Annotated in this window: 47 protein-coding genes; 25 read left to right on the top strand and 22 right to left on the bottom strand. The window is 70.3% G+C overall.

Translation table 11 applies throughout. The features are described 5' to 3' along the window. Positions 1-184: 184 nt before the first annotated feature. From adhE to FHS42_RS26235, 6 genes are all read right to left on the bottom strand, one after another. Positions 185-2851: a bifunctional acetaldehyde-CoA/alcohol dehydrogenase gene (adhE, locus tag FHS42_RS26260; RefSeq protein WP_184576127.1), complete on the bottom strand. Its 2667-nt coding sequence runs from the start codon at positions 2849-2851 to the stop codon at positions 185-187. A 470-nt stretch (positions 2852-3321) separates the two neighbouring features. Then, complete coding sequence (locus tag FHS42_RS26255) at positions 3322-3747, bottom strand: secondary thiamine-phosphate synthase enzyme YjbQ (protein ID WP_184576125.1); 426 nt, start codon at positions 3745-3747, stop codon at positions 3322-3324. A 241-nt stretch (positions 3748-3988) separates the two neighbouring features. Beyond that, the gene (locus tag FHS42_RS26250) at positions 3989-5146 is read right to left on the bottom strand and encodes a YihY/virulence factor BrkB family protein (RefSeq protein WP_184576123.1); all 1158 of its coding nucleotides are present in this window, start codon (positions 5144-5146) and stop codon (positions 3989-3991) included. A 78-nt stretch (positions 5147-5224) separates the two neighbouring features. After that, complete coding sequence (locus FHS42_RS26245) at positions 5225-5923, bottom strand: DUF3618 domain-containing protein (RefSeq protein WP_184576121.1); 699 nt, start codon at positions 5921-5923, stop codon at positions 5225-5227. After that, positions 5899-6408, bottom strand: a complete 510-nt coding sequence (locus FHS42_RS26240; protein ID WP_184576119.1) for a phage holin family protein — start codon at positions 6406-6408, stop codon at positions 5899-5901. Before FHS42_RS26240 ends, FHS42_RS26245 begins: the two co-directional genes overlap by 25 nt. A gap of 1 nt (position 6409) precedes the next feature. Further along, positions 6410-7069 (bottom strand): hypothetical protein, encoded by a 660-nt coding sequence (locus FHS42_RS26235; RefSeq protein ID WP_184576117.1) that lies wholly within the window; start codon positions 7067-7069, stop codon positions 6410-6412. A gap of 804 nt (positions 7070-7873) precedes the next feature. Here FHS42_RS26235 and FHS42_RS26230 point away from each other — a divergent pair. The 8 genes from FHS42_RS26230 (at position 7874) to FHS42_RS26195 (ending at position 16788) form a co-directional block, all read left to right on the top strand. Further along, positions 7874-8683: an ABC transporter permease gene (locus FHS42_RS26230; protein ID WP_184576115.1), complete on the top strand. Its 810-nt coding sequence runs from the start codon at positions 7874-7876 to the stop codon at positions 8681-8683. After that, positions 8656-9672 carry an ABC transporter ATP-binding protein gene (locus FHS42_RS26225; RefSeq protein WP_246495431.1) on the top strand — a complete coding sequence of 339 codons (1017 nt, stop codon included), beginning with the start codon at positions 8656-8658 and terminating at the stop codon, positions 9670-9672. The genes FHS42_RS26230 and FHS42_RS26225 overlap by 28 nt, the downstream gene beginning before the upstream one ends. Before the next feature lies 1 nt (position 9673). Further along, the gene (locus FHS42_RS26220; RefSeq protein WP_184576113.1) at positions 9674-10717 is read left to right on the top strand and encodes an ABC transporter substrate-binding protein; all 1044 of its coding nucleotides are present in this window, start codon (positions 9674-9676) and stop codon (positions 10715-10717) included. Next, on the top strand, positions 10717-11925 hold the full coding sequence (locus FHS42_RS26215) for an LLM class flavin-dependent oxidoreductase (RefSeq protein ID WP_184576111.1): 1209 nt from the start codon (positions 10717-10719) through the stop codon (positions 11923-11925). The genes FHS42_RS26220 and FHS42_RS26215 overlap by 1 nt, the downstream gene beginning before the upstream one ends. Before the next feature lie 346 nt (positions 11926-12271). After that, positions 12272-13333, top strand: coding sequence for an NAD(P)-binding domain-containing protein (locus FHS42_RS26210; RefSeq protein ID WP_184576308.1), 1062 nt, complete (start codon positions 12272-12274; stop codon positions 13331-13333). Between the two features lie 427 nt (positions 13334-13760). After that, positions 13761-14522: a (Fe-S)-binding protein gene (locus FHS42_RS26205; RefSeq protein WP_184576109.1), complete on the top strand. Its 762-nt coding sequence runs from the start codon at positions 13761-13763 to the stop codon at positions 14520-14522. Between the two features lie 17 nt (positions 14523-14539). Then, complete coding sequence (locus FHS42_RS26200) at positions 14540-16015, top strand: lactate utilization protein B (protein WP_184576107.1); 1476 nt, start codon at positions 14540-14542, stop codon at positions 16013-16015. Beyond that, on the top strand, positions 16012-16788 hold the full coding sequence (locus tag FHS42_RS26195; protein WP_246495430.1) for a LutC/YkgG family protein: 777 nt from the start codon (positions 16012-16014) through the stop codon (positions 16786-16788). The genes FHS42_RS26200 and FHS42_RS26195 overlap by 4 nt, the downstream gene beginning before the upstream one ends. A gap of 58 nt (positions 16789-16846) precedes the next feature. Here FHS42_RS26195 and FHS42_RS26190 read toward each other — a convergent pair whose 3' ends face one another. Together FHS42_RS26190 and FHS42_RS26185 are read right to left on the bottom strand one after the other, a co-directional pair. Then, positions 16847-18193 (bottom strand): amidase, encoded by a 1347-nt coding sequence (locus tag FHS42_RS26190; RefSeq protein ID WP_184576105.1) that lies wholly within the window; start codon positions 18191-18193, stop codon positions 16847-16849. A 226-nt stretch (positions 18194-18419) separates the two neighbouring features. After that, on the bottom strand, positions 18420-18788 hold the full coding sequence (locus FHS42_RS26185; protein ID WP_184576304.1) for an ankyrin repeat domain-containing protein: 369 nt from the start codon (positions 18786-18788) through the stop codon (positions 18420-18422). Between the two features lie 467 nt (positions 18789-19255). Here FHS42_RS26185 and FHS42_RS26180 point away from each other — a divergent pair, with 467 nt between their 5' ends. Both FHS42_RS26180 and FHS42_RS26175 read left to right on the top strand, forming a co-directional pair. Then, positions 19256-19450, top strand: a complete 195-nt coding sequence (locus FHS42_RS26180; RefSeq protein ID WP_184576103.1) for a hypothetical protein — start codon at positions 19256-19258, stop codon at positions 19448-19450. A gap of 37 nt (positions 19451-19487) precedes the next feature. After that, on the top strand, positions 19488-21278 hold the full coding sequence (locus tag FHS42_RS26175) for a hypothetical protein (RefSeq protein WP_312867045.1): 1791 nt from the start codon (positions 19488-19490) through the stop codon (positions 21276-21278). Positions 21279-21281: 3 nt separating this feature from the next. Here the strand turns inward: FHS42_RS26175 and FHS42_RS26170 are convergent, their stop codons facing one another. Further along, positions 21282-22787: an SCO1417 family PLP biosynthesis transcription factor gene (locus tag FHS42_RS26170; protein WP_184576101.1), complete on the bottom strand. Its 1506-nt coding sequence runs from the start codon at positions 22785-22787 to the stop codon at positions 21282-21284. Between the two features lie 212 nt (positions 22788-22999). Here FHS42_RS26170 and yczE point away from each other — a divergent pair, with 212 nt between their 5' ends. Then, positions 23000-23758, top strand: a complete 759-nt coding sequence (yczE, locus tag FHS42_RS26165; protein ID WP_246495445.1) for a membrane protein YczE — start codon at positions 23000-23002, stop codon at positions 23756-23758. Positions 23759-24224: 466 nt separating this feature from the next. Beyond that, positions 24225-24599 carry an RNA polymerase-binding protein RbpA gene (locus FHS42_RS26160; protein WP_184576099.1) on the top strand — a complete coding sequence of 125 codons (375 nt, stop codon included), beginning with the start codon at positions 24225-24227 and terminating at the stop codon, positions 24597-24599. Positions 24600-24876: 277 nt separating this feature from the next. Here the strand turns inward: FHS42_RS26160 and fxsA are convergent, their stop codons facing one another. The 5 genes from fxsA to FHS42_RS26130 form a co-directional block, all read right to left on the bottom strand. Continuing rightward, positions 24877-25494 carry an FxsA family membrane protein gene (fxsA, locus tag FHS42_RS26155; RefSeq protein WP_184576097.1) on the bottom strand — a complete coding sequence of 206 codons (618 nt, stop codon included), beginning with the start codon at positions 25492-25494 and terminating at the stop codon, positions 24877-24879. A 3-nt stretch (positions 25495-25497) separates the two neighbouring features. Then, the gene (locus tag FHS42_RS26150; protein ID WP_184576095.1) at positions 25498-26289 is read right to left on the bottom strand and encodes a polyprenol monophosphomannose synthase; all 792 of its coding nucleotides are present in this window, start codon (positions 26287-26289) and stop codon (positions 25498-25500) included. Continuing rightward, positions 26286-28247: an apolipoprotein N-acyltransferase gene (gene lnt, locus FHS42_RS37465; protein ID WP_246495429.1), complete on the bottom strand. Its 1962-nt coding sequence runs from the start codon at positions 28245-28247 to the stop codon at positions 26286-26288. The genes FHS42_RS26150 and lnt overlap by 4 nt, the downstream gene beginning before the upstream one ends. 711 nt (positions 28248-28958) lie before the next feature. Beyond that, positions 28959-30587 (bottom strand): amidohydrolase, encoded by a 1629-nt coding sequence (locus FHS42_RS26135; protein ID WP_184576302.1) that lies wholly within the window; start codon positions 30585-30587, stop codon positions 28959-28961. Between the two features lie 401 nt (positions 30588-30988). Next, positions 30989-31429, bottom strand: coding sequence for an Lrp/AsnC family transcriptional regulator (locus tag FHS42_RS26130; RefSeq protein WP_184576093.1), 441 nt, complete (start codon positions 31427-31429; stop codon positions 30989-30991). A gap of 213 nt (positions 31430-31642) precedes the next feature. On the opposite strand from FHS42_RS26130, the gene FHS42_RS26125 reads away from it, so the two are divergent. Beyond that, the gene (locus FHS42_RS26125; protein ID WP_184576092.1) at positions 31643-32011 is read left to right on the top strand and encodes a hypothetical protein; all 369 of its coding nucleotides are present in this window, start codon (positions 31643-31645) and stop codon (positions 32009-32011) included. Between the two features lie 102 nt (positions 32012-32113). Here the strand turns inward: FHS42_RS26125 and FHS42_RS26120 are convergent, their stop codons facing one another. Both FHS42_RS26120 and FHS42_RS26115 read right to left on the bottom strand, forming a co-directional pair. Continuing rightward, a complete protein-coding gene (locus FHS42_RS26120) occupies positions 32114-33037 on the bottom strand; it encodes an endonuclease/exonuclease/phosphatase family protein (protein WP_184576089.1) in 924 nt (307 codons plus the stop codon). 368 nt (positions 33038-33405) lie between these two features. Then, a complete protein-coding gene (locus FHS42_RS26115) occupies positions 33406-34578 on the bottom strand; it encodes an acyl-CoA dehydrogenase family protein (protein WP_184576087.1) in 1173 nt (390 codons plus the stop codon). Positions 34579-34927: 349 nt separating this feature from the next. Here FHS42_RS26115 and FHS42_RS26110 point away from each other — a divergent pair, with 349 nt between their 5' ends. Beyond that, on the top strand, positions 34928-36268 hold the full coding sequence (locus tag FHS42_RS26110; RefSeq protein WP_246495428.1) for a glycoside hydrolase family 18 protein: 1341 nt from the start codon (positions 34928-34930) through the stop codon (positions 36266-36268). 308 nt (positions 36269-36576) lie between these two features. Here FHS42_RS26110 and FHS42_RS26105 read toward each other — a convergent pair whose 3' ends face one another. Then, on the bottom strand, positions 36577-37233 hold the full coding sequence (locus tag FHS42_RS26105) for a TetR/AcrR family transcriptional regulator (protein WP_184576086.1): 657 nt from the start codon (positions 37231-37233) through the stop codon (positions 36577-36579). A gap of 242 nt (positions 37234-37475) precedes the next feature. On the opposite strand from FHS42_RS26105, the gene FHS42_RS26100 reads away from it, so the two are divergent. From FHS42_RS26100 to FHS42_RS26070, 6 genes are all read left to right on the top strand, one after another. Continuing rightward, complete coding sequence (locus FHS42_RS26100; RefSeq protein ID WP_312867044.1) at positions 37476-38090, top strand: DUF6230 family protein; 615 nt, start codon at positions 37476-37478, stop codon at positions 38088-38090. A 50-nt stretch (positions 38091-38140) separates the two neighbouring features. After that, positions 38141-39619, top strand: coding sequence for a DUF6114 domain-containing protein (locus tag FHS42_RS37460; RefSeq protein WP_246495426.1), 1479 nt, complete (start codon positions 38141-38143; stop codon positions 39617-39619). A gap of 137 nt (positions 39620-39756) precedes the next feature. Next, complete coding sequence (locus tag FHS42_RS26090; protein WP_184576084.1) at positions 39757-40941, top strand: PP2C family protein-serine/threonine phosphatase; 1185 nt, start codon at positions 39757-39759, stop codon at positions 40939-40941. Between the two features lie 510 nt (positions 40942-41451). Beyond that, positions 41452-41700: a hypothetical protein gene (locus tag FHS42_RS26085; protein ID WP_184576081.1), complete on the top strand. Its 249-nt coding sequence runs from the start codon at positions 41452-41454 to the stop codon at positions 41698-41700. Between the two features lie 44 nt (positions 41701-41744). Then, entirely contained in the window at positions 41745-44363 is a 2619-nt protein-coding gene (locus FHS42_RS26075) for a heavy metal translocating P-type ATPase (protein ID WP_246495441.1), read from the top strand. Beyond that, a complete protein-coding gene (locus FHS42_RS26070) occupies positions 44360-44932 on the top strand; it encodes a copper chaperone PCu(A)C (RefSeq protein ID WP_184576079.1) in 573 nt (190 codons plus the stop codon). The genes FHS42_RS26075 and FHS42_RS26070 overlap by 4 nt, the downstream gene beginning before the upstream one ends. A 373-nt stretch (positions 44933-45305) precedes the next feature. Here the strand turns inward: FHS42_RS26070 and FHS42_RS26065 are convergent, their stop codons facing one another. After that, positions 45306-46109, bottom strand: a complete 804-nt coding sequence (locus FHS42_RS26065) for a sigma-70 family RNA polymerase sigma factor (RefSeq protein ID WP_376772703.1) — start codon at positions 46107-46109, stop codon at positions 45306-45308. Between FHS42_RS26065 and FHS42_RS36315 the strand changes: the two genes are divergently transcribed. Continuing rightward, entirely contained in the window at positions 45991-46374 is a 384-nt protein-coding gene (locus FHS42_RS36315) for a zf-HC2 domain-containing protein (RefSeq protein ID WP_221476897.1), read from the top strand. The genes FHS42_RS26065 and FHS42_RS36315 overlap by 119 nt on opposite strands. Before the next feature lie 274 nt (positions 46375-46648). Here FHS42_RS36315 and FHS42_RS26055 read toward each other — a convergent pair whose 3' ends face one another. Continuing rightward, positions 46649-47479: a PE-PGRS family protein gene (locus tag FHS42_RS26055; RefSeq protein ID WP_184576075.1), complete on the bottom strand. Its 831-nt coding sequence runs from the start codon at positions 47477-47479 to the stop codon at positions 46649-46651. Positions 47480-48269: 790 nt separating this feature from the next. Here FHS42_RS26055 and FHS42_RS26050 point away from each other — a divergent pair. Beyond that, entirely contained in the window at positions 48270-49613 is a 1344-nt protein-coding gene (locus tag FHS42_RS26050; protein ID WP_184576292.1) for a GAF domain-containing protein, read from the top strand. Between the two features lie 15 nt (positions 49614-49628). After that, the gene (exaC, locus tag FHS42_RS26045) at positions 49629-51152 is read left to right on the top strand and encodes an acetaldehyde dehydrogenase ExaC (protein ID WP_184576073.1); all 1524 of its coding nucleotides are present in this window, start codon (positions 49629-49631) and stop codon (positions 51150-51152) included. 61 nt (positions 51153-51213) lie between these two features. Here the strand turns inward: exaC and FHS42_RS26040 are convergent, their stop codons facing one another. Both FHS42_RS26040 and FHS42_RS26035 read right to left on the bottom strand, forming a co-directional pair. Beyond that, entirely contained in the window at positions 51214-52704 is a 1491-nt protein-coding gene (locus FHS42_RS26040; protein WP_246495425.1) for a tyrosine-type recombinase/integrase, read from the bottom strand. After that, the gene (locus tag FHS42_RS26035; protein ID WP_184576072.1) at positions 52695-52892 is read right to left on the bottom strand and encodes a helix-turn-helix transcriptional regulator; all 198 of its coding nucleotides are present in this window, start codon (positions 52890-52892) and stop codon (positions 52695-52697) included. Before FHS42_RS26035 ends, FHS42_RS26040 begins: the two co-directional genes overlap by 10 nt. 835 nt (positions 52893-53727) lie before the next feature. Here FHS42_RS26035 and FHS42_RS26030 point away from each other — a divergent pair. Together FHS42_RS26030 and FHS42_RS26025 are read left to right on the top strand one after the other, a co-directional pair. Continuing rightward, entirely contained in the window at positions 53728-55143 is a 1416-nt protein-coding gene (locus FHS42_RS26030) for a helix-turn-helix domain-containing protein (protein ID WP_184576070.1), read from the top strand. A 440-nt stretch (positions 55144-55583) separates the two neighbouring features. Beyond that, positions 55584-56489, top strand: a complete 906-nt coding sequence (locus tag FHS42_RS26025) for a methyltransferase domain-containing protein (RefSeq protein WP_184576068.1) — start codon at positions 55584-55586, stop codon at positions 56487-56489. A 119-nt stretch (positions 56490-56608) separates the two neighbouring features. Here FHS42_RS26025 and FHS42_RS26020 read toward each other — a convergent pair whose 3' ends face one another. Then, positions 56609-57418, bottom strand: coding sequence for a hypothetical protein (locus tag FHS42_RS26020; RefSeq protein ID WP_184576066.1), 810 nt, complete (start codon positions 57416-57418; stop codon positions 56609-56611). Positions 57419-57671: the final 253 nt, after the last annotated feature.

The following is a 57671-nucleotide window of genomic DNA, read 5'->3' as shown; positions in this document are numbered from 1 at the left end:
ACCGGCTTCTCCTTCGTCGGTGCTCGACCCCGTACGCGCTCACGGTACGGTGCGCGGCTGAGCGCCAGTCGCCGAGCGCAGCGCAGGGGCTGGATACCGCGGTGAGACACACGCGTGTTGGGGGCGGCGTTCTGGTGAACACCGCCCCCAACCTGGGCGGAAGGACGGCCGCCTCCGTGCCGGGCTATGTGGACGGCTGGCCTGGTGCGGCGTCATAGGCGGCGAGCATGAGGGCCTGCATGTCGTCGAGCATGGGCATGCGTGGGTTGGCGGGGGCGCACTGGTCCTCATAGGCGGCCAGGGCCTGCTGGGGCAGGGCGCTGACGAAGGCGGACTCATCAACGCCCGCGGCGCGGAAGGACGGTTCGATGCCTACCGCATCCCGCAGGCGCTCGATGGCGACGGCGTAGGACTCGACGCCCTCGGCGGGCGTCGCGGCCTGGAGTCCGAGGGCACGTGCGATGTCCTGAAAGCGCTCGGGCCCCCGGTAGCTCTCGTACTTCGGCCAACCGGACAGCTTGGCCGGAATCGTGCCGTTGTAGCGGATGACGTGCGGCAACAGGATCGCGTTGGTGCGCCCGTGGGCGATGTGGAAGGTGGCTCCCAGAGTGTGCGACATGGCGTGCACGATGCCGAGGAAGGCGTTGCCGAAGGCCATGCCCGCGATGGTTCCCGCGTTGTGCATCTTCTCGCGGGCCTCGGGCCGAGTGTCCCGTTGGTGCACGGCCGCGGTCAGGTTCTCGAAGATCAGCTTGATGGCGTGCAGGGCCAGGCCGTCGGTGTAGTCGTTGGCGTAGACCGACACGTACGCCTCGGTGGCGTGGGTCAGGGCGTCGAACCCGCTGTCGGCGGCGAGCGCCGGGGGCAGTTCCGCCGTCAGCAACGGGTCGATGATGGCCACGCTCGGCGTCAGCGCGTAGTCGGCCAACGGGTACTTCTTGCCCGTGGCCGGGTCGGAGATCACCGCGAACGGCGTGACCTCGGCCCCGGTGCCCGAGGTGGTCGGCACGCACACCAGCCGGGCGCGCTCACCCAGCGCCGGGAAACGGAAGGCGCGCTTGCGGATATCGGAGAACTTCTGCCGCATGTCGGAGAAGTCGATGTCCGGCTGCTCGTACAGCAGCCACATCACCTTGGCCGCGTCCATCGGCGAGCCCCCACCCAGGGCGATGATCGTGTCGGGGCGGAAGTCCCGCATCATCGCGGCCCCGCGCTGGACCGAGTCGATGCTCGGCTCCGGCTGCACGTCGTCGAGGACCTGCACGGTCACCGGCTGGTCACGGCGTTGCAGGACGCGGTTGACACGGTCCACGTACCCCAGGCGGGTCATGGTTGCGTCGGTCACGATGGTGACGCGGTGGACGTCCGGCATAGCGGTCAGGTATCGGATCGAGTGGGGCTCGAAGTAGATCTTCGGGGGGACCTTGAACCACTGCATGTTGTTCCTGCGGGTCGTCACGCGCTTGATGTTCAACAGTTGGGCGGTGGAGACGTTGTCAGACACCGACGTGCTGCCCCAAGAGCCACAGCCCAGCGTCAACGACGGCAGCAGGCGGTTGTAGATGCCGCCGATAGCGCCCTGCGAGGAGGGTGCGTTCACGATGACGCGCACCGTCTTCATCCGACGCCCGTACTCCTCGGCGAGGCTCGGGTCCCCGGTGTGGATGACAGCGCTGTGCCCCTGGCCGTGGAAGGCCACCATCTCGGCCGCCCGCTGGAACCCCTGGTCGGTGGTGCCCGCGCGCAGCACGGCCAGGACCGGGCACAACTTCTCCCGCGTGAGCGGCTCCTGCGGCCCCACACTGTCCGCTTCGACGAGCAGCAAGGAGGTGTCACGGGGGACGGCGAAGCCGGCCCGCTCGGCGATCCACGCCGCACTCTGCCCGACGGCCTCGGCATTGACCTTGGGCTCCTGCCCCGCCCCCGGGGCCGGGAAGAGGTACGCCTCCAACTTCCGCTTCTCCTCGGGCGCCGCGACGTGGGCATGTAGCGTGCGGAACTCCGCCAGGGCCGCGTCGTACACGCTGTGGTCGAGGATGACCGCCTGCTCCGACGCGCAGATCATGCCGTTGTCGAAGGACTTGGACAGCACTAGGTCGTTGACGGCCCTGCGCAGGTCCGCGCTGCGGTGCATATAGGCGGGTACGTTGCCGGCGCCAACACCAACCGCCGGCTTGCCCGCCGAATAGGCCGCCTTGACCATGCCGTTGCCGCCGGTAGCGAGAATCAACGCGACGCCCGCATGACGCATCAGCAGGCCCGTCGCCTCGATGGAGGGTTCCTCGATCCACTGAACGCAGTGCTTGGGGGCGCCGGCCGCCACCGCCGCGTCACGGATGATCCGCGCGGCCTCGGCGCTGCACCGCTGGGCGGAGGGGTGGAAGGCGAAGACCACCGGGTTGCGGGTCTTGAGGCCCAGCAGCGCCTTGAAGACGGTCGTGGACGTCGGGTTGGTGACCGGGGTGACCGCGCACACCACGCCGACGGGCTCGGCGATCTGCACCACACCGTCGATGTCGTCACGGGCGATGACTCCAACGGTCTTCGTCTGCGCCATGCTGTGCGTCACGTGCTCGCAGGCGAACATGTTCTTCACCGCCTTGTCCTCGAACACCCCGCGACCGGTCTCCTCCACGGCCAGCCGGGCCAGGTCCGTGTGCCGGTCGAGCGCGGCCACCGAAGCCTTGGCCACGATGTGGTCCACCTGCTCCTGGGTCAGGGACTCGAAGTCAGCCAGGGCCTTCGTCGCCTGAGCCACCAAGCCGTCTATGGCGATGACGGTGTCGGAGGGCCCTCCGACACCGTCGGGCCCTGCGCCGCCCCTGCGAGACGTGGCTTCCGACTGCGTCATGGTGTCCTCCATCATCGAGACCGGCACGAGGAGCCCGAGCGGTTCGCGGGCCCACTGCCCACGCCTGCTGCCCCTCGGCACCAGCCTCCTGCCGCCCCACCGCCAGCCCCATGGGCCGATGGTCCCTGCCGGGGGTCCGAGGGGGCCGGTCTGTGGCGGGTCGCATGGCGGTGCCACATGGCCGTCATGGACGAGATGACCCCCAGAAGTGGGAGACACACGCCGCCGTTCGTCGCCGCCAGGGCTTGGACGCTGTCGGTGTGATCCACGCGCTGGTGGGCGCGGGGCCGCGTTGAGACGAGGCCGGCGCGCTCCAGACGGTGAGTCCCAGCTTCCCGGTACGAGAACTCGTGTTACGGCCAGGCAGGAAAGTGCAGCGGGGAAGGAGACTCCGCTCGCCATGCTGCCCGCTGTGGTGGGGCGCTTGCACGATCAGGCAGGCGTTGTCCCCGCAGTTCCACCGAAGCGACTCACCCACCCAGGAAGCTCAGCCGCACCTGACGGTTGGCGTTATCAACGTTCGTATCCACCAAACACACCGACTGCCACGTTCCCAGCGCCAGTTCACCGCCCACGACCGGCAACGTCGCGTGGGGTGCCACCAGGGCAGGGAGCACGTGGTCGCGGCCGTGGCCAGGGGTGCCGTGGCGGTGGCGCCAGCGGTTGTCGGCCGGGAGGAGGTCGCGCAGGATGGTCAACAGGTCCTCGTCGCTGCCCGCGCCGGTCTCCAAGATGGCCACGCCGGCCGTCGCGTGTGGGACGAAGATGTTCAGCAGGCCGTCGCGGTGGGCGGCTGCTTGCCGGAGGAAGTCGGCGCACTCAGACGTCAGATCAGTGACCGTCTCCTGGGAGCCGGTGGTGATGTCGAGTACCCGGGTGGAAAACGATGCGCTCATGGTCCCATCCTGACGTGCGGCCCGGACCGGGTGTGGCCTCGTCACGGCGCACGGCCACACCCGGATGTCCGGCTTCGACCGGCCGCACCGCTGTGATCTGCCGCGCGGCCCCCGGCGAGCGGCGCATGTGGCGGGCCCGGCCGGTGCGTGACACCGGCCTGACGGTGCCACGCACGGGGATACTTCACCTCACCGGCCGGGAGCCGCAGTTGGCAGTGGCGGCGTCCAACGCCTACGCAGGTCAGAGCTTGCGGGTGTCGCGTGGTTCGACGTAGGGCTCCTCGGTGGGCGGATGGCCGTTTTGGATGGCTCGGCTGCGTTCCAGTTCCGCGTTGAATTCCAGGCCCAACAGGATCGCGAGGTTGGAGATCCACAGCCACACCAGGAAGATGACGATCGCCGCGAGGCTTCCGTACGTCTTGTTGTAGCTGCCGAAGTTGGCCACGTACACCGCGAAGGCGGCGGACGCGACGATCCAGATGATGATCGCCAGGACACTGCCGGGGCTGACCCAGCGCAAGCTGCGCTTGACGTTGGGGGCCGCCCAGTACAGCAGGGCGACGATCACGCTGAACAGCAGCAGCATCACGGGCCACTTGGCGATGTTCCACACCGTGATGGCCGTGCCGCCCACGCCGATGACATCACCGGCCTTCTTGGCCAGCGTGCCGGTGAACACCACGCCGACCGCCAGGGCCGCGAGCAGCACGACCACGACAAGGGTGATGGCGAAGCGGGTGGGCAGCGTCTTCCATACGGGGCGCCCCTCGCCGATGTCGTACACGGCGTTCGACGCACGCATGAATGCGGCGATGTAGCCCGAGGCCGACCACAGGGCGACCAGGACACCGATGGCAAGCGCGATCCCCGCCTTGCCCTGGTTGTCCCGCATCTGCTCCAGCATGCTGACGAGGGTGTCCTGGACGGCGCCAGGCGCGAGGTCGCGCACATTGTCGATCAGCGAGTTGACCTGCGAGGTGCCTAGCAGCCCCACGATCGACAGCAGAGCGATCATGGCCGGGAAGATCGACAGTATGCCGTAGTACGTCAGGGCCGCGGCCCAGTCGCTGAGGTTGTCGTCCTTGAACTCCCGCACCGTGCGCTTGAACACCGCGCCCCAGGACCGTTTGGGCAACTTGGTCGGCGCCGTTGCGGGCTGCTGCCCGTGCCGCTCCCCCGCCGGTTGGCCGCCCTGCTGTGCGGGTTCCTCACCCCGCCGCTGGGCCCCTTGCCCGTCCTCCTGCGCAGGCTGCGCCCGCTCGCGAGCCGCCGGGGGCGCGCCTTCCGCCCCGCCCCCGGGGCTCCCGGCCACGGAGGCGCCCCGCTGCGGCGCGTCGTACTCCGGCCTGGCCGGCTCCGACGTATGCCGCCGCTTCGGTCCTGCCTTGTGCAACGCCATGGTTGCTCACCAGCTCCGTTCCGCGCCGCCGCAGGGTATGGGGCGGCGCTCGCGCTTGTCTGGGGACCGCCGCCGCTGTTACGACGCTCCGTCGCTCCCGCGGGCCTCGTCGGCCACGTTCGCGCCCGAGCGGCGGGCGTGCTCGGTGACGTCGCCCGCTCGTTCGCGCGCCTGTGCCTGGGTGGTGCGGGCTGCCCCGGTCGCCGTCCCCTTGACCTCATCGGCGGCGCGCTTGGCCGTGTTGGTGGCGTCCTCCTTGAGGTGCTGGGCGGACTCGGTGGCGGCCTGCTTGACCGGCTCGATGACGCCGCTGGCGTGCTCCGAGAGCTGGGCCGCGGCCTGCTCTTCGGCTCGCGAAGCGGGGGCCAACGAGGCAACGAGCAGCCCGGCGCCGAACGCGATCAGACCGGCCGCCAGCGGATTGCCCTGGGTTTGGGCCACCGCCTGTTCGGGGGCCTGGCGGACTGCTTCGCTGGCCTGGCCGGCCGCGTGCTTGGCGGTATCCGCCGCCTGGCCCGCGCTCTCCCGCGCCGATCCTGCCGCCTGCTGGGCCCGTTCCGCCGCCTCCTGGGTGCGGTCTCCGGCCTTGCTCGTGGTGTGCGAGGCGGTGCCCATGACCCGTTCGCGCATCCCGGATACCGAGTTACGCATCCGCCGCCCGCGGCGGTGCGCCATCCGGCGCGGGCTGGTGCGGTCAGCCAGCTGATCGAGATCCGCGGACAGCTTGGCCCGGGTGGTTTCGATGTCGGCCCTTATCCGATCGGGTGACGTGCCCATCGCGCGTCCTCCTTGAGCGTCTCCATGGTGTGTTCCGGTTTCGGCGATACGTTGCGCATCTGAGAGCGGCCCCGCATGAACAGCACCGCTGCCACCACCGCCCAGATAGCGGTGACGATGAGCGCGGCCCAGGCCAGGTCCATCACGTTGGCCAGTGCGAACACCGCCGTCAGCGACAGCAGCACCACGACCATGTAGCCGGCGAATCCAGCGCCGCCGAACATGCCCGCGGCCTTGCCCGCCTTGGTGGCCTCCTCCCGCACCTCGGCCTTCGCCAACTCCACCTCTTGGCGGAGAAGTTGCTGCATGTCCGAGGTGACCTCGGACATCAGCTCACCGAGTGACCTGTCCCGCTCACGACGGAAGGAAGCGGACGCGTACGGGAGGGGCTGGTACGGGTCGTGGCCGTCGGAGCTCGGCGGTGGACCCTCCGGCGGCCGGGTGAGACCGCGGGAGGAAGTAGCACCAGAAGTGGAAATAGACATGTCACCTCTCCGGGTATCCGAGCAGGTCCGGGTATGCGGAGTCCTGCGGCAGGGCCTGCCCGTCCTGGGGCAGACCGCGCCCTGCTGTGGCCGACGCCCGCCCGTCCGCGGTGCCCTGACCGGCACCCCGTACGCCACCGTTTCCGGTGCTGGCGGCCGAGCCGTTCGAGCCGCTGCCCGCCTTCGCGAGCCTGCCGACGACCACTCCGGCCAGTACAGCGCCGCCCAAAAACGCCCCCGGCCGCCGCCTGGCGAGGCCCTGGAGATCATCGACCAGGCCACTCACGCCCTGTCGGTCCAGATAGTCGGCGGCGCGACGGCCACCGTCCGCGGCCTGGGCCACCACGCTTCGGGCGGGGGACTCATCGGACGCATTGCGTGCGAGTTCGGCCAGGTCATCCGACCACTGCCGCAGCGTGTGCGCCATGCGATCGGCCTGGCCCTCCGCCTCTTCGGCGACGCGCCCCTTGAGGTCGTGGACCGCCGCACCTGCCTGCTGTTTGGCCTCGTCCGTCACGGTCCTGGCCTGCTGCGCGGCGGTACCCGCCACGTCGCCAGCGGCCCGCTTGGCGTGCCCGGCCGCCGCCGACGCCTCGTCCTTGGCCGCCTGCCCGGTCTGCTGCACGCGCTCGGTGCCGGCATTTGCGGACTCACCACTCATGGGTCCTCCTCTTCAGGCTTCTTCAGGCTTCTTCGGGCTGTTTGAGGCTGGTCATGCTGTGTTTCAGCTTCGTTCGGGCCTCTTCCGGCTTACTCGGGGCTGGTAGTCGGAGCTGGTATTCAGTGCTCGTACGGGCCGTGCTGCGGTCTGGTGCTCGGGCTCGGGGGCCTCCTTGGGCTTCCCGCGCACTGCTGGGTAGTGCTGGACAACCAGCACTACCGCTGGCCACCGCCCGGCGACGCTGTCCGGATCGTCCGGGTAACCGCTCCCCGCGGATACCAAACAGTCACGGCCCAAACAGTCACGCCGCGAGAGAAAACCCGCCGCCCCTCCCCGGCTCCCCCACCCCTCGCGCCCCTGCCCCGCCAGCGCGCGCCGGTACGTACGCCCGTAAAGCGATCGCAACAAAGGTCCGGCAGACGAGACGGACGTTGACCTCGAACGGAACCCGTCGCTACGTTCATGGGCATGTCTATGTCAGCCCTGCTCACCACGCGCGGTCACATCGACCTGCTCCGGGTGGTATCCGCCGCGTGTCGCCACGCCCGCTGACGCCTCTTTCGCTCTCGCGCTGATTGCCCTCTCGGGCTGACAGCTGGTACCGCCCGGTCCCAAGGTTTCGTGGGCTACGGCGCGCGTCGTGTGCTACGCCGCGTGTGGGTCCGTCCGTAACCCGGCGCCCGGCGTCGTGCGGTACGCGCTGTCGAGCCACGCCCTTCCCCGCCGCTCGCCTGGGCACCCGTGCGCGCTCCGCGTCCGTACGCGTCTCAGGCGCCCCGGCCTACCCACTTCCGTGGAGCCCCCATGCCTCCGGTCCTCGAACCGGTCATTCCGCTGTCCACACGCCGCCGCGCCGTGCCGCGTTGGCTGCGCCGTGCCATCGGCCCCGTCTTTCTTCTCGCGCTCTGGCAGATATGCAGCGCAACCGGGGCCCTCAGCCCCGACACCCTCGCCTCACCCGGCACCATCGCCCGTACCACGGCCGACCTGACCCAGGACGGGACCCTGCCCGGTGCCATGGCCGTATCGGTGCAGCGCGTCCTCATCGGCCTCGCACTCGGCGGCGTCATCGGCATCACGCTGGCCCTCATCTCCGGGCTTTCCCGGCTCGGCGAGGACCTGATCGACGCCACCGTGCACATGCTGCGCAGCATTCCCTGGGTCGGCATGATTCCGCTGTTCATCATCTGGCTCGGCATCGGCGAGGCCCCCAAGATCGCGCTGATCGCCCTCGGCGTCGCCTTCCACCTGTACCTCAACGTCTACGCGGGCATTCGCGGCGTGGACGCCCAACTCATCGAGGCCGGAACCGCGCTCGGGCTAGGTCGGTGGGGCCTGGTCCGGCACGTGGTCCTGCCGGGCGCACTGCCCGGTGCCATGACCGGGCTGCGGTACTCGCTGGCCACCGCATGGCTGGCGCTGGTCTTCGGCGAAACGATCAACGCCGACGAGGGCATCGGCTTCCTGCTCAACCGGGCACGGGAATTCTTCCAAACCGACGTGATCGTGGTCTGCCTGCTCGTCTACGCGGTCCTTGGACTACTCGCCGACTTCATCGTCCGCACTTTGGAAAGGCTGCTGCTGCAATGGCGACCGACGTTCACGGGCGCATAGTCCCCATCGGGAAGACGGCTGCCAACCAGGCCACAACCGCCACAACCGCTCCCCACGGCAAGCCGAGCCCCCAGACCCCCGCCGCCACCGCCACAACCACCACAACCACCACAACCACAACCACAACCACAACCACCGATCAGGACGCCGATGCAGCCGCCATCGAGGTCGCAGGGCTGACGCGCTCCTTCGACGGTCGGCGGGTCATCGACGATCTCCATCTCACCGTCAGGCCGGGCGAGTTCGTGGCCCTGCTCGGCCGCAGCGGCTGCGGCAAGTCCACACTGCTGCGGGTACTGGCCGGGCTCGACCGGGAGATCGAGGGCCGGGTGCTGGTCCCACGGCGCCGGGCCGTCGCCTTTCAGGCACCTCGGCTGATGCCGTGGAAGCGGGTGTGGCACAACGTGCTGCTCGGCCTCCCCGGGCGCCCCGGGCGTGCGCTCGCGGAACGGGCGCTGGCCGAGGTCGGGCTCACCGAACAAGCCACCGCCTGGCCCAAGACCCTCTCCGGCGGCGAGGCGCAGCGCGCATCGTTGGCCCGGGCGCTGGTGCGGGAGCCGGATCTGCTGCTGCTCGACGAGCCGTTCGGCGCGCTGGATGCGCTGACTCGGATCACCGCGCAGCGACTCGTCGCCGACGTGTGGCAGCGGCGTGGCTGCGCGGTGCTGCTGGTGACACACGACGTCGAGGAGGCCCTGCTGCTGGCCGACCGCGCGTTGGTCATGGACGGCGGCGTGATCGCGTACGAGACGCCGGTGGCGTTGCCAAGGCCGCGTGACCTTGCTGATCCGGGATTCGCCGCACTGCGGGCAGAGCTCTTGGACCAATTGGGAGTCACCACATCTGCCTCGGTCGCCACATCTGCCTCGGTCGCCACATCTACCTCAGTCATCGCATCCGCCTCAGTCACCGCATCTGCCCAGGGCACCTCACTCGCCCCAGAAGAGCTCGGTCGGCCTCGTGCCACCCCACACGAACGGATTCGCTGAGATGAGCGCGCGCACCACCCCGGTCCTACCGGCCCTCCTCCTTCCCCTCGCCCTGCTGCTCGCCGGCTGCTCGGGAGCCTCGTCCGCGAACGACTCGGGCGGCTCGGGCAACACCGATGGCAAGGGCTCCGTGACGCTGAACGTCGGCGATCAAAAGGGCGGTTCAGAGGCCGTACTGCGGGCCGCCGGAGAGTTGGACGACCTCACGTACAAGATCCGCTGGTCCACCTTCACCTCCGGGCCGCCACTCCTGGAGGCGGTCAACGCGAAGGCGGTGGACATCGGTGGCGTCGGCAACACCCCGCCGGTCTTCGCCGCCGCCGCGAAGTCCAAGATCAAGGCGGTGGCTGCGTCCCACGGCTCCTCGTACGGCGAGGCAATCGTGGTCAAGAAGGACTCCACGCTGCGTACGACCGCCGACCTCAAGGGCAAGTCGGTCGCGGTCGCCCAGGGCAGCTCCGCGCACTACCAACTGACCGCCTCACTCGCCAAGGCCGGGCTCTCGACCAAGGACGTCAAGGTCAGCCTGCTTCAGCCGGCCGATGCGCTGGCCGCGTTCACCCGGGGCAAGGTGGACGCCTGGGCGATCTGGGACCCGTACACCTCGCAGGCGCTGCGGCAGGCCGATGCCCGGGTGCTCACCACCGGACAAGGCGTGGTCAACGGCCTCAGCTTTCAGGTCGCCTCCCCCTCCGCGCTCGGTGACGGAAAGAAGTCCCGGGCCATCGCCGACTACCTGCGGCGGCTGCGCCGTGCCCAGGACTGGGTGTTCACGCACCCACAGGAGTGGGCCAAGGTATGGGCCAAGGAGACCGGGTTGCCCTACGAGACGGCACTGGATTCGGTACACCGCTCGCACGGCACCCGGGTCACCGTCGCCGTGGACAAGCCCGCCATCGCGTCCGAGCAGAAGATCGCCGACACCTTCGCCGAACTGGGCCTCACACCACGCCGATTCGTGTTCGGCGACTTCGTGGACACCCGATTCAACGCCGGGCTGCCACCGTCAAGCACCGCACCTCGCTCCTACGGAAAGGGCCGCTGATGTCCCTCCACCTGCACTGGTTCCTGCCCACCGGCGGTGACGGCCGCACCCTGGTGGATCGGCACGCCTATACCGACGGTGGCGTGCGGCGCTCGCGCATCACTCCGGTGAGCGGGATACGCGCCCCCGACATCGACTACCTGGTGCAGATCGCCAAGGCGGCCGAGCAACTGCGTTTCGAGGCCGTGCTCACGCCCACCGGCACCTGGTGCGAGGACGCGTGGCTGACGACGGTCGCCCTCGCGCAGCACACGGAACGGCTGAAGTTCCTGGTCGCGTTCCGGCCCGGAGTCATCTCGCCGGTGCTCGCTGCCCAGATGGCGGCCACCTATCAGCGGATCACCCGGGGGCGGCTGCTGCTCAACGTGGTGACCGGCGGCGACTCCACCGAGCAGCGCCGGTTCGGTGACCATCTCGACCACGACCAGCGGTACGCCCGTACGGCCGAGTTCCTCTCCGTCGTCCGGGGCGCGTGGCGCGGTGAGCCGTACGACTTCTCCGGCGAGCACTACCAGATCGAGGGCGGGCTGACGGCGCTGCCGCCCGATCCGCTGCCGCAGATTTTCTTCGGTGGCTCGTCGGCGGCTGCGGGTCCGGTGGCCGCGCGGCACACGGACGTCTACCTCACCTGGGGCGAGCCGCCCGCGCAGGTGCGGGAGAAGGTCGAGTGGATCAGGGGCCTCGCGGAGCAGGAGGGGCGCGAGGTGCGGTTCGGTATTCGGCTGCACACGATCTCGCGAGACTCGGCCAAGGAGGCGTGGGCCACCGCCAATCGGCTCCTTGGCGACCTCGACGCGGACACCGTGGCCGCGGCCCAACAGGCGCTCGGGCGCAGCGAGTCGGTGGGCCAGCAGCGGATGCTCGCGCTGCACGGTGGCTCGCGGGACGGCCTGGAGATTTCGCCGAATCTGTGGGCGGGGGTGGGCTTGGTGCGAGGCGGTGCGGGCACGGCGCTGGTCGGCAGCCATGCGGAGGTCGCCGATCGGATCGAGGAGTACCACGCGCTTGGCATCGACCACTTCGTACTGTCGGGCTATCCGCATCTGGAGGAGGCGTACTGGTTCGGGGAGGGCGTGACGCCTGAGCTTGCGGCGCGCGGGCTGCTGGCTGAGCCCACGCCGGTTGCGCGCCCCCAGTCGGCCGCCGCGAACGGCCGCCCGGCGTCCGCGCCGGGCGGCGCACCGCTGCTGATCGCCGGGGGGCGGTGAGGGGCAGCGGTGGCTCCGTCCGGCCTCGCCCAGCGCAGCGGGGCCGGACGGGCTCTGCCCGGCAGGCGCGCTCCGGCCCTTGGGGCGGCCCCGGCGAGGTTGCTGTGGGCTCCGGTCACGGCGCGCACCGGGGAGGCCGTGACCAGCCGATATGGCGGGCTCGGCGACCTCGGGCGACGCGGGGAAGTTTTCCCACCCGACCTTAGTTGGTACAACCGTGAACAACATCCAGGCGGTGCGCGAGCAGTGGACGCAGGACGATCCGGGCGCGGCCCCCGGCGCGAGCCCAGCCCCGGGCGCCGGGCTCACGGCGGAGAGCGATGGGCGGGGGCGCTCGCCGCAACCCATCGAGGTCGCCGTGATCGGTGCCGGCCAGGCTGGCCTCTCCAGCGCCTACCACCTGCGGCGGCGTGGGTACGAGCCGGGTACGGGCTTCGTCGTACTCGACCACTCCCCCGCGCCGGGCGGCGCCTGGCAGTTTCGCTGGCCTACTTTGACGTACGGCAAGGTGCACGGCATGCACGCGCTGCCCGGTATGGAGTTGACCGGGGCCGATCCCGCCCGGCCTTCGGCCGAGGTGATCGGCGCGTACTTCGCCCGTTACGAGCGCGCCTTCGCACTACAGGTACGCCGCCCCGTCGATGTCAGCGCGGTGCGCGAGGGGGGCGAGGGGCGACTGCTGGTCGAGACGTCGGCGGGCACCTGGGCGGCCCGTGCCGTGATCAACGCGACCGGCACCTGGGACCGCCCGTTGTGGCCGCGCTACCCGGGGCAGGAGACGTTCACGGGCCGCCAACTGCACACCGCACGCTATCCGGGGCCCGGGGCGTTCACCGGGCAGCGGGTGATCGTGGTGGGCGGCGGCACCTCCGCGGTGCAACATCTGCTGGAAATCGCCGAGGTCGCCGCGACGACCACCTGGGTGACCCGCCGACCGCCGCTGTTTCGCGCTGGGCCGTTCGGCGAGGAGCAGGGCCGTGCGGCCGTGGCGCTGGTCGAAGAGCGAGTACGGCGAGGGCTACCGCCGCAGAGCGTGGTCTCGGTGACGGGGCTGCCGATGACCGAGGCGATGGAGCAGGCCCGGGCGGCGGGCGTGCTGGACCGGCTGCCCATGTTCGACGAGATCACGCCGGGCGGTGTCGCGTGGGCGGACGGCCGGACGATCGAGGCCGATGTGATCCTTTGGGCGACGGGCTTCCGCCCGGCCATCGAGCAGCTGGCGCCGCTGCGGCTGCGCGAGCCGGGCGGCGGCATCGCCCTGGAGGGCACCAGGGCCGTCCGCGACGCGCGGGTCCACCTCGTCGGCTACGGCCCCTCCGCGAGCACCATCGGCGCCAACCGGGCGGGGGGCGCGGCCGTCCGGGAGATCCATCGGCTGCTGCGCCAGGGGGCACCGGTCGCGGCTTGAACACGGGGCAACCGCCTCGGCGCGAACCCGGCACAGCGGAGCAGGGACCGCCCCCGCCCCCGCTCCCGCGCGGCCCGCGACGGCGGCGGCACCAGGCCGCGGCCGGGCCTGCGCCACTCGCCAGCACAGGGCGACCTCGCCGTCGCAGCGCGACCGTAAACACCGTCGCAGCGCGACGTAGGCACCGTCGCAGCGCGACGTAGGCACCGCCGCAGCGCGACGTAAACACGTGAACACCGCGGCGCGGCCTCGCCACACTTCCCACTGCCCACCCCCTGCGGCAGGATGAACCGCGATGGATCACCCGTCGGGGACGTCTGGCAGGGACGTCCGGCGGGGATCAGCCCGCGCCACTGGCCGAGGCGGTGGCGGGAGCCGGACGGGCTCGCGGCACCGCATGGGGCCGGGTGGGCCGGAAGGAGCAGTTGTGCGCGTCGCCCTGTTCGTCACCTGCGTCAACGACACCCTCTACCCCCGCACCGGACAGGCCGTGGTCACCCTCCTGGAGCGCCTGGGAGTCGAGGTCGATTTTCCCGCCGCCCAGACCTGCTGCGGCCAGCCGCAGTACAACACGGGATATCGGCGCGAGACCGAACCGCTGGCCCACCGCTATGCCGACACCTTCCGCGGCTATGACCACATCGTGGTCCCCTCCGGCTCCTGCGCCGCCATGGTGCGGGACAACTACCCGCGGCTGGGGGCGCGGGCGGCGGCCGAGGGGCGCGGCAGGGGGTTGGCCGATGCGGCGGCGAGCGTGGTGCCGCGCACGTACGAGCTGACGGAGTTTTTGGTGGACGTCCTCGGCGTCACCGATGTGGGTGCGTACTATCCGCACACCGTCACCTACCACCCCACCTGTCACGGGCTGCGCCTGTTACGCCTCGGCGACCGGCCGCTGACCCTGCTGCGGAAGGTGCGCGGGTTGAGGCTGCTGGAGTTGGAAGGGGCGGAGGAGTGTTGCGGTTTCGGCGGCACGTTCGCCGTGAAGAACGCCGCCGTGTCGGCGGCCATGGGCACCGACAAGGCCCGCGCCATCACCGCGACCGGGGCCGACGCGGTGTGCACCGTGGACAACTCCTGCCAGCTGCACATCGGTGGCACGCTGGCCCGCCAGGGCTCCGCGGTGCGCCCCGTGCACCTTGCGGAGATCCTGGCCAGCACGGAAGGAACGGAAGGCAAGGCCCTGTGACCCGTATTCCGCTCGGTATGCCCACCCCGCCCGGCGCGGCCCCCGCGTTCCCGGCCGCCGCCGCGCGCTCCACGCAGGACGCCACGCTGCGCGAGAACCTGCGCCACGCCACGCACACCATCCGCGCCAAGCGCGCCGCGGCCGTCGCCGAGCTCAGCGACTGGGCCGAGTTGCGCGCCGCCGGCGCCGCCATCAAGGACCACACGTTGCGCCACCTCGACCACTACCTGGAGCAGGCCGAGGCCGCCGTCACGGCGGCGGGCGGACAGGTGCACTGGGCAGCGGACGCGGCGGAGGCCCAGGCGATCGTCACCCGCCTGGTGCGGGACACGGGTGAACGCGAGGTGGTCAAGGTCAAGTCGATGGCCACCCAGGAGATCGGGCTCAACGAGGCGCTGGCCGCCGCCGGGATCACCGCGTACGAGACGGACCTGGCCGAACTCATCGTGCAACTCGGCAATGACCTTCCGTCGCACATCCTGGTGCCCGCCATTCACCGCAACCGCGCCGAGATCCGCGATATCTTCCGCGAGCATATGGCGCGCTGGGGCCGGCCGGCGCCCGATGGGCTCACCGACGAACCCGCCGAGCTCGCCGAGGCCGCGCGGCTGCACCTGCGGGAGAAGTTTCTGTCCGCCAAGGTCGCCATCTCAGGCGCCAACTTCCTTGTCGCCGAGACCGGCACCCTGGTCGTCGTCGAATCCGAGGGCAACGGCCGGATGTGCTTGACGCTGCCCGAGACGCTGATCTCCGTCGTGGGCATCGAGAAGGTCATCCCCGCCTGGCGGGACCTGGAGGTCTTCCTCCAGTTACTCCCCCGCTCCTCCACCGCCGAGCGAATGAACCCGTACACGTCGATGTGGACCGGCACCTCTCACGGCGATGGCCCCGCCGCCTTCCATCTGGTCCTGCTTGACAACGGCCGCACCGACGCGCTCGCCGACCAGGTGGGTCGCCAAGCCCTGCGCTGCATCCGCTGCTCCGCCTGCCTCAACGTCTGCCCCGTGTACGAGCGTGCCGGCGGCCATGCGTACGGGTCCGCCTATCCGGGCCCGATCGGTGCCATCCTCACCCCGCAACTCCGGGGTACGGCCAGTGCGCTCGACGCGTCCTTGCCGTACGCCTCATCTCTGTGCGGCGCCTGTTACGAGGTCTGCCCGGTCGCCATCGACATCCCCGAGATCCTGGTGCGGCTGCGCGAACGCGTCGTGGAGGGCGGTGCGGTGACGATCCGCGGCACCAGGGCCGTCATCAGGCCCGCCAAGGGGCATGCGGCGGAACGGGCCGCGATGCGCGCCGCCCGCTGGACCTTTGACCACCCGCGCGCGCTACGCGCTGGCCAACGGCTGGTCTCCCGCACCCGGCGGTTGCACCCCCGGCGGCTTGCGGGGCCCGGCCGCGCCTGGTCCGACACCCGCGAGCTGCCCGAGGTGCCGCCGGAGTCCTTCCGCGAATGGTGGCAGCGGACCCGGGGCCCGCAGGGGACGGCATGAGCAGCAGGGGTCGGGTTCTCGGGCGGGTGCGGCGAGCGCTGGCCGATGTACGGGCGGCGGAGGCGGCGGCCGACACGGCCATGGCGGCAGGGCCTGGCACGGGCGCAGGGCCGGCAGCGGAGGCGGAGGCCGCGCCGCCGGCGGGGCACGCAGGCCAGGGCGACGCAGCGCAGGACTACGCAAAGCGGGACTACGCAGTCCGCGACTACCTCCGCGTGCACGGCAGCCGTACGGCACCCCAGCGGGTCGCGCTGCTCGCCGAGAACCTGGCGGACTACCGCGCCCATGTGCATCACGCACACGAGGCCGGGCTGCCCGCCGTCATCGCACGGTTGCTCACCGAACGCGGCGCACACCGGGTCGCGGTGCCGCACGGGCTGCCGGGCGACTGGCTGTCCGCCGTAACCGCCGAGCGCGTTCCCGACTCCGCCGACCTCACGGCTCGGGAGCTCGATGCGGTGGACAGCGTGGTCACCGGGTGCGCGGTGGCCATCGCCGAGACCGGCACCATCGTCTTGGACACCGGACCGGGGCAGGGCCGCCGCCACCTCACGCTCGTACCCGACCACCATCTGTGCGTCGTGCGGGTGCCGGAACAGGTGGTGGACGCACTGCCGCAGGCGCTGGAACTCCTTGCCCCGCAGCACCCGTTGACCTGGATTTCGGGCCCTTCCGCGACCAGCGACATCGAACTCAACCGGGTAGAGGGCGTGCACGGCCCGCGCACCCTCGATGTCGTCCTGGTGACGGTCGACGAGCCGCCCACCGGCTGAGCCCCGCCTGGTGACGCACGTGCTCCGGCACCAGCCGGCCATCGGCTCAGGGGCTCGCTCAGGTCCCGATCGCGGCGCGGAACCCCGCTGCGGCCACCGTCTCGATCACCGGTGCCCAGTGCAGCAGCTCCTCGTCGGCGCCGGCGCGCGCCACACATTGCAGGCCGAGCGGCAGCCCGGGGGCGAGCCGGCCGGCCGGCACCGTCAGCGCCGGCAGGCCCGCGTATGTCCAGGGCAGGCACATCACCGAGTTGCCGGTGGTGGCCAGCCCCTTGGGGGCGATTCCCGTCGCCGCCGGAGTGATCCACAAGTCGATGCCATCGGCCGTGAGGGTGGTGTGGACCCGGTCGCGGAACTCCCGTCGGTGATCGAGGGCCCGCGCGTAGTCGTCCGCGGTGACGTCCTGGCCCTGTCGGATCGCGGCGACCGTCTGCTCACGGTAGAGGTCGCCGAAGCGTGGGAACCACTCGGCGTGCGTGCGAGCGGCCTCGTACCGGTTGACGGTGAACTGCTGGGCGTAGATCTCGTCGAAGTCCGGCATGAACGGCACGCTCAGCACGGTGAACCCGGCCTCGCGCAACCGCTGTTGCTGCTCCTCGAATGCGTCGATGGCCGCCGCGTCCGCTCGCGCGAGATACGGGCCGGTGGGCACGCCGAGCACGGGCAGGGCCTCGCTCGCACCAGCGGTTCCGTACGCCACCTTCGTACGCCAGTCATCGCACAGCACCTGCGCCGCACGAGTCACCCCCGCCACGTCGGCGGCGAAGACGCCGAGCGTGTCCAGGCTGGGCGCGTTGGCGATGACGCCGTCCACGGGGATGCGGCCGTAGCTGGGCTTGTAGCCGACGACGCCGCAGTAGGCCGCGGGACGGATCATCGACCCCACGGTCTGGGTACCGATGGCCAGCGGCACCAGGCCCGCGGCGACGGCCGCGGCCGATCCGCTGCTGGACCCGCCCGGAGAATGGTCGAGGTGGTGCGGGTTACGCGTGGGCCCGGGGGCCGTGATGGCGAACTCGGCGGTCACCGTCTTGCCCGCCACCACGGCCCCGGCCGCGCGCAGCCGATCCACGACGACGGCCTGCTGACCCGACAGCTCCGCCGCGGGCACGGCGGAACCAGCCCCCGTCGCCAGCCCGTCAGCGTGCATGATGTCCTTCACGCCCACCGGTACGCCGTACAGCGCGGGCCGTTCGGCGGGCAGGGGCCAGCGTGTGCGAGTCGCCTCCGCCTCGGCCCGCAGCCGCCCCAGCCGGTCGGGTTCGGATACGAACGCACTTATGTGGTCATCCACCGCGTCGATCAGGTCGCAGGTGTACTCGACATGGGCAAGGAGGTCGCGCTCGCCCGTACGCAGCGAGGCGGCCTCGGCGGCCAACGGTCGATGTCTGATCAGCTCTTCCATGCCGGAAGGCTACGGGCAGCCACCGCGCCGCAAACAACGCCCCAAACAACCCTGCGAACAGCCCCGAGCAGCCCCGGTGCCGTGGCGTCCGCCGCGCACACCACGAGACCCGCCCCTCCTAGGTGCCTGTCGCAGCGGCGCGGCCAACGAGCGAGACACGCCGACTCCCGCTCTCTCGCAAGTCGGACGGGCCATGGCTTTCACCGCTCCATGAGCAAACGGGCGGTCACTCCTGGGTGAAGAGGCCAAGCAGATCGGTGCGCCCGAAGACTTGGGCCGCCTCGATGGCGGACGGACTGCCCGTCGATGGGTCGGCGCCGTGCTGTACGAGCAGTCGAACGATCGCGTCCTCACCCTTGAAAACCGCGCCCGCGAGCGGCGTCTGCCCCCGGTCGTTGGGGCGATCCGGATCGGCGCCGCGCCGCAGGAGCGCCTCGACCGCCGCCGCCTGCCCGTGATAAGCGGCCAACATGACCAGCGAGTCGCCCCGGTCATTGGTGAGGTTGGCCGGGACACCGGCGTCTACGTAGGCCGCGAGCGTGTCCGTATCGCCATGCCGGGCCAGGTCGAAGACCTTGGCCGCGAGTTGCAGCACTTCGGGATCGTGCGCGGGCTCGGCGTTTGCATCCGGTCCCGACCGGCCCCCTCGCCCCGACGAGCCCTGCTGCTCCGCCGCGCTCGGCTGCGTCGCCGGGCCCGTGGGCGCCGCCCCCGTCGCCCGCTGACCGGCCGGGGTGCCAGGGCTGGTCGGGGCCGTGGGGCCGCTGTGCTCGAACTGCCCGGCCTGGGCCGCCTGGTCGCCGCGACCGTCGTGTCCGCTCATGACATTCCGTCCTTCGCTGAGTGCGGGAGACCCCGCCATCGGGTAAAAGGCCCTACTTCCCGCGCCGGGTGGCCGCGGAACACCCTGCCCACGCCGCACTTCCACCCTACGTATTGATCACCTTCGGCATACGAGTGGATAGACCGACAAATCACCCATTTGCAACTTTCCCCCTTTCATACTTTCTGTGAGGCTTGAGCCACTCACGGTGGTCGTCCCCATCAACCAGGAGACATGTCATGATCCTCTCCATCTCCGGAGTCGTTCTACTCGGTGTCATCGTCTTTCTGTTCTTCCGCAAGGACAGCCTCAAGGCGTCCCACGCCATCGTCTGCGCGCTCTTCGGCTTCTACCTGGCCGGCACGGCGATCGCCCCCAGCATCCAGGCGGGCGGCGCCAGCCTGGCCAACCTGCTAGGCGGCATCAAGATCTGACCCTTCGCAGCGCCGACCGCATCCCCAGGAGACCGTCGTGGCCCGCCTCACGCTCACCCGCGCCCTGACCGGCAACGCCTCCCTCGTCCGTGGCCGCGAGCTCGCACGGACCGTCGCCGACAACGCCAGCGACGTGCTACATCCACTGCTGGTCATCCTGCGCGGGCTGCGCGTACTCGCCGCGGCCGGGCGCCGCCGATGGGTGCAGACCCCCCAGGAGCGGCGAGGTCCCACGCTGTTCTTGGTCGCGGCCTGCGCATTCGCCATCGCCATGGCCCCGTTCGGCCCACTCCTTGCGCTGATCGGGTTGATGAGCGCGGCAGCCTGGGCGGGCCGCGACCGCTCGCCGGCACGCGGCGGCTCCCGCGGCCCCGAGGCCGAGCGGCTGCGCACGCTGTACGAGGCGCTGGTGCCGTGCTTCACCGTGGCCGACGATCCCGACCCGCTCTACGGGTACGCCGGAGAATGGCAGAAGGCCTTCGAGGAGTACGACGTCGAGGACGGCGGGCGGCTGACTCGGCTGGTGCTGCGCTACCCCGCGTACTTCGCGGACGGCGAAGCCACCGCACGCGGGCAGGTCGAACGGCTGCTCGCGGCGAAGTGCGGGCGAGGCCGCGAGTACCGATTCGACTGGGACGAGGAGGCCAACCGTCTCGTCCTGAGCGTGCTGCCCGCCCTGCCCACCGTCATCTGTGCCCAGCGCTTCGTCACCACGCCCGGCGAGACGGTGCTGGGCTTCACCGACCCCGACGCGGTGCGCCGTACGCTGCCGGTGATCGACGCCGCTGGGCAGGCCGGCCAGGACGCGCCGCCGGTGGTGTGGCGCACCGGCGCCCGATCCACCGAGCCGCACCTGCTCGCACTCGGCCAGCCCGGCAGCGGCACCACCACGCTGCTGCGCTCGCTGGTGCTCCAGGCGCTGCCGCACTCCGATGTGCTGGTGGTGGACGGCGCGGGCAGCGGTGGCTACGCGTATTTGCACGACTGCCCCGGGGTGCTGGCCGTGGAGAGCGAACTGATCGGGGCGCTGGCCGCCCTTGAGTGGGCGGTGCACGAGACGGAGCGCCGGCTGCTCTGCGCCCACCAGGCGCGGCGGCTTGGCCAGCCGGCGCCCGACGACGTCCGCCGCGCACTGTGGATCGTGCTCGACCAGCCCGCCACACTCAGCCATCTGGCCGCCGCCGAGGGCCGCCCCGACCCTCAGGAGCTGCTACGTGTTCCACTGCGCCACGGACGGCCGGCGAACGTCACCGTCGCCATCGCCGACCAGCTCGACAGCGTGGACGCGCTGAGCACCTGCATCGCCTCCCATACCCGCGCCCGCGTGGTCCTCGGTCCCGCCTCGTACGAGCAACTGCACGGGGCACTGGGGGCGCCGCCGCACACCTCACCGACGCCCGAGGTGCCGCCAGGCCGCGGGTACGCCCGGCTCGGCTGCGGCCCGGTGCATCGCCTCCAGGTCCCGGCCACGCCCGACCCCTACGACGACGCCACCAGCGAGGCGCAGCGGATGGCCGTGCTGGCCCTGCTGCCGGGCTCGCCCTTCGCCATCGACACCACCGACGCCACGACGCCCAACCAGCGCACAGAGCTGACAGAGCCCGCCGGGCGAGCCGAACCAGCAGAGCCGGTTGGCCGAGCCGCGCCGGCAGAGCCCGTCAGGCCACCCGCGCCAACCAGGCAAGCCGAACCGGCCGCCCCCGTTGCGCCAGTCAGGCCGGCCACACCAGCCGCACCAGATGAGCCGATGGGGCCGGTTGGGCCAGTCGGGCCCCAGCATGTGCTCGGCCCAGAGGCCGGCGTCCCGTGGCCGACGCCCGCCGCCTAGCCGCTACGCCACGAACAGCCTGGGCGACTCGGCTTCCGCGCTGGCACCGGTCGCCACCAGGCGTGCCGCGGACGCCAGCCGCGACGCGGCCTCATCGGCGACCGCCCCGGAGACCGTGAACGGCAGCCGCACGTACCCCTCGAACGCCCCGTCGATCCCAAAGCGCGGCCCCGATGGAACCCGCACCCCGAGCCGCTCCCCCACCTCCGCGATGCGTGAGCCAGACAGCCCACCGGTGCGCACCCACAGGGTGAGCCCACCGCGCGGGACGGTGAACTCCCAGTCGGGGAGCCGCCGTTCGAGCGCGGCGACCAACGCGTCCCGGTTGTCCCGCGCTTGGGCTCGCCGCAAGGCGATGGCCTCCTCCCAACCGCCGTTGCCGAACAGCCAGTTCACGGCGAGCTGATCGATGACGGGGGTGCCCAGGTCGGCGTATGCACGGGCCGCGACCAGGGTGCGGATGACCTCGGGCGCGGCCCGCACCCAGCCGATACGTAGCCCAGCCCAAAACGCCTTGCTCGCACTGCCCAAAGTGATCACGGCATTGCCCGCTGGGTCGAACGCGCAGACCGGTGGGGGCAGTTGGCAATCCGGCTCCAGGTTCAGATCGGCCATGGTCTCATCGACCACGAGTACGGTGCCGGCCGAACGCGCCGCCTCCACCAAAGCCCGACGTTGCTCCTCGGAGGCGAGCGCGCCGGTGGGGTTGTGGAAGTCGGCGACGACATACGCCATCCGGGGCGCGGCGTCCCGCAACACCTGCCGCCAGCCGGCGATGTCCCAGCCGCGCAACCCGTCAGCCATGGCCACGGGTACCAGGCGGGTGCCCGCGTCGCGCATGAGTTGGAGGACATTGGCGTACGAGGGGGACTCGACGGCGACCCGTTCGCCGGGCTTGACCATCAGGCGGCAAATGGCGGCCACGGCCCCCATGGCACCGGTGGTGACCATGATCTGCTCGGGCATGGTGGGAATGCCGCGTGCGGTATAGCGGTCGGCGAGCGCTTGCCGCAGGGCGGGCAGCCCGGCCGGGTAGTCGCCGTGCGTGTGCGCGTATGGCGGCAGCGCCTCCATCGCCCCGCCCACGGCACGGGTCAACCAGGGCTCGGGCGCTGTCAGTGCCGCGCAGCCGAGGTCGATCACCGAACCGGTGGCCTCCGGAGGCAGCGGCTCCAGGCCACGGGTGGGTAGCGGGTTACCCGCCGGCACGGCCGTCCAACTGCCCGAGCCCCGGCGGGAGGCGAGGAAGCCCTCGCCCCGTAGCGCCTCGTACGCGGCGGCGACGGTGGTGCGGCTGACGGCGAGGGCAGCGGCCAGTTCGCGTTCGGCCGGAACGCGCGCGGCCACCGGGAGGCGGCCTTCGAGAACCAACAGCCGTAGGCCATCGGCCAAGGTCCGGTAGGCGGGTGCCCGGCGGCCCGGCGCTCCTTGTGTCGCATCCCCTGAGCGCTGCGACGCAAGGAGCCGCGCGAGCTGCGGAGCACCCACCGCAGAGGTCCACTGACTCATGATCTCCAGTCCACCTTTCCGAGATTGGCCCTGGAAGTGGCCTACTCCCGAGCCACAGGGTGACACGAGACAAGCCACCGCCACCACTCGCCAGCCAAGGAGCGCCCCCTACCAGGGAGCCGCGCCCTGACCGCCCGCGGTGGCGAGCGCCGCACCGCGGCACGGCCGAGTTTCCAGCGATCAGCCATCACGAGCGCCCTGCACCCGTGAACATGCAAAAGGAGCACGCTTTGCCGACATCGAAGGGGGCCCACCTCACCCGCCGCGTCACACAGTTGTATGTGGGGCTGGTGCTGTACGGGGCGAGCATGGGGCTCCAACTTCGCGCGGGACTCGGGCTCGACCCCTGGGACGTCTTCCACCAGGGCGTCGCCGAACGCACCGGCCTGTCGATCGGAACGGTGGTGATCCTGGCAGGCGTGGTGGTGCTCATGCTGTGGATTCCGCTGCGGCAGCGTCCGGGCCTTGGCACGGTCTCCAATGTGGTGGTGCTCGGTCTCGTGATGGACGCGACGCTGGCACTCACGCCCGAGCCACGGGCGCTGGCGGTGCGGATACCACTGCTGGTGTTCGCCATCGTCCTCAACGGTGCGGCCACCGGCCTGTACATCTCGGCACGCTTTGGACCGGGGCCGCGCGATGGCCTGATGACCGGCCTACACCGGCGCACCGGCCGCTCGATTCGTCTGGTGCGATCCGGAATCGAGGTAGCGGTGCTGGCCACCGGCTTCGCACTGGGCGGCTCCATCGGTATCGGCACGGTGCTGTACGCGGTGGCGATTGGCCCGCTCTCCCAGTTCTTCCTGAAGGTCTTCGCCATCCAGGACCTGGAGGAGGGCCCGCGCGGCATCGTCGCGCACGGCACCGGCGCAACCATGAAAGCGGCAGAAACGACAGGCACAGCAGGCACAGCAGGCACAGCAGACCCATCGAACGCTTCAGACACGGCGGACACGGCAGAAACGAAGTGACGCCGAAGGGGTAGCCGCGCGCAGGCGCCGACCCGACGATGGACGCACGGACGCCGAAGAAGCCAAAGCCAGAGAAGCCGAGCTACAGCTACAGCAACCATCGGGCGACTTAACGCGTCTCGGATAGGAGAAGGCGCACAAGGGTACGAAACTGCTGGGTCCGCGGCCGGAGGAAACCAATTTCCGATCGGATAGTGGACCCGATTTAGGGCTGGCGCGTGAGGGCGAGTAGTGTACGCCCTCGACCTACCAGGCGGACCGTTACTGCGTGCTAAAGAACGGCAAACGCTGGGTGACATCTACTGTCAGATGTGACAAACCGGGCGCCGGTGGGTAGAACAACGGGGCGGCACGACGGGCGACGCATGTCCCTCTACGGGAATCTTCACCGCCGACCGGACGTTGAACGGATGACGACGACAGCGACACCTGTCCTGTGGGCGACAAAGCCCGGGAGGCACGATTCATGAGTGAGCGAGCTCTCCGCGGCACGCGACTCGTGGTGACCAGCTACGAGACCGACCGCGGCATCGATCTGGCCCCGCGCCAGGCGGTGGAGTACGCATGCCAGAACGGGCATCGTTTTGAGATGCCCTTCTCGGTAGAGGCGGATATTCCGCCGGAGTGGGAGTGCAAGGCGTGTGGCGCGCAGGCGCTCCTGGTGGATGGTGACGGGCCAGAGGAGAAAAAGGGGAAGCCGGCGCGTACGCACTGGGACATGCTCATGGAGCGACGCACGCGCGAGGAGTTGGAGGAGGTGCTGGCCGAGCGGCTGGCCGTCTTGCGCTCCGGCGCCATGAACATCGCTGTGCATCCGCGGGACACCCGCAAGTCCGCCTAGCGGAGGGTGACCCGCCGGGTTCACCCGGCGACAACAACAGCACCATGCATTGAGGGCCGGGGCCACTGCTCAGCAGTGGCCCCGGCCCTCTTTGCCTGTCCACGCCACTTTGCCTAGCCACGCCACGCCCACCGCGGCCGGCTACCCCCCGGCGGCAGCCCCGAGCCATCCCCGCGACCGGACCCGGACTGCTGCCACACAGCCCCCCGCGGGGCCATGGCCTCCCACTGCACACCGCGGGTCGGCGTAGCACGACCTCAAGGTTTGCGTGCGCGGCTCAGCGCGGCAATGGCGGGTCCTGGCGCCCCGGCCCGGGCTCCGGGTCGTCCGGGGAGCCGCCCGGCGCCGTGGGCGGCTCATCGTCGCGGATGACCTCGCCCTGGACGACCTTGCCGCTACCGGGCCGGTGCGTTCGCGACTGCTGCGCCTGGCCCAACGCGTCGCCGAGGGAGCTGGAGGCGTACCTCATGCGGCGCGAGAGCGAGCGCTCGGCACGGCGGCCCAGCAGGGCGCGGGTCGGCGGGAAGAGGCAGACCAACGCCAGCGCGTCGGAGACCAGACCGGGAAGCATCAGCAGCAGTCCGCCGAGCATGACCAGACCGTTGCCCAGGCCCGCCGTCGGATCATCGCCCTCCCGGCCGGCGTCAGAGCGTAGCCCGGCAGCCAGCGACTGCCATGCCCTGCGACCGGCCCGCTTGATCACGTAACTGCCCAGCACGGCGCCCGCCACAAGGAGCGCCAGCACGGTCAGCCCGCCCGCGGCATTCGCCACCAGGACGAGGAGCCAGATCTCCAGGGCCAGCCAGACGGCCAGGGCGAGCGGAACGATCCGGCGAGCACGGGAGCGCCGTTTTCGCGGCCGGGGATTCGTGGGTTGTGGTGCGCCGAACGTCATATCTTAAGTGTGCCCACGTCCCGTGATGCGGTTCACCCGGGAGCCCACGCCCCAGGCCGTGACCCGCCACAGCGCCTCAACGAGGATGTCGCGGTTCATCTTGCTGTCGCCGAGTTCTCGGTCCACGAAGGTGATGGGCACCTCGACCACCTGATAACCGGCCTTGATCGCCCGCCAGGCCAGGTCAACCTGGAAGCAGTAGCCCTGTGAGGCCACGGCGTCCATGCCCAGGCCCTCCAGGGTCTCCTTGCGGAAGGCCCGGAAGCCGCCGGTGACGTCACGGATCGGCACATCGAGGAGCAGTCGGGAGTAGGTGCTGCCGCCGCGGGAGATGTACTCGCGGTACTTGGGCCAGTTCACGACCCGGCCACCGGGCACCCAGCGCGAGCCGAGGACGAGGTCGGCGCCACCGAGCGCGGTCAGCAGGCGGGGCAGTTCCTCGGGCTGGTGGGAGCCGTCCGCGTCCATCTCGACGAGGACGCCGTAGTCGTGCTCGATGCCCCAGCGAAAGCCCGCCAGATAGGCCGCGCCCAGCCCTTCCTTGCCCTTGCGGTGCAACACGTGCACCTGCTCGTCCGTGCCGGCGATCTCGTCGGCGATCTTGCCGGTGCCGTCGGGGCTGTTGTCGTCGACGACGAGCACGTGCGCGTCGGGAACGGCCTTGCGTACCCGGGCGACGATCGGCTTGATGTTCTCCGCCTCGTCATAGGTCGGAATGATCACCAAGGTCGTGCCGAGCGGACCGTATTTCCTCCCCTGTGTCCCGTCACGCGCAACGTCTACGCCGTCGTTCACTGCATCCCCTTCTCGTCCGTACGTCCTCGCCGGGCCACCATGATCGCGGCGGCGCAGGACAGAACTCCCACCATAGCGATCACCCACTCGGGCACCGCCCCGAGCCGGTCGGCAACGGTGGTGTCATCGCGCAGGGGAATTCGCGCGCTGAGCACGTCCTGAGTGAATTCCTTGGTGCGCTGCTCAATGGTCCCATCGGGGGCGACCACAGCGCTAATTCCGCTGGGGGCCGCGGTGACCACGGCCCTGCCGTGCTCGATGGCACGCAGCTTGGACATCACGAGTTGCTGTTCGGGCTGGCCGCTACGGCCATAGGTGGCGTTGTTCGTCTGGATCACCAGCGCGCGGGCTCCGGCGTTGACCGTGTCGCGCACGATCTCGTCATAGGCGACCTCGAAGCAGATCACGTCGCCCAGCTTGGCCGGTCCGACCTGCATGACCCCGCTGTGGTCGCCCGGGTAGAAGTCGCGCGGGACGCGTTCCAGCCGGGAAATGACCTTGCCGAGTTGGTCGCGGAAGGGCACGTACTCGCCGAACGGCACCGGGTGCTGCTTGGTGTACGAGGCGCCGGGGCCCGTCTTGGGGTCCCAGACGATGCCCTGGTTCTCGACGTAACCCTGCTTGGTCGGGTGGTCCACCAGCGCTCCGACCAGTATCGGCACGCCGATCGACTTCACCGCCACATCGATGCGCGAGTACGCCTCGCGGTGCTGGTACGGGTCCAGGTCGGAGGCGTTTTCCGGCCAGATCACCAGGTCCGGCTGGGGCTTGCGGCCCGCCTTCACGTCCTTGGCCAGTTGCAGCGTCGCCTCGACGTGGTTGTTGAGGATCTTCATCGGACGGCCGAGGAAGTCCATCCCCGGCTGCTGCACATTGCCCTGCACCACCGCGATGTCCACCGTGTCGTCGGCGTCGGTGGGCACTGGCACCAGCAGCCCGGCCAACGTCACCGCTCCGGCCAGCGCGATCGCCTCGATGGCGGGCAGTGCGCCACGCAGCAGCCGAGGGCCGTCCGCGCCGCTGCGCGTGCCCCGCGCCGGGCCGGCGGCCATGGCTGGCTCAGTACCCGCCGCTGCGGAAGCTGCGCTGTCTCCTCCGCTCGTGGTGTCCCCGGCGGTGGTGTCCCCGGCTTCGCGGGCTCCGGCCTCGCCGCTCCCGGTCGCGGTGTCTGCGGTCGCACCGGCTGCGGTCACACCGTCTTCGGGCACACCGTCTCCGGTCCCACGGCCGCCCGCCAGCGCGGACAACCGCCATACGGCGACGGCGGCAGCCGCAAGGAACACGCCTGCCAGCGCGACGGCGAACGTCACCAGCGGTGCACCGCCGAGCGCGGCGAGCGGCGTGAACGGCGAGCCGGTGTTCGCGAACGCCAACCGCCCCCACGGAAACCCGCCGAAGGGCACCCGGTCCCTGGCCCATTCCTGCGCCACCCACAAACACGCCGCCCACAGCGGCCAGCCGGGCAACTTCGAGGTGAGGGCGAGCGCCGCGCCGAGCGGAACGAAGAACAGCGACTCGGCGATCGACAAGCCGATCACCGCATCCCAGCCGACAACATTCAGCCACTTCAGCAGCAGCACGAAGAACGGCAGCCCGAACGCGAACCCAGTCCAGGCGCCCTGCCGCGCTGTTCTGCCCCAGGTGAGCAGCGAGAGCGCGGCGACGGCCAGCAGCGAAAGCGGCCACAGGTCGTACGGCGGGAAGGCCAGGCCCAGCGCGAGCCCACCCGCGACGGCCAGTGCGGTACGCCGCGCCTCCCGGCGGGCCAGCCGCGCCAACCGCTGCCGCCGAGTGGCCCGTGCGACGGGTTCCGGGCGCGACGTTTCGGTGCGCTGCGGGGCGGTGGCCGGCGGCTCAGTCGGTTCGCCGACCGAAAGGTCGGCTGCCTGGCCGCTGACGGCGACTCCAGCGGAGGTATCGGAACCGGGGTGCAACGTCGCGGCCTTCCTGAAGGTCAAGCGGTGGTGAGGTGACCGTATACCGCGGACGGACGCGCGTGGCCCCTGGGTGCGTAACGGACAGGCGCCTGCGCGCGTGCCCGACACCGCGAAGCCCTCCGGCAGCGGTCGGCCAGCGGCCAGCAGCAGGGCGAGCCGACAGAAAGGCCCGATCGAGGCGGGAGGTTCAGCCCGGCAGGGGGCCGGCAGGGGGCCGACGACGGGCGGCAGGCCCAGTCAGCAAGCCCCGAAGCCCGCCGGGACGGCGCGGCGAGCGCGTTCGTACGAATGTCGTGCGGATTGCGTGCCGATAAACGTGCGGATTTTGTGCAGATAGGGGCCCGTCGCCCTTCGGGCCGACCTGGGGCCCGCTGGCTGCGGGTCAACCGAGAGCCGTTGTCTACTGAGCGTCCGGGCCCCACCCGGGTCGCACCTGCCGACCCGGGTGGGCTTCTCCCCCGCCCCCGTGCGCTGGACCTGGCTCCCAGTGGGTGGCGAGCCGGTGCGGCTCACTACCCCATGGCCCAGCGGCGCTCGACGACTGCGTGGAGAATCCATCCTTGGCCGGACGTCCTGTGGTGGACTCGGCCGAAACTACCCGCCGTCTCCCGCACCCTGTCAACAGCCGTGTTACCTGCGGCGTTGCGTCAAATCAGCAGGTCAGTACGGAGGGTGTGGAAAGCGGCCGACAGGCCGATGGAACATCGTTCGGCGGTACGTGGCGATGCTGCGTCACTCGTTCGGCCGTTCGTAGATGGTGCGTCCGGCGACGATCGTTCGCACACATACCGGGAGCGGCCGGCCGGGGGTGAGATCAGGCAGGCCAGGGGTGCCGGAGCGGGGATCGGTTGACCAGGCAGCGACCCGTTCGTCGGGTACCTGCACCACGAGCTCGCCGGCCTCCCACACGGCCAGGTCGGCGGGTGCGCCGGGCACGAGGACACCCGCGTCATCGCGGCCCGCGGCCCGCCAACCGCCCCGGGTGTGCGCGGTGAACGCGGCCCGTACCGAGACCCGGTGCTCAGGCGTTTGGTGGAAGGCCGCGGCACGCACGGTGCCCCACGGGTCGAGCGGGGTGACCGGGCTGTCGGAGCCGAGAGCCAGCGGGACACCGGCGCGTAGCAGGGCCGCATACGGGTTGAGGGTGCGGGCTCGCTCGGCTCCGAGCCGCTGAACGTACATCCCGGCCTGCCCGCCCCACGCGGCGTCGAAGGCGGGTTGGACGGAGGCGGTGAGGCCGAGTTCGGCGAATGCCGCGATGGTCTCGGGGGTGAGCAGTTCGGCATGCTCGACCCGGTGGCGAGCGGCGCGGACCCGGGCGATTCCGACCTGCTGCGCCGCCGTACGCACGCCGGCGACGACGACGGAGATGGCGGCGTCGCCAATGGCGTGGAACCCGGCCTGTACGCCGGCCTCGGTGCACAGGGCGACGTGGGTGGCGATGGCGGCCGGGTCCAGGTACTGGGAGCCGGTGCTCTGCGCGGCGTCGGCGTACGGCGCGTGCAGGCAGGCCGTGTGAGAGCCGAGCGCGCCGTCCACGAAGAGGTCACCGGCCGCGCCCGCGGCGCCGAGTTCGCGGACCTTGGCCAGATCGCGCGGGCTGCTCACCGCCTCGGCCCAGTACCCGACCACTCGCGGCCCCGGGGTGTCGGCTGCGACGCGGAGCAGCCCCGTCAGGTCATCCTCGCTGGAGATGTCGGGGCCCGCGCACTCGTGGAGGGTGCCGATGCCGAGCGTGGCGGCGTGCCGCAAAGCTGCGTGCTGCGCATCGGCACGCTGGCCCTCGGTCACACTGGCAAACGCCGCCGCGCGAACCACGTGGTGAGCGTCGGCGGTCAGCGGCGCATCGGGCCGGTATCCCGTCCGCTCGGTCACGCCGCTGACGCGGTCGATGAGGGCGGTGCTGACGACGGCCGAGTGCACGTCCACGCGGGAGAGATAGAGCGGCCGGCCACCGGCCGCCTGGTCAAGTTCCGCACGGGACGGGGGGCGTTCCTCGGGCCAGCGGGAGGTGTCCCAGCCGTGCCCGAGCAACACCCCGCCGCCGGAGTGGGAGGCCGCGTAGGCCCGTACCAGTTCGAGCGCATCGGCCAACGACGCGGCACCGGTCAGGTCGAGACCGGTACGCAGCAGACCCGTGGACGTCGTGTGCACATGTGCGTCCGTAAACGCCGGCGTGACGAGCGCACCGGCCAGGTCCACCACCTCGTCCACCCCATCGGCGAAGGAGTCCGCCGCGCCCTCCGAGCCCACCCAGGCGATGGCGCCACGCTCGATGACCATCGCCGTCGCGAAGGGGTCGGCGGGGCTGTGCACGGTTCCGCCGCGCAGCAGCATGGTGCCGCCTTCGGCCGGGGGCATCGCGGCGCTGGGGCCGGTGGCGGGAATGAGGTCGGTCACGGGGTTCGCCTCGCGGTGTCGTTACGTAGGGGCAGGACGGGCAGCGACGCACTGCCTGTGGTGGGGCCGCTGCCGGACACCGGCCCGGCTAGAGGTCTCACCCTGCCAGTTTCGCCGGGCGAGCACGGGCTCTCACGCCGGGGTCGGCAGGAAGCGCCGGCGCGGCAGAGCGCCGGTACGCGCCACAACGCCCGCAACCGCAGCGTGCGGCGGCGCGTGCGGTGGCCGGAACGCGCCAGAAGGCGGGCCCGACAGAAGCAGGGCTGCATAGGAACGGAGTTCGACAGGAACAGGGATCGATGGAGGCAAGGCGCCACCGGGCCGCGGTCGATGACGGCGGTGAACGCACGGAGTTGCACCGGTCAGATGCGGGGCGGGCGAGCCTCGTAGGGCGTGGAGAGCACGACCGTGGTGCGGGTGGAGACGCCGGCGAGCGAACGGATTCGGGTCAGCAGGTGCTCCAACTCAAGGGGGGTTTCGACGCGCACCTTGAGGATGTAGTTCTCGTCACCCGCGACGCTGTGACACGCCTCGATCTGCGGCACCTCGGAGAGCCGGTCGGCGATGTCGTCGGGCGCGCTGGGGTCGAAGGGTTTCACCGAGATGAACGCCGTGAGCGGCAGCCCAACGGCCTCCGGCTCCACGACGGCGGCGTAGCCACGGATGACGCCGCGCTGCTCAAGGCGCCGGACCCGCTGATGCACCGCCGATGTGGACAGGCCAGTGGCCTTGCCCAAGTCGGTGTAGCTCATGCGCCCATCCTTGACGAGCAATTCCACAATCTGTCTGTCCAACTCCTCCACCCCGTCACCTTATGGGGTAGCAGGCGCTGCGGCACAGCGGGCGAGCGCCAGCACTCGCGGGGCATCTGCGCGGGGCATGTGACGAATGCCACAGCCAAGGGTTGGCGACATCGGCGCGCTCGCGGTTACCGCCACTGCGGCGAGGGAAATGCTTGCTGTGGTCGAGGCCGCTTTCTTGTCGCCTTGCGACCCAGCCCGAGGGGGAGAAACACGATGCCCAGCCTTGAACGCCTAGACAGCGGCGATGGCGATGTCTACGAGACTTACGAGATGTTCCGGGTCAGCTGCCCCGACTGCGCGCGGCCCATCGCGCTGCTCGCGGACGAAACCGTGCTTCCCGAGCACGCCCTGTGCCCGTCGCCGTGGAATCCCTTCGGGCTCACGGTCTGCCCGGGCACCGGGCGGGGCGTCGCCGACGCGGCGCCGGCCGACGCCGACGCCCCCGGGGCCCAAGAGCAGGACGCTGCGCTGCTGTTGACGCTCCCGGAGAGCCTGGACTGGCGGACGCAGCCGTTCTCGCACATTGGCGGGCCCGGCTCGCGTCCGCTGCGGGTGCCCAGTCAGTCAGCGCGTCGGCGGTAGCGTTCGGCGGTCGGTGCCAGCTCGCTGACCGCCCGCGCTGGACGCCAAGCCCTAAAAGCCGTCTTTACCTCCTGCCGGATGGGGGCTGCGCCCGCGGGCCCCTCACAGCTCCAGGAGCGCTTGGACCGGCAGGTGGTCGCTGGGGAACTGGCCAGCGCGCGAGAAGGTGTTGATCGATGCGTAGCGAGTGCGTACTCCGGGCGAGGTGAGAATCCAGTCGATCCGCTCGCCGTCCGGTGTCAGCGGCTGGTAGCCGTGGAAGGTCGCGTACAGCTTTCCGCGCCTATCCGCGCTGTCCCAGGTGTCCACCAGGTTGCCCTGGCTCAGCAGGGTGTCGTAGACCGGGTTGTGGTGCGCGGGCACGTTGAAGTCACCGGTCACGATGCGCGGTAGGGCCGGGTCCAGGCCGCGAAGTCGCTCCGCGATCAAGGTGGCGGAGCGCTCGCGCGCGGATTGGTTGCGGTGGTCGAAGTGGGTGTTGAGTGCGTAGAACTGCCGCCCGGTGCGCAGGTCGGCGAAGCGCACCCAGGTGACCATGCGCACCACGGCGTTGCCCCAGGTGTTGGAGCCGATCACATACGGCGTGCCGGACAGCCAGAAGTGGTCGTACTCCAGCGGGGCGAGCCGCTGGGTGTCGTAGAAGATGTTCATGAACTCGTCTCGGCTGCCGCCTTGCCGTCCGGTGCCGATCCAGTCGTATCGCGGGCCCAGGTCCTCGGCGATGTCCCGCAGTTGGGCGTACAGGCCCTCCTGCGTGCCGATGAGGTGCGGGCGTTCGCGGCGCAGCAGTGCACGGGTGACCGGGCGGCGTTCGGCCCAGGAGTGGGGCGGGGTGGCCGATGCGTAGCGCAGGTTGAAGGTCATGGTGCGTAGGTGGTCGTCGCTTCCGCCGTGTGACGAGGCGGTGGGTGCGGTGGCATTGGCGGGGCTGACGGCGTGGGCGGCGCCGGGAGCGAGGGGCAGCGCCAGGGCGGCAGCTGCCGCCGCGCGCATTCCATGGCGGCGGGTGAACGGGGACGGTGACATGACGACTCCAGTGGTCCGAGGACTCTCACGGCTCGGCCAAGGCTTAGGCCAAGGCACAGCAGAGTGTCAGCGGGCCCGGTGTGCCGGGCATGGCATGCGGACACCGGGGGCGCGAACGATCGGTGACGCCCCCGCAGCCCACCCCGCCACGGCTCGCAAGCCCCGGCCCGGCCACGCTTGCGCGCGCGTGTCGGCGGCCGACCATCCCCCGGGGCGACAGGCGACGGCGTGGTGCGCCCCGCCATGGGGCCCACCACGCCGCAATGGAGCAGCCATACGGGCCGTACGAGCGTCCCCGTACCGAGCCGCGTCAGCTCCCTTACGAGCCGCACCAGCCGTATCTGCCGTATCTGCCGTATCTGCCGTGGTCAGCGGGACTCGTGGCCCGCAATGTGCCGCGCGATGACCATCCGCTGAATCTGGTTGGTGCCTTCGACGATCTGTAGCACCTTGGCCTCGCGCAGGTAGCGTTCGGCGGGGAAGTCGAGCGTGTAGCCGTAGCCGCCCAGGAGTTGGACCGCGTCGGTGGTGACACGCATCGCGGCGTCCGTGCAGAACAACTTGGCCATCGCGGCCTGCTTGGAGAAGGGTTGGCCGGCGTCGCGCAGTCGGGCGGCCACCAGGTACAGCGAGCGGCCGGCCTCGATCTGGGTGGCCATGTCGGCCAACATGAAGCGCAGGCCCTGGAAGTCGGCGATCGGGCGGCCGAACTGCTGCCGCTCGGCGGTGTAGCGCAGGCCCTCGTCCAGTGCGGCCTGGGCGACACCGATCGCGCAGGCGGCGATGCCAAGTCGCCCTGCGTCCAGCGCGGACAGGGCGATGGAAAAGCCTTGTCCCTCGTCACCGATGCGCCGCTCGTCGGGGACGCGCACCCCGTCGAAGTGCATTTGGGCGGTGGGCGAGCCCTTCATGCCCATCTTGCGTTCGGGCACCGCCGCCGAGAGCCCTTCGGTGTCGCCAGGGACGAGGAAGGCGGTGATGCCGCGCGGGCCCTGGACGCCGGTACGGGCGAGCACCGAATAGAAGTCGGCGACCCCGCCATGCGTGATCCATGCCTTGGTGCCGCTGATGGACCAGCCGTCCCCCTCGCGTGCGGCGCGGGTGACCAGCGAGGCGGCGTCGGAGCCCGAGGCAGGTTCGGACAGGCAGTACGCGCCGAGCACGCCGCCACTGAGCATGACCGGAAGATGCTCGGTGCGTTGTTGTTTGGAGCCGAACTCGGCGAGCGCGTGGCAGGCGAGCGTATGGACGCTGACGCCGAGCCCAACGGTCAGCCGCGCCGCGGCGAGCTCCTCAAGGACCTGGAGGTAGACCTCGTACGGCTGGTCGCCGCCGCCGTACTCCTGCGGATACGGGAGCCCGAGCAGGCCGGAGGTGGAGAGCAGGGCGAAGACCTCGCGCGGGAAGTGTCCAGCGTCCTCTTCTTCCGCCGCCTGTGGCCGGATTTCGCGGGCCGTGAGGTCGCGTACCAGCGCGAGCAGGTCACGGGACTCCTGAGTGGGCAACTGTCGCTCCACCGGCTGCGAGCCTGGGTGAGTCATGACGGCGCTCTCCTCCCTATTGGGGCGCCCATCGGCGCGGCGACGGGGCGCCCGGGTTAGGCGGCACCGCCGATTCAGCGGCTCAACCGATCTTCCCTCGCCGGGTTGCGACCTGGGATGACCTGCGGCTGTAGCGGCTTGGAGTATGCCCGATCAGCGGCCTCACGTCACCGGTTGCCAGCCATGTTCCGTCACGCGCGAATTGGTCCGAACCATTGACCGTAGTGGTCTAGTCCTTCTACGGTTTCCTCGCAGAAGAGAACGCGTTCATGTCAAATTGCGCAGCGCTTTGTGCGCATTGCGCGTTCTTCGCACTGATCCCCCCACCTCCCCCCACCGAGGAGACTCCATGGTCAGATCACAGCGAACCCGTTTCCGCTTGCCCGCGATGGTCACGGCGTTTACGGCCTCAGCCGCAGTCCTGGTCGGCACGCTGTTCACCGGCGTGGGTCCAGCCACCGCGGCCGGTTCGGGCGACGTGAAGGGCGGGAGCCAGACCGAGAGCGCGGTCACCGCCCAGCGCGACCAGGCACCACGCTCCACCGCTGCCACCCCCGCCAGCGCAGACACTCCCACCAGCAAGGCCGCGGGCGACAAGGTCGTCGGCTACTTCACCAACTGGGGTGTCTACCAGCGCAATTATCACGTCAAGAACATCGAGACGTCCGGCTCCGCGGCGAAGCTGACACACATCAACTACGCGTTCGGCAACGTCCAGGGCGGCAAGTGCACCATCGGCGACAGCTACGCCGACTACGACAAGGCGTACACCGCCGACCAGAGCGTCGATGGCAAGGCCGACACCTGGGACCAGCCGCTGCGCGGCAACTTCAACCAGCTCCGTAAGCTCAAGGCCAAGCACCCGAACCTCAAGGTGATCTGGTCCTTCGGTGGCTGGACCTGGTCCGGCGGCTTCGGTCAGGCCGCTAAGAACCCGGCGGCCTTCGCCGAGTCCTGCTACAAGCTGGTCGAGGACCCGCGCTGGGCGGACGTCTTCGACGGCATCGACATCGACTGGGAGTATCCCAACGCCTGCGGCCTCACCTGTGACACCAGCGGCAAGGACTCGCTGACGAAGGTGATGTCGGCGCTACGCGCCAAGTTTGGACAGCAGAACCTGCTGACGGCGGCGATCACGGCCGACGCCTCCAACGGCGGCAAGATCGATGTTGCCGACTACAAGGGCGCCGCGCAGCAATCGGACTGGCTGATGCCCATGACGTACGACTTCTTCGGCGCCTGGGACGCACAGGGGCCCACCGCCCCGCACTCTCCGCTCACCGCCTACCAGGGCATCCCGCGTGAGGGCTTCAACAGCGACGCCGCGATCAAGAAGCTCAAGGGCCTCGGCATCCCGGCCAACAAACTCCTGCTCGGCGTCGGCTTCTACGGCCGCGGCTGGACCGGAGTGACGCAAAAGGAGCCGGGCGGCAAGGCGACCGGGCCGGCGCCCGGCAAGTACGAGCAGGGCATCGAGGACTACAAGGATCTCAAGGGTCGCTGCCCGGCCAACGGCACCGTGGGTGGTACGGCGTACGCCCACTGCGGCAACCAGTGGTGGAGCTACGACACCCCGGCCACCATCGGCGGCAAGATGAACTACAAGCAGCAGCAGGGTCTCGGCGGCACCTTCTTCTGGGAGCTCAGCGGAGACACCTCGGGTGGCGAACTGATCAAGGCCATCAAGTAACGGACACCGAGTGATCGCAAACGACCGCGATAGCTCATGTGACGACCGAAGGCGACCGCGGGTGATCAGGTAACGACCGCGGCCCAGGCGACAAGGGGCGGGGAGCCGGTGGACCGGTTTCCCGCCCCTTGTCCGCGTGCACGACCGCATCCACGACCGCGTCCACCGGCGTGGCCGTCCGCCGGCCCGTACGCGGATGGGCCCGCGGGGCGCCCGCATCGCGAGCGGCCAGGGCACCTCCCCAGTGGGGGCGTGGACGAGCACCCGGGGACGGCGAGCGCGGCGGGCACTGACTGATCGAAGGGCCCTCACAGCCGGGGCGCGGACGGGGCCGGGCACTGGGGCGCGAACTTCTCAATGGCGCACAGCGTGTCCCGTAGCCCGCGTATCAGCAGCGCACGCACCGCGTCCCGCTCCAACTCCTGCCCCTGGAGCCAGTCGAGCGTGATCCCCTCGACGCTCGCCATCCAACCGATCAGCGCCAGCCGAGCCACCGGCGGGGGCGAGCTCAGACCCCACGCCAACGCGCCGATGGTCGAGATCAGCCGCTCACGCACCCCGTCGCGGATGGCCAGCACCTGCGAATCGAAGCCCACCCCGCCGGTGACGATCGCCCGGTAGGCCGCCTGGTGGTGCTGTGCGTAGCGCAGATAGCCGTCAATGGTCTGCTGCACCCGCTCCGCAGGCGGCAGATCACGGGTCTGCTCGGCTCGGGCGACGAGTTCGGCGACAGCATCCTCGATGATCGCCAGGTAGTAGCCGCGCTTGCTCTTGAAGTAGTAGTAGATCAGCCCCTTGGCGACGCCCGCTTGGCGCGCGATGTCGTCCATCGACAGGGCGTCGTACGACGTGTCCGCGAACAACCTGCGGCCAGTAGCGATGAGTTCCGCCCGCCGTGCTTGGGAACGTTCGGTGCCGCCGTCCGTCTCGGAAGTACCGCGTCCGACCCGTTGACTATTATTCAAATTCGCGCCTACTCTCCAACTGCCGTGAGATATCCGCAGTATGGCAGAGGGACGTCAGGCCGCGGACTGCTCTCACCACGGCTGCGTCAGGCCAGGCTCGGAGACGCCCCCGCCACGGGTACCCCCGCCTGCCCACAGACCGCAGTGCAGTGCCTCCGTACCGATGCGCGGTCGCTTCCGTGATCGCGTGACGACCTCTCCCCCACTGCCCAAGGGGAGACCTATCTCTTGTGGAGGGCGCCGTGAAGGCATCTCAAGAACGGCTGCCGGCAGGCAGGACAGCGTGGAAGCGGACGGCAGTCGTGGGCGTCCCGGCAGTGCTCGCGGTCGGCGCGATGGCGACCTTGATGGCGCAGGGCGTGCTCGCCGCGTCGTTCGCCGTCTCCGGTACGAGCTTCCAGGTCGCGTCCAGCAAGCTGTCGAGCGACGGGCTGGCCTCGTACGTGGAGACCGACCGCTCCTTGGACGGCAAAGGGCATCCGGTCTCACTCCTCGGGCTCGACCAGGCCAGCCTCAACGACATCTGCCAATCCGCCGAGGTCAAGACCCCACTCGGCACCGTGACCTTCAAGTTGACCGCGGGCGGTGATGCGGGCAAGGTCACCGCCAGCAACCTGATCATCGACGCCGAAGACCTGGCAGGCGACGCCCGGTTCGGCACGGTTCAACTCGGCCGCGACGCCTCAACTCTGGATGAGACGCCCGGCATCCAGGGCGACAAGGGGGCATTCGGGCTCCAGGCCGGGGACATCGAGGTGGCCAACGTGAAGTCGCACGCGTGGTCCGCCACCGGCGGCAACTTTCGGCTCAAGGGGCTGAAGCTCGGCGTCAGCCTGGACGGCGACAAGTGCTTCTGAACCGCGGCGGGCCGCCCGGCGAGGAGCACGGCGCGTCGGGGAACTCGTCCATGGCCGGGGCCATCCCACCCGGCGCCGCCCCGCGGGACAGTGCGCCGGGCCCCGCGGCGCACTCCCCCACGCTCGCCGGGCGCCTGACGGCGCTGCGCGCGCAGGGGCGGGCAAGGGCCGACCAGCTGCCGCTGCGTCCCCAGCGCGACGCCTTCCGGGAGTGGCGGCACACCCGGCCGTTTTGGGCCGGGCTGCTGCTGGTGCTCGGTGGGCTGGAACTGATGGCCATCCCGCTGTCGCCGCTGACCGTGTTGGTCAGCCTCGGCCTCGGCGGGATCGCCGCGATCGGCATCGGCATCGCATTGGTCGTCGCCGGACTGTTCCTGTGGTTCACTCCCCGCGCCCGGCATTACGTGAGCATCAACGCGCTCCTGCTCTCGGTCCTGTCCTTCGCCGCGACCAACCTCGGCGGCTTTCTGATCGGGATGGTGCTGGGGATCGTCGGCAGCGCGATGGGCTTCGGCTGGACGCCTCGGGAGACCCCCGCGACACAGGCCGATGCCGGGTTCCCACCCGACATCGGCCCACCGCCAAGGCCCGGCACCGGCGCCGGCCCCGACGCCACCGGCGGGGCGCCGGATCGCGAGACGGCGCCGGACCGTGCGGACGACCGGATGACGGGCCCCGGTGACGGGGCCGAGGGCGCCTCACCGCAGGAAGAGAAGAAGGAAAAGGAAGGTGGAGGCACAGGGGAGACGGCGGAGGGGAAGGCTGCGGGCGCGGCGTCCGGTGGCGCCGAAAGGCGCCTGGCGGGTGGGACGACCGTACGGACGCTCGGGCTCCTGGTTCCGGTCCTCGTCCTGGTCGCCGCCGTGGGGGTGCCCGCACGCGGCGCACCGATGCCCCGCAGCTCCGGCCACCCACCGGCGCCCACACCCGCCGCGCCAGGCGCCCCGCACACCGCGGCGACACAGGAACTCACTGCCGCGCTGGCCCCGACACCCGGGGAAGCCAAGCCCACCGGCGATGCCGGGCCCACCACCGCATTCCCCCAGCTACCGTCCCAGGCGCCGCAGCCCTCCCCGGAAGGCTCCGACGCGCCCACACCCGCGGCCAAGGGGCCCGGCTTCCCGGTGGCGGCCACGCCGCCGACGATCACCACCACCAAGTTCAGCCCGCACGGGTTCATCGTCGCCGGCGTCACCGAGTTGCCGACGGCGAAGGGGCCGCTCAAGGTGATGGTGCTCCACATGCAGGCCGCCTCGCTCACCGACTACCGGATGAAGACCCGCGACGGTTCCCCGGAGCTGGATCTCGGGGCCGACTCGCTGGAGTTGAAGGGCCACGTGACCTTGTACCTGAGCCGGTTCAAGGGCTGCGTCGAGGGCCTGCTGTGTCTGACCTTCACCCCGGACCGACTGCCGGTGCCACCCCTGGTACCGCCGTTCATCTTCCTCACCAAGGTCGAGGCCGATCAGGCGCTCGTCACCGCCGACTCGATCGAAACGGACGGGCTGACGCTCACCCCGCACACCTAGGAACACCCGCTGGCCCGGCAGATCGCCGCCCGGTCACTCCTTCACCCACCGGCGCCGGTGGCCACGTGCGGTGGCCGCCGGCGCCGGTCCGTGCCAGCCTGAAATCATCCGCAGCCCAACTCGGAGGTCTCACCACAGTGCCGTGGCGGTTCCGCACCCATAGGTTCACCAGCGGCCTGTTTGTGGTGCTGCTCGCCTACCTGGCGATGATCGTCGTCATCGACGAGCTCACCTCGCGCTATATGCGTCTGGACGTCTACGCCGCCATCGCCCCGGTGGTCGCCGCCGCGCTGTGCACCTACCGCCAGACGATCGTCATCGGCGCCCTTGACTTCATCGCCATGACCGCCATTTACGGCGTACTGCCCGCGGATGTTCCCGCGATCACCCGAGCCGGAGCGATCCTCAGCAACGCCCTCATGGTGGGCGCGAGCATCGCGGTGGCCAGGCTGCTGCGCGATCGCGAAGCACTCCTGGAGCGGGAGCGGGCCACCGGCGAGGCCGCCCAACGCGCCCTGCTGCGCCAGCTGCCGCTACGCACCCGGGAGGTCGTCGTGGACGGCTTTTACGTCTCCTCGCAACGGGACGCTTTGGTGGGCGGCGATTTGTACGAGGCCGTGCAGACCCCGTACGGCACCCGGGTGCTCATCGGTGACGTCCAGGGCAAGGGGCTGAGCACACTGGGCGCGGGCGCGGCCGTGCTGACCGCCTTTCGCGAGGCCGCCTACCATCGGCGCAGCCTCACCAGTGGTGTGGTCGCCATGGAACAGGGCCTGGGGCGCTATAACGCCTCGACGCAGGAGCAGAGCTCGCCGGACGCTCCGGAGCGCTTCGTCACGGCCCTGGTGCTCGGCACGGACGACACTGCCAGGGAACGGGCGGACGGCGAGCCGCCGCGCCAGGACGAGGCGATTCCCCTGCTCATCGTGAACTGCGGTCACTGCGCGCCGTATCTGATCGGCCCGGACGGGAGCGTGCGGGAGGTCGAGCTTGAGGAACCGGGCCTGCCGCTGGGCCTCGGCGAGCTGGCCGACCATGTCCGGCAAACGCAGCGAGTGGTGCTGCCGCCTGGCTGCCGGCTGCTTGCCTGTACCGATGGCGTGACCGAGGCGCGGGCCGCGGATGGCTCGTTTTATCCGCTGGCGGACCGGCTCGACCGGTGGGCCGCGCTGTCCACGCCCGCATTGCTGGGCCGATTGCGTACAGATTTGGCCGCGCACACCGGGGGTCATCTTCAGGACGATGCGGCGGCGCTGATCATGGAGCGGCTGCCGGTAGCCGATCAGCGGCCACGGGAGGCGCCTGTGGCTGATCGCTTGTGACACGCCGTAACGCAGGTCCAGACCAGGTCAGAGCCATGGTGCGGGTGGTCACGACTGTGACCGACTGAGGGGCCGGCACGCGGGTGCGATGCCTAAAGACCCCTTCATCCATAGGAAGTCGGGGCGGCGAACGTCCCAGTTCCCGGGGCATGCAGGGAGAAACCTCACGTGCCGCGCGGCTGGATCAACAGGGCCGTATCGGGGGGAGCCCGTGTCACGATGATGCCGCGCATCGTCTCCGCCATGACTGTCGCCCGTACCCGCCGCCCCTGCTAGCCCACACTGCTCGTCCGTACCACTGCATCTCCCCGTCCCTGCCGACCCAACCAATGAGCACAGCGCGTCACCTCGCGCCCCGGCTGTTGACCCCTCTCGACCCCGCCCCCGCTCAATCGATTTTCCTGCCCGCCTCCGTCTCCCTTCGCGTCGCGCACGTCGTGGTCCGCTACCCGACGGGACTCGCGCGTGGCCCTTCCCCACCTGTCCGCCTTTGTCCGTCTTGGAGCGGCGATGACCTCACCTCAGTACAGTCCGGCTCTCCTGCTCATCGGTTTCGTCCTGCTACTCGGGGCCCTGTTCGGCGTTTCGTACGCCGTTGGTTCTGCGGCCGGGCCGGTCGCCCCTGGCCTGCACCGTTCCGGCGATGGGGGGTCCGGCGGCGGCATGGGAGACATGGATGGGATGAACAACCACGGGATGGGCGTCATCTCGCCGGTCCTCACCGGCGGTTCGCCGCTCGCGGCCGGAGGTGTGCGGTGACCACACCCGTCACCTCGGTTACGACCGAGCTGCTCATCGGCGGCATGACCTGCGCCGCTTGTGTCTCGCGCGTAGAAAAACGGCTCGCCCGCATGGAGGGCGTCACCGCCACCGTCAACCTCGCCACCGAACGCGCCAGCATCACCCACCCGCCCACTGTCTCCACCAACGAGCTCATCGCCACGGTGGAGCGCACCGGTTACACCGCTGAGCCGCCACCGGCGCCCCGCCCCGCCATGCTCACCACCGAGCTGACGGTGGGCGGCATGACCTGCGCCGCCTGCGTATCCCGGGTAGAAAAGCGACTCGCTCGTGTGGAGGGCGTCACCGCCACCGTCAACCTCGCCACCGAACGCGCCAGCATCACCCACCCCGCGGCCGTCTCCGTGGCTGAGCTGACCGCCACCGTCGAGAAGGCCGGGTACACCGCCGAGCCGGTGCCCTCATCGGCCAGGCCCGGCGACGCGGGCAAGCGCGGTGCTGACGGCACCAGCGGCGAGAGCGCAGACGACGCGACGAAGCGCAAAAAGGCGGCCGTCGCCCGTGAGGAACGGGACCGGCTGCTGATCACGGCGCTGCTCTCGATCCCGGTGCTGGTGATCTCGATGGCCCCGGGGCTCCAGTTCCGCAACTGGCAGTGGGTGTGCTTCGTACTCTCCACGCCGGTCGTGGTGTGGGGTTCGTGGCCCTTCCACTCGCGGGCTGCGCGCGGGCTGCGGCACGGCGCTGCGACCATGGACACCTTGGTCTCGCTCGGCACCATCGCGGCCTTCTCCTGGTCAACCTACGCGCTGTTCTTCGGCGGCGCCGGCAAGCCAGGCATGGAGATGCCGTTCACGCTGTTGCCGTCCGCATCGGGCGACACGCCGCACGTCTATCTGGAGGCGGCGGTCGCCGTCCCACTGTTCGTACTGACCGGGCGGCTGTGTGAAGCGCGCGCCCGGCACGGCACCGGCTCCGCGCTACGCGCGCTCGCCTCCCTCGCCGCAAAAGACGTGGTGATCAGGGTGGGCGGCGTCGAACAGCGCGTACCCATCGAGCAGTTGCAGGTCGGGGATCGGTTCGTCGTACGGCCGGGTGAGCGGGTCGCTACCGACGGCGTCGTGACCGAGGGCGGTTCGGCCCTGGACATGTCGCTGGTGACAGGCGAGAGCGCGCCGGTCGAGGTGGGCCCCGGGTCAGCGGTCGTGGGTGGTGCCGTGAACTCGGGCGGGCTGCTTGAGGTACGCGCCGAGGCCGTGGGCGCCGACACCCAACTGGCGCGCATCACCCGCCTGGTGGAGGACGCGCAGGCAGGCAAGGCGAAGGCGCAGCGGCTCGCGGACGCGGTGGCCGGCATCTTTGTCCCGATCGTGTTGGCCATCGCCGTCACCGTGTGCGGCTTTTGGCTCGGCGCCGGCGCCGACCCGCAGGCCGCGGTGACGGTTGCCGTGGCCGTCCTGGTCGTCGCCTGTCCGTGCGCACTGGGCCTGGCCACCCCCACGGCGCTGCTCGCCGCCACCGGGCGCGGCGCCCAACTCGGCATCCTCGTCAAGGGCCCACAGGCGCTGGAGGGGCTGCGCCGCGTGGACACCATCGTGATGGACAAGACGGGCACCTTGACCATCGGCGTCATGGGCGTCACGGAGATCACCTGCCGCGCTGACGGACTCGGCGAAGAGACCGTGATCCGCCTCGCGGGCGCGGTCGAGCAGGGCTCAGAGCATCCGGTGGGCCGTGCTCTGCTGAGCCATGCTCGGCGCGCGGCGCCCGAGGACGCCGAACTGCCGCCGGTCACCGAATTCGCCGCAACGGCGGGCCATGGCGTCAGCGGTCAGGTAACTGGGCGGCGGGTGACCGTCTCCCGTCCGGACGCCGCGTCCGCAGCCGTGGCGGCAACGGACGGCTCGGCCGAGCAGCCGCTGCCCACGGAACTGGTTGACGCGGTGCGTAGCGCCGAGAGCACCGGGCACACGGCGGTGCTGGTGCGCGTGGACGGCGTGCCGGAGGCCGTCGTCGCGCTGGGCGACAGCCTGCGGCCCGGCAGCTATCGCGCGGTGGACCACTTGCGCCGCCTGGGTCTACGGACCGTGCTTGCGACCGGGGACAGCGAGGCGACCGCGCGTACCGTCGCGGACCGCCTCGGCGTCACCGAGATCCATGCCCGGTGCACGCCCGAGGGCAAGGCCGAGTTGGTGCAGTCGCTGCGCGAGCGCGGCCACCGTGTCGCCGTCGTCGGCGACGGCGTCAACGACGCGGCGGCCCTGGCCCATGCCGACCTCGGCATCGCCATGGGTGGCGGCACGGACGCCGCGATCGGCGCCGCCGACATCACGCTCGTACGAGAGGACATGGGCGCGCTGCCCGACGCGGTACGGCTGGCCCGGCGCACGCTGGGCACCGTACGGTCCAACCTGGCCTGGGCGTTTGGCTACAACGCGGTGACGCTGCCGCTGGCCGCCGTGGGCTGGCTGAACCCGATGGTGGCCGCCGCCGCGATGTCGGCGAGCTCCGTGATCGTGGTCGGCAACAGCTTGCGGCTGCGCGGTTGGCAGCCCCCATCGGCCAAGGCCGCATCGGGCCAGGCTCGCTCCAGCGGCTCGCGGCCCGGCGGTCGTCGCCCCGGCGGCCCCCGGCCGTCCGGACCGCGCGTCCATGCCAAGACCGCCGGGGAACAGTCATGAGCGAGGAGCCCATGCCCAACGCATCCGATGCCGCCAGCGAACCCGCACCCGCCGCGGCACGTGCGCCGGCCAGCTCGTCCCCGCCGTGGCGCTTCACGTGGAGCAAGGGCGCGCTGACCGCGGTCTTGGCACCCGTGCTCGCCTGCGTCGTGACGCTGGGCGCCCTCACCGCGTGGACAGCGTCCGGCGCGGCGGGCAGCCCCGCTAAACCCACGCTGGTCGATGCGCGGATCATGCTCCCGTCCAACCCGGAAGCGACGGCCGCGCTGTTCAACCTGACCAACGAGGGCGGTGCCGATGACCAGCTCGTACGGGTCTCGACGCCGGCGAAGGCCGGTCGGGTGATGCTGAGCCGCAGCGTGGACAAGAACGGCGTGGGCACGATGGAGATGGTCGCATCGGTCCGGTTGTCCGCGGGGGGCTCGGTCGAAATGAGCGCTGCCGGCCTTGACGTCATGGTCGAGGACCCGCCCAAGATGCGGCTGGGCGAACGGGTGCCGTTCGTCCTGCACTTCCGCGACAGTGACCCGCTGCGGGTCAACGCCCTGGTGGTGCGGCCGGGGAGCTAAAAGCGCGGCGCGCGTCCGCTGGCCGCCCCGGCAAACGGGTCCAGCGGCTCCGGGCGGCTCCCCCTCCGCCGCAAGCGCGCCCCATGAGCCCCGCCGCACAGCCTGTGGCGGGGCTCACTGGCACGTCCCCTGCCGAAAGGACGCCGACCGCGCGGCTCAAGTGGGGACTCAGCCGGCTGCATCGGGGCTCAACCGGCTGCAACGGGACTCGGCGGGCTTGCGCCGGGCTCAGCGGGGCGTAGCCCCTCCGTGTTGGGCTCTACCATCGGGCTCCGCAAGGGCAGCGCCGCTGCTGGCGCCACAGAGGCTCGTCGCCGCCCCCGTACGGCGGGGGCCCACGGGGTCGTGCCCCGCGAGCCCCCGCCTGGTCGGCTCAGCGCATTCCGGCCAGCTCGGGGACGCGAGCTGGTGCGGCAACGCTACCTGTCGGGTCCGCGGCCGGCACCGCGCTTGGCTCCGGTACCGGGCAGACCTTGGACACCGCTCCCATCGCTGGCGCACCACGGGCCCCAGCCGCACCGGGCACCGAGCCGGTACCCGCCGTGGCCACAGGCAGCGGCGCGGCAGCGGTCAACGGCCCGGCCCCGGCCCGTTCCGCGCTTGCCAACTGTGCGATCAACGCCTCGCGGGCCCGCGCAACACGCGAGCGTACGGTGCCCACAGGACAGCCGGCCACGAGTGCGGCCTCTGCGTACGGCAGCCCGAGGAGCTGGGTAAGGACAAACGCCTCGCGCCGCTCGTACGGAAGTTGCCCGAGCAGTTGCGAAAGGGCGACCCCCTCGTCGAATCCGGGCAGCTCACGCGATTGCGCCAGTTCCGCGGCGGTCTGCCAGTCGTCGGTGTCGGACAGCCGTGGCCTGGCCGCGTTGAAGCGCAGCCGGTCCACGACGGTGTACCGGGCGATGGACAGCAGCCAGGTGCGGGCCGATGACCTGCCTTCGAAGCGAGGCAGGCTACGCAGCGCGCGCAGATACGTCTCCTGAACGAGGTCGTCGGCCGACTGCGGATCGTTGCTCAGCCGCGACACGTATCGCCACACGTCGCGCTGGGTCGCCCGAATGAACTGGTCCACCGCTTCGGTGTCGCCACCGCGCGCCGCCAGCGCCCATGCGGTCACCGCGTCGTCATCACGCTCACGCACGGGCACCACCGCGCTCCATGGTGTCGCATCCCAAATCACGGGAGGAACGGTTGCTGCGCGATCGCGCGCCACAGGGGGCGGTTCGCGGCCCGGCCCCCGCAGCGGGGACCATGGCCGGGTGCACTGTTCCGATACTCGTACCGCCCTCTCCGCCAGGGTTGACGGCGAGGCTCTGCCGCCCGGCATAACCGGGCCGGCAGTCGATGCCCATCTGCACGGTTGTGCCAACTGCCGGCACTGGGAACGCCACGCGAGAACGCTGCGCGAACTGACCGCTCGCATCGGCTGGATGGCGCGTTAGCTGTACGGGAGCCGCGACAGGAGCTGTCGTGGGGGTCGCGATGGTGGCCGTCAGCCGGTGTTGGGGGCGGCCGGGTAGCTGCGTACGGCCGGTCGCGGTGGCGCGGCCGGTCGCCGTGTTGCGGCAGGGCGCCGTGCGCCGTGCCGGTACCGCCCTGGGGTGGGCAGGAGTCATCGCCATGGGTCCTTCCTAAGTTCCAGCGCGCACGTGGGCGCGCCGGTTCCGGTCGCCGGGCGGGCGGTCCGGAAAGGTGGTCTGCCGAGTGGATGAGCCGTCAGATGACGGCGACCCGTGGCGGCGGACCACGCGTGGCGATGACATAGACGAGCAGCAAGCTCCGTGGCCGGTGCTCGTCGTGTGAAGCGGCCGACCGCCCGTGTTCCGGCTGGGGCCCGGGTGCGGTGTCGCGAAAAAGCACGCACAGCGGCGCGAAGAGCCACACGGTGATGGCCCGGCCCACGCGAAACGCCGCCTGTTCACCACCGCACAACCACACGCCGCAAACCAGCGCGACCAACAGGTGCGCGCCCCACATGCCCAGCCCACCGTGCCCGTCGTGCAGAGCCACGGTGTACGCGGTGGAGAGCACATCGCGGACCACGTCGATCAGTTGTTGGCCAAGGCCGGCGCTACCGCCGCCACCACCGGACGAGACACCGCTGCCGTCGGCTGCGGCTGTCACCAACGGGTTGGGCAACCCACAACTGGGCGGCAGCACGGAACCACCGGCCGCGATGCTCTCCCGCAAGGCGTCGGACGCACCGGCGTCGGCACCGTGCGCGGCGGAGTGTCCATGCCCGCTTCCATGCTCGCTTCCATGCCCGGCGCCGTGTGCACCGGCCGCCGTCTGGGCGACGCTGAACAGCGTGTGCAGCGCCATCTGGGCGCCGATCGTCATCGTCATGATCAGCAACGGTCCACGCTCGCAGCGCGCCGCGCACCAGGCCGCTGTGCCCGTCCCGAGCAGGGCCGCGCCAATGGCCCACAGCGGGATGGGGGCTCCGGACATGACCATGTGTCCGGCGGCTGCGAGCAGCACGCAGACCGCCGCGAACATCGCTGCTCGCAGCGCTCGCAGTACACGCCCCGCTTCCATGACGGACATATCGTTGCACTCGCCGCCGGGGTACTGGCGTGCGGGGGCGCAAAGTCGTTGAAGAGGGCGCAAGCGCCGCCCCGCACCTCGGCCCGGTGGTACGGGGCGGTGGGTGGCCGCCGGCCCAGGGGGATGGAGCCGCGGCGTGGTCCCTCGCGCTTGTGCAGTCGCCGTTCTCGTAAGCTTCGAGTGGCGCCGTGCGCCGTCGAGCTCATGGATTGAGCACGGTTCAGCTGTGCCTCAATCGGCTCAGCGGCCACACTCTTGACCCTATATATCGGCCGATATTAGCGCGTAACGATTGCGGCTTGCGTGGGCTCAGTACGCGAGCCGCCGCATCGCCGTGACCGCCGTACGCCGGGTTGGCCCGACTCGGCATACCTCCAGTCAACTGCCGGATGGCGGCGTTCGGCAGCGTGTGGAGACCGCTCATGATGGGTGCTCCGCGCACACCCCGTGTGAATGCGACACGGGTCGGGCCCCGCGCGCGGGCGTGTTCCGCTCGTATCTGGGGCATCCACCTGGCAGGGACGTTGGGGACCGCAGAACGGACGAGGAACATGAGAGCGACAAGTGGCGTACTGTCCGACACCACGGACGTTCGACGGCCGCACCATACGGCCCCGCGAGCCGAGCAATGCCCGAACTGCGGCGGTCAACTAGCCATCAACCAAGACGGCTGGAAGATCTGCCACACGTGCGGATACGCCTCTCCGCCGTAAGTCGTCCGGTGCGAGCCCAGGAGGCAGACCCCGTGGTCAACCCGCCCGTCAACCCGCCCGTGAACCCATGGCTGGCGATGCCACCAGGGACCGATCCCGCGGATAGGTCGCGAGCGGTGCGCGTGGGCTGGGAGGAGTTCTTGGCCCGAGGCTCTGTCACTCCGTCGGTGCGACCGGTAGTGGCGGAGTCCTGGCGCCGGTCGGCTCAGGCACGGGTGGCCAGGGACGGGGTGGCGCCGATCGCCCTGGCGGCGGGCGACCTGGAGACCTACCGCAGCAGCCATCCGCTGGCCCGGGTGCTGCCGCTGTTCCGGGACCTGCTGGGCGGCGTCGCACACGACGGCGCCCATTTGTTCGCGGTCTGCGATGAATTGGGCCGCATGCTCTGGGTCGAGGGACACCGGGGCGTACTGCGCCGGGCGGAAGACATGAACTTCGTAGCGGGTGCCCGTTGGGACGAGCGATACGCGGGCACCAACGCACCGGGCACGGCGCTCACCGTGGGCCACCCGGTGCAAATCTTCGCCACCGAGCACTTCAGCCGCCAGGTACAGCCATGGACCTGCGCGGCGGCTCCGGTGCGCGATCCGCACACCGGGCGGCTCCTTGGCGCGATCGACATCACCGGCGGCGACCACCTGGCCGGGCCGCACAGCCTCGCCCTGGTGCAGGCGACGGCGCGCGCGGCCGAGGCCGAGCTGGCGGCGCTGGAACGACCCACCACGGGTCCCGGCGCCTGGGTGAGCGCCCTGGGGCGTGACGAGGCGCTGCTGGTGGCCGAGGGGCGCCGACTGCGCTTGAGCCGCCGGCACAGCGAGATCATGGTCTTGCTCGCCTGCCATCCGGACGGCCTAACCGGCGACCGACTAGCGCTGCTGCTGTACGGCGAGCGATCCGTGGACCCCGTGACGTTACGCGCAGAGCTGTCTCGGCTACGCAGACGGGTGGGCCCCCTGCTCGGCTCGCGTCCGTACCGGCTGTGCGCCTCGGTCCGGTGCGATGTGCTGACGGCGGCCGACGAGTTGGCCGCCGGACGTCCGCACGCCGCACTCCAGACGTATCAGGGCCCGCTGCTCCCGCTGTCGGAGGCCCCCGGCATCCGCCGGCTGAGGGCGGTCCTCGATGACCGAGTACGCCGCGCCGTTTTGAGTAGCCACGATGTCGAGTTGCTGCGCCGCTGGGCGGAAACACCGTGGGGCGAGGGCGACTTGGAGGCACGGGAGGCGCTGCTCGCCGCGCTGCCGGCGCACAGCCCAGACCGCGCCTCGGTCGCGCGTGGCGCTCGGCGGTTGCGAACGGCGTACGGACTGACGGCGCACGCCCCCGCCGTGGACGGCGGCCCCCGAGCGCAACCTCCGCGCAACATGCCGGGCCCTAGCCTGCGGCCAGCGCCGCCCGTGCCGGGAGCGGGCGGCACCTGATCGGGAGGTCGCCTCATGCCTCGTTACGCGAATCCGGGCTCCGACGACGCCGTGGTGAGCTTTCAGCCGCGCTATGACCACTGGATCGGCGGCGCTTATGTGCCGCCCGTGCTGGGCCGGTACTTCGAAAACCCCACCCCGATCAACGGCCAGACGTTCACGGAGATCGCCCGCGGCACCGCCGAAGACGTGGAACGGGCGCTCGACGCGGCGCACGCGGCGGCTCCAGCGTGGGGCAAGACGTCACCAGCCGAACGCGCGGTGCTGTTGAACCGGATCGCGGACCGGATGCAGGACAACCTCGAAGCCCTGGCGGTGGCGGAGAGTTGGGACAACGGCAAGCCCGTACGAGAGACACTGGCGGCCGATGTCCCACTCGCCATCGACCACTTCCGCTACTTCGCGGGCACCATTCGCGCGCAAGAAGGCAGCCTCTCGGAGCTCGACGAGGACACCGTCGCATACCACTTCCACGAGCCGCTGGGCGTGGTGGCCCAGATCATCCCGTGGAACTTCCCTCTTTTGATGGCCGCCTGGAAGCTGGCCCCGGCGCTGGCCGCGGGCAACGCCATCGTCCTCAAGCCCGCCGAGCAGACCCCCGCGTCGATACATGTGTGGCTCGGCCTGATCGCCGACCTGTTGCCTCCGGGTGTGCTCAACATCGTCAACGGCTTCGGTGTAGAGGCCGGCAAGCCGCTGGCGAGCAGCGCCCGGGTCGCCAAGGTCGCCTTCACCGGTGAGACCACCACCGGGCGGCTGATCATGCAGTACGCATCGGAGCATCTGAAGCCGGTGACCTTGGAGTTGGGCGGCAAGAGCCCGAACATCTTCTTCGACGACGTCTCGGCCACCGACGACGCCTTCTTGGACAAGGCGCTCGAAGGTTTCACGATGTTCGCCCTCAACCAGGGCGAGGTGTGCACCTCTCCCTCCCGGGCGCTGATCCAACAGGGCCACTACGCCGACTTCATCGCCGCCGGAGTGGAACGCACCGAGCAGATCGTCCAGGGCCATCCGTTGGACACCACCACGACGGTCGGCGCGCAGGCATCCAACGACCAATTGGAGAAGATCCTGTCCTATCTGGACATCGGCCAGCAGGAGGGCGCGAAGATCCTGACCGGAGGCGCCAGGGCGGAGCTCGGCGGAGACCTTGAGGGCGGCTTCTACGTCCAGCCGACGATCTTCGAGGGCGCCAACCACATGCGGGTCTTTCAAGAGGAGATCTTCGGCCCGGTGGTGGCGGTGACCTCGTTCACCGACTTCGACAGCGCCATCGAGATCGCGAACGACACGCTGTACGGACTCGGCGCGGGCGTCTGGACCCGCAACGGCAGCACCGCCTACCGCGCAGGCCGCGCGATCCAGGCGGGCCGCGTCTGGACGAACTGCTACCACCTGTACCCCGCGCACGCGGCGTTCGGAGGCTACAAGCAGTCCGGCATCGGGCGCGAGAACCACAAGATGATGCTCGATCACTACCAGCAGACCAAGAACTTGCTGGTGTCGTACTCGCCGAAGGCGCTGGGGTTCTTCTAGAAGCGGGAAATGGGCGCCTGACCTGGGCTTTTGTCCGTCAGGCGCCCTTCGAGGCGCGCAGCTAGGAGGCGAGTCGAAATGCGCCTCTACTCCCCATATCTCCCACTGGTATCCCGCCTCTGACCAGCTGTTCCGGGGCATTTCCGGGCCAAGTCCTGGCTAAGGGCCCCTCCTCATCGTCTGCCGGCGTCTGCCATCGGCGCATCGACTCCTCGATCAAGTGGTTGGCGTGGTTCCGTGCCTCGGCCAGGAACTTGGCGTAGGAGCGGAAGAGGACTTGAATGCTCTGTCCGGCTCGGCGCGCGCACTCCGCCGGGTCAACGCCGGAGGCAAGCCAGAACGAGATGCCTGCGTGGCGCAGGTCGTAGGGGCGCTTGGCCAGTTCGAGGGCATGCTCGTCGAGGGTGAGGGCGGCCTCACGCGCCCGTCTCCACGTGATGCCGTACGCCGCGGCATCGACGTAGTTCCCCGCCGCGTTACGGAAGAGACGCCCATCGGGGGCGACGCCGAAGCGTTCTATGTGTTCGCGCAGCATGCGAACGAGCACGGGCGGGATGGGCACCGGCCGCGTGGCCTTGGCCGCACGTCGCTTGAGCGAGTGGATCTCATGGACAGCTCCGTGATCGGTCCACTCCTTGCCTGCCGCCACGACACCACCCTTTAGGTTGAGCAGCCCCCAGCCGCTCGCCGGCAGGCGGCACTGAGGCTTCTGCAGATGGATGACCTCAGCCGGGCGCATGGCGGCGTAGTACATGCAGCCGAAAAAGGCGTACAGGTGCGGACCGCGACCAGGGAGAGCCTTGGCAGCGGTGAGCAGCCGTGCGACCTGAGCCGGGTTCGGCACGCAGTCGGGATCGACCTCGTCGGCGACCTCAGGCGCCGACCAACGAAGGCCGCTTAGCGGGTTTTGATGGAAGTACCCGCGTTCGACTGCCACCCCGAAAACCTCGTTAACGGCGGCCTTCTTGCGCTTCACGGTCTTCGCGGCAGCGGCCGTTCCATCAACCTTGCGGCACAGCGCATCGAGCCCCCGGCGCAGCGCGTCGGGTTCCTCCAGCTCACTGACGGGCAGCGAGTAACGCTGCAGCCACTCCAGCGCGTCCTGCCACTCCTCCGGCGGAGCGGTTCTCCAGGCGTTCTTGTTGAACGCCCAGGAGTACAGCGCCCGTCGCAGCACGCGAGGCGCCCGCGGCACGGCCCCTGACTCGACGAAGGCTGGGGTGATGGTGGCCAGGGCGTCGGCAAGCGTGCGTCGCGTGTTTCCCGGTGTCCGGTCCCACCGCTGCTCGATGTACTCCCTCGCCAAGGCATACCAAGTGATGCGCTGCTTCAAGGCCCGAAGCTCGGAGGCCGGCAGACCCGTTTGTGGATCAAACGGTTCGCCGTCGCGCGCGGCAGTGATCAGCTTGGCGCGTCGGCTCTCCGCGAGCCCCTTCGTGAGGAATGACTCGGATTTTTCCCGGCCATTGACCGTCCAGCGGACCTCGAACCCCTTGCGGCGGTCGGGCCGGTCACGAATATCCCAGAACCGTACCTTGTAGCTCATCGCCATACAGGCGTGTCCCTTTCACACGCTTCCCACCACGCGTCCAGGTCGGCGCGGCGGCAGCGCAGTTCACCATTGGGTAGCTTGATCATTCGAGGCGCTTCACCGCGCGCACGCAGGCGATAGAAGGCCGATGGGCTCATGCGGATTTCCGCCAAGACTTCGGCAAGCTTGAGCGCAGGGGGACGGGCCATTGACGGTTCCTTCGAATCGTGAAGAGTCATCAATTACTGAGACGAGCACAGTGAAGTGCGCATCACCGTCGCATGCGTTGAAGGACGGAAGACGCTCTCCGCATGGCCGTAAAAGCTGGCATGAAGGGACAGCGTGGTCGCGCGGCTCACCGCCCAGCACAGCCAGCTGCGAACGATGTCAATCGTTGCCACGATCGCCGGTTTGGCCAACCGGCGATCGTGACCTATGTTGCGCTCGCTCCGCCGGAGTCTCGCCATTTGCTGCCGACCAAGCCTGACACGGACTGGCTGTGGGCGGTCCACGTAATCGACGCGCCGAGCGTTGAGGAGTTGAGGTCGAGCAGCCGGAAAGGATAAAAGTCACGTGCCGGCAGACACCGGTGAAAGGGGGGGCCCTTCGATGGAGCAGCCACCGGATCGTTTACCGCCTTCGTTGTTCACGGGTGTTGTACGTTGACATAGCGCCAGCGGGACTTCCAGTCTTTCGGGAGGTTCCTCGTCTGCCGTGAGCGAATACCGCGCAGCCCTATTTCGAGCCTGCGGCACCACCCAGTCGGTACCGCAGGCCGTCACATGCGCCGTCGAGCCCGTCAAGGGACTCAGCATCGACGGCTCACGACACCATGCACGAGGAGCGCCGGCCCGGCGAGCGGGCGTTTGCCTCCGGCACCCACCCGTTGGCCGCCGCGACCGGTTTCGGCATGCTCTATCGCAACTGGACGCGTACGCGCGGGAACCGGGAGCGATGTCCAGGCGGCCGGTGTCCACGTCGAGCTTCACAACCTGGACGTCACCGGCGAACTCGGGTGCGGCCGGGGCGCGGAAGGGGCATTGCGTGCACCCGAGCGACCCGGTCACGCCGCCTGAGCTGTGGAATCACCCCGCTGTGCGCCAAGCGCTCATCGACCGCGACATCGTTACGGTCTTTCGCCACTACCGCCGTCACACCGGCGCCAGCCAGACCCGCCTCGGCGCGCTCACCGGCCTGGCCCAGTCCGACATCAGCGCCATCGAGCGGGGTGCGCGACGCGTAACCAGCGCCGACGTTCTCGACCGCACCGCTACCGGCCTCGACGTCCCGCCGCACCTGCTGAGCCGAACGACCGTCCAAGCCCGCACTCTCCCAGGCACCACCTCGCACAGCGTCCCCACCGGTCCCCCGAGCCCTACTAGGGTGGGCCTGCCAGCGCAATCACGGCACCAGGAGGACGCCATGAGACGCCGCAACCTCATCACCGGAGCCGTGGTCCTCAGTGCCGGCATGCTCGCCCCCACACCTGCCCGGGCCGCAAACCCCATCGCACCGCTAGAGCAAGTGGTGTTCGAGCCGCTGCCGGGTCGCCCTGTGCCACCCACCGACCTCGCCCAGGCACTCACCCAAGGGCGCGCAGCCTTCGCCGCAGCCCGCTACAGCGCCTTGGGAGCCGCCCTGCCCCACCTGGTGGCCACCGCCGAAGCCACCCGCGACCACCAGCACGTCGGCCACGCCCGCGACCAGGCCCATGCCGACGTTGCTCGCGCTTACGTCCTGGCCACCGAACTGGCCGTCAAGCAGCACTCGCCCGTCGCCTGGACCACCAGCGACCGCGCCTTGCACGCCGCCCGCGCCAGCGGCGACCCGCACGTCATCGCCGCCGCTGCCCGCATGGCCGCCATCACCCAGCGCCGCGCCGGCCAAGCAGCAGAAGCGGCGGCCTTCCTCAGCCGAACCGCCCTCACCCTCACCAACAACCACGACAAGCAACCGCCGGCCGCTACCCTCGACGCCGCCGTCATCCTCCTGCTCACCGCCGGCTACAGCGCCGCCGTAGCAGGCCAACGCACCAGCGCACTGGCCCTCCTGGACGAAGCGGACGAGACCCTGCGCCGCATCGCACGCACCCCCCGCCCCGGCGGCGACGGTCTCCTCTTCGCCCACGGCGCCACGCCCGCCGAGGCCGCGATGTACCGGATCTCCTCCTACACCGCCCTGGGCACCCCTGATGACGGCATCCCCTACGCCCGCCGCATCAAGCCCAGCACCCTGCCCACTCCCGAGCGTGCCGCCCGCTACCTCACCGACACCGGCCGCATGTGGGCCCGCATCGGCGACGCCCCCAGGACCTACGCCGCGCTACGCGCCATCGAACGCACCGCCCCCGAAGAACTTCAACGCCCCGCCCTACGCAGCCTGACCACCGACCTTCTCCACTCACAGCACAACCTCGCCGGCATCCGCGCCTTCGCCAACCGCCACGGCGCCTACCTCTAACCGTGGAACACCCCCACCCAGTCGGCGGCATTCCGCTATTTTCGACGGCCGTGAGGGGCCCATCCGATCCAGTGGGCGTTGTCCGCAGCACCGGACAGCGCGCGGTCGATGCTCGTGGAGAACTGCGACTCCGCGCCACTCGCCGAACGTTCGCGCCTCTGCGCGCACTGCGCTCGGTGGTATTAAGGCCGATCTCACCCAACGAACCCCACCTACGCGTACGTTCACGATGGCGTGGCTCGAATCGCTGGTGCACCTGCGGAGCACCGGGCACACTGAACGTAACCGATCGACCACGAGAGTCAGGGGGCGTTCAGGTGGAGCATCGGCAGGAGCAGAACGGGGAGGTCGGGGGGCCGCACTCCAGCCCTGGCGACCCGGGCAACCCGATGCCCGAAGAGGACCCTCAACCACCCGAGGACGAGTAGCAACGCGCGACGATGTCCACGGACCCGGGGTACTGGCGCCACGCATGCGCGCGCAGCATCGACACCTACGCGCCCGGGTACTTCCACCAACGGCCCTGGCTGCGCGAGGATTTCCTCGCCACGCCGCGTGAGCAGTTCGTGCCCGACCTCGTGTGGTGGCCTGACGCACGAGATGACGGCCTGTACCCCCAGTTAGACCGCACGGTGCGACCACGGCAGTGGCTGGAGGCGGTGTACCGGCCGCTGGCCGCCCTCATCACACAGATGGACGACGGCCAGACACCAGCCGCCAACGGTCCGGCCAGCGGTACCTTCACGAGCTCCATCTCCTGCCCGTCGATCGTGGTGGACATGCTCCACCACCTCGACCCGCAACCAGGTGAAAACGTCCTGGAGATCGGCGCCGGCACCGGCTACAGCGCCGCGCTCCTCGCTCGCCGCCTAGGCCCACGCCGCCTGGTCACCATGGAGATTGACGCCGCTCTCGCGCAGGAGGCTGCGCAACGACTACTGCGACTTGACCCCGCGCTCGAAGTGCTGGTGGTCACCGGCGACGGTGAGCTCGGATATCCACCGCGGGCGCCCTACGACCGCATCGTGTCCACCGCCGCAGTGCGTACCATTCCCCCAGCCTGGCTACACCAAGTCCGCCACGGCGGCACCATCCTCACCCCCATCGACACCCCGTACGGCCATGACGCCCTACTCACACTCACCTGCGACGGCGCCGGCAGCGCCACAGGCCACCTCATCAAACCGGTAGCGTTCATGAAACTGCGCGGCCAACGCCACCAACCCCCATGGAAAAACCTCGGCTGGCCCAAAGAACTCCCCGTTGCCGACGCCCCGCCGTGGAAACACCACCGCGTCACCGCAGGCCCCACAGGGCAGCGCATCTATGTCCACCGAGCCCGGTAGAACCGAACACCACCGCCCCGCGACGTGGCCGGCCATGGCCTTCGGCTCCACCCGCCCAGCCCCTCGCCGTGGCGGGCAGGTGCCCGCGGACAGATGGTGCTCTGCGTCAACTGGTCTCGTTAGCGTTGTACTTCATGCACGGTCTGGTGTGCTTGCGTCTCTTGTGGTCGCGGTGGCGTCGCCTGCTGCCAGGTGCCCTGTTCCAGCGCTGTCAGCACGTCCCGTTTGATCTGCGCTCGTTGGTCGTTGCCGACGAGTTCCCCGGGGAGGTAGCCATCGCGCACCTCGTGAGGGCGTAGCACGGAGCGGATGAACGCGTACTCAGCCGGGTGTGCGTCGCTCAGGGACTGGTTGGCGGCTTCCTTGGCCTTGGCGAACGCGAGCGTGCGGGGGTCGTTGAGTTCGCGCTCGCGCAGTGCCAGGGTGAGTTGGCGAATGCAGCGTTTGTACTCCGTGCGCCGCTGCTGGATCGCTGCCAGGAAGCGTCGGGCGTTGAGTACGTCCATCGCTTGTGCCCGGGGGAGCGCATAGAAATCATCGGGAAGAGTTCCTAAGCCATGGGGGCTTTTTACCCATGCTTGCTCTGTGACCTGGTGTCCGAGGTCTCGCAAGGCGTTCTCCCAGCGGCCCAGCAGCAGCGGATGACGCAGTGCCATGCTGCGGTCGTCCTGTTCCTTGGCGTCCTCGGCGACGGCGTCGCGCACGGCAAGGTCGCCGGCCGCCAGCAGCGCCTGGACCTCCGCGGTAGGTGGTGCGGTGATCAGGCCATGGGTAAAGGCATACGTGAGCTGCTCGTGTACGTCGCGAAAGGCCGGCATTCCAGGCGCGTCCCCCAGGTGCCGGCGCGCGCGTTCTTGCTGGATGAGGTCGGTGTGCTCATCGAGGAACGCCTGCCCGAACCAGCTCTGTGCGGTTCGATGGGAGTTCATTGCGGAGACTCCGCCCGGCACTGCCCGCGCACCAGGAAGACGGCCAGAAGCACCCGAACGGGATCGATTCCGACCTGCGATGCCCCATCCGTTCCTGAAACCGCGCATGAACCGCCACCGCCGGACCCCTCCGAATCACCGGGAATTCGCTACTCACGCCCGGGGAGGGATGCCCAGTACCGGGCCCATGCCCGCGCCGCGGTGACGGTGCGCTCCAGGTCTTCCGTCCCGTACTGCTGCCACGCTTCCCACC

It is taken from the genome of Streptomyces zagrosensis (genome assembly GCF_014203645.1).
GTDB lineage: Bacteria > Actinomycetota > Actinomycetes > Streptomycetales > Streptomycetaceae > Streptomyces > Streptomyces zagrosensis.
The sequence above is the reverse complement of the archived record's forward strand: the minus strand, read 5'-3'. Positions and strand labels throughout refer to the sequence as shown.

What these genes read in the sequence shown, in the direction of transcription:
- exaC (WP_184576073.1), top strand. Translation starts at nt 49,629, where the DNA reads ATGCCTCGTTACGCGAATCCGGGCTCCGACGACGCCGTGGTGAGCTTT.
- FHS42_RS37460 (WP_246495426.1), top strand. Translation starts at nt 38,141, where the DNA reads ATGGCCGGGGCCATCCCACCCGGCGCCGCCCCGCGGGACAGTGCGCCG.
- FHS42_RS26125 (WP_184576092.1), top strand. Translation starts at nt 31,643, where the DNA reads ATGCCCAGCCTTGAACGCCTAGACAGCGGCGATGGCGATGTCTACGAG.
- FHS42_RS26055 (WP_184576075.1), bottom strand. Translation starts at nt 47,479, where the DNA reads ATGTCCGTCATGGAAGCGGGGCGTGTACTGCGAGCGCTGCGAGCAGCG.
- FHS42_RS26215 (WP_184576111.1), top strand. Translation starts at nt 10,717, where the DNA reads ATGTCCCTCCACCTGCACTGGTTCCTGCCCACCGGCGGTGACGGCCGC.
- FHS42_RS26120 (WP_184576089.1), bottom strand. Translation starts at nt 33,037, where the DNA reads ATGTCACCGTCCCCGTTCACCCGCCGCCATGGAATGCGCGCGGCGGCA.
- FHS42_RS26085 (WP_184576081.1), top strand. Translation starts at nt 41,452, where the DNA reads ATGACCTCACCTCAGTACAGTCCGGCTCTCCTGCTCATCGGTTTCGTC.
- FHS42_RS26250 (WP_184576123.1), bottom strand. Translation starts at nt 5,146, where the DNA reads ATGGCGTTGCACAAGGCAGGACCGAAGCGGCGGCATACGTCGGAGCCG.
- FHS42_RS26075 (WP_246495441.1), top strand. Translation starts at nt 41,745, where the DNA reads ATGACCTGCGCCGCTTGTGTCTCGCGCGTAGAAAAACGGCTCGCCCGC.
- FHS42_RS26190 (WP_184576105.1), bottom strand. Translation starts at nt 18,193, where the DNA reads ATGGAAGAGCTGATCAGACATCGACCGTTGGCCGCCGAGGCCGCCTCG.
- FHS42_RS26235 (WP_184576117.1), bottom strand. Translation starts at nt 7,069, where the DNA reads ATGAGTGGTGAGTCCGCAAATGCCGGCACCGAGCGCGTGCAGCAGACC.
- FHS42_RS26025 (WP_184576068.1), top strand. Translation starts at nt 55,584, where the DNA reads ATGTCCACGGACCCGGGGTACTGGCGCCACGCATGCGCGCGCAGCATC.
- FHS42_RS26035 (WP_184576072.1), bottom strand. Translation starts at nt 52,892, where the DNA reads ATGGCCCGTCCCCCTGCGCTCAAGCTTGCCGAAGTCTTGGCGGAAATC.
- FHS42_RS26200 (WP_184576107.1), top strand. Translation starts at nt 14,540, where the DNA reads ATGCCCACCCCGCCCGGCGCGGCCCCCGCGTTCCCGGCCGCCGCCGCG.
- FHS42_RS26240 (WP_184576119.1), bottom strand. Translation starts at nt 6,408, where the DNA reads ATGTCTATTTCCACTTCTGGTGCTACTTCCTCCCGCGGTCTCACCCGG.
- FHS42_RS26020 (WP_184576066.1), bottom strand. Translation starts at nt 57,418, where the DNA reads ATGAACTCCCATCGAACCGCACAGAGCTGGTTCGGGCAGGCGTTCCTC.
- FHS42_RS26255 (WP_184576125.1), bottom strand. Translation starts at nt 3,747, where the DNA reads ATGAGCGCATCGTTTTCCACCCGGGTACTCGACATCACCACCGGCTCC.
- FHS42_RS26040 (WP_246495425.1), bottom strand. Translation starts at nt 52,704, where the DNA reads ATGGCGATGAGCTACAAGGTACGGTTCTGGGATATTCGTGACCGGCCC.
- FHS42_RS26230 (WP_184576115.1), top strand. Translation starts at nt 7,874, where the DNA reads ATGCCTCCGGTCCTCGAACCGGTCATTCCGCTGTCCACACGCCGCCGC.
- FHS42_RS26225 (WP_246495431.1), top strand. Translation starts at nt 8,656, where the DNA reads ATGGCGACCGACGTTCACGGGCGCATAGTCCCCATCGGGAAGACGGCT.
- FHS42_RS26135 (WP_184576302.1), bottom strand. Translation starts at nt 30,587, where the DNA reads ATGCCCCCGGCCGAAGGCGGCACCATGCTGCTGCGCGGCGGAACCGTG.
- FHS42_RS26180 (WP_184576103.1), top strand. Translation starts at nt 19,256, where the DNA reads ATGATCCTCTCCATCTCCGGAGTCGTTCTACTCGGTGTCATCGTCTTT.
- FHS42_RS26220 (WP_184576113.1), top strand. Translation starts at nt 9,674, where the DNA reads ATGAGCGCGCGCACCACCCCGGTCCTACCGGCCCTCCTCCTTCCCCTC.
- yczE (WP_246495445.1), top strand. Translation starts at nt 23,000, where the DNA reads ATGCAAAAGGAGCACGCTTTGCCGACATCGAAGGGGGCCCACCTCACC.
- FHS42_RS26050 (WP_184576292.1), top strand. Translation starts at nt 48,270, where the DNA reads ATGCCACCAGGGACCGATCCCGCGGATAGGTCGCGAGCGGTGCGCGTG.
- FHS42_RS26195 (WP_246495430.1), top strand. Translation starts at nt 16,012, where the DNA reads ATGAGCAGCAGGGGTCGGGTTCTCGGGCGGGTGCGGCGAGCGCTGGCC.
- FHS42_RS26245 (WP_184576121.1), bottom strand. Translation starts at nt 5,923, where the DNA reads ATGGGCACGTCACCCGATCGGATAAGGGCCGACATCGAAACCACCCGG.
- FHS42_RS36315 (WP_221476897.1), top strand. Translation starts at nt 45,991, where the DNA reads ATGAACTGGTCCACCGCTTCGGTGTCGCCACCGCGCGCCGCCAGCGCC.
- fxsA (WP_184576097.1), bottom strand. Translation starts at nt 25,494, where the DNA reads ATGACGTTCGGCGCACCACAACCCACGAATCCCCGGCCGCGAAAACGG.
- adhE (WP_184576127.1), bottom strand. Translation starts at nt 2,851, where the DNA reads ATGACGCAGTCGGAAGCCACGTCTCGCAGGGGCGGCGCAGGGCCCGAC.
- FHS42_RS26070 (WP_184576079.1), top strand. Translation starts at nt 44,360, where the DNA reads ATGAGCGAGGAGCCCATGCCCAACGCATCCGATGCCGCCAGCGAACCC.
- FHS42_RS26110 (WP_246495428.1), top strand. Translation starts at nt 34,928, where the DNA reads ATGGTCAGATCACAGCGAACCCGTTTCCGCTTGCCCGCGATGGTCACG.
- FHS42_RS26160 (WP_184576099.1), top strand. Translation starts at nt 24,225, where the DNA reads ATGAGTGAGCGAGCTCTCCGCGGCACGCGACTCGTGGTGACCAGCTAC.
- FHS42_RS26170 (WP_184576101.1), bottom strand. Translation starts at nt 22,787, where the DNA reads ATGAGTCAGTGGACCTCTGCGGTGGGTGCTCCGCAGCTCGCGCGGCTC.
- FHS42_RS26115 (WP_184576087.1), bottom strand. Translation starts at nt 34,578, where the DNA reads ATGACTCACCCAGGCTCGCAGCCGGTGGAGCGACAGTTGCCCACTCAG.